This window comes from Dielma fastidiosa (assembly GCF_003475485.1).
Taxonomy (GTDB): Bacteria; Bacillota_I; Bacilli_A; order Erysipelotrichales; family Erysipelotrichaceae; genus Dielma; species Dielma fastidiosa.
Genome location: NZ_QRQL01000005.1, coordinates 1 through 56,647, shown reverse-complemented (window position 1 = coordinate 56,647; position 56,647 = coordinate 1). Strand labels below are relative to the sequence as shown.

The 56,647-nt window shown below is 41.7% G+C and carries 60 protein-coding genes and 1 tRNA gene (1 of these 61 cut by a window edge); 20 read left to right on the top strand and 41 right to left on the bottom strand.

Annotated features, from left to right (window positions below):
- Both DWZ33_RS11425 and DWZ33_RS11420 read right to left on the bottom strand, forming a co-directional pair.
- A protein-coding gene (locus DWZ33_RS11425; RefSeq protein WP_118454902.1) for a chromate transporter crosses the window boundary here: on the bottom strand, window positions 1-82 show its 5' portion. The gene continues 476 nt to the left of window position 1, outside the view; 82 of the gene's 558 nt are visible here — the first part of the coding sequence; it begins with the start codon at window positions 80-82; its stop codon lies beyond the left edge, outside the window.
- The gene (locus DWZ33_RS11420) at window positions 69-653 is read right to left on the bottom strand and encodes a chromate transporter (RefSeq protein ID WP_118454901.1); all 585 of its coding nucleotides are present in this window, start codon (window positions 651-653) and stop codon (window positions 69-71) included. Before DWZ33_RS11420 ends, DWZ33_RS11425 begins: the two co-directional genes overlap by 14 nt.
- Window positions 654-750: 97 nt before the next feature.
- Between DWZ33_RS11420 and DWZ33_RS11415 the strand changes: the two genes are divergently transcribed.
- Window positions 751-1,629 (top strand): LysR family transcriptional regulator, encoded by an 879-nt coding sequence (locus DWZ33_RS11415; protein ID WP_182425669.1) that lies wholly within the window; start codon window positions 751-753, stop codon window positions 1,627-1,629.
- Window positions 1,630-1,672: 43 nt separating this feature from the next.
- On the opposite strand, the gene DWZ33_RS11410 is transcribed toward DWZ33_RS11415, so the two are convergent.
- Together DWZ33_RS11410 and DWZ33_RS11405 are read right to left on the bottom strand one after the other, a co-directional pair.
- Window positions 1,673-1,762 (bottom strand) — tRNA-Ser (locus tag DWZ33_RS11410).
- Between the two features lie 15 nt (window positions 1,763-1,777).
- The gene (locus DWZ33_RS11405; protein ID WP_118454899.1) at window positions 1,778-2,170 is read right to left on the bottom strand and encodes an HIT family protein; all 393 of its coding nucleotides are present in this window, start codon (window positions 2,168-2,170) and stop codon (window positions 1,778-1,780) included.
- Between the two features lie 199 nt (window positions 2,171-2,369).
- Between DWZ33_RS11405 and DWZ33_RS11400 the strand changes: the two genes are divergently transcribed.
- Window positions 2,370-2,918, top strand: coding sequence for an NADH peroxidase (locus DWZ33_RS11400; protein ID WP_022938418.1), 549 nt, complete (start codon window positions 2,370-2,372; stop codon window positions 2,916-2,918).
- Between the two features lie 57 nt (window positions 2,919-2,975).
- Here the strand turns inward: DWZ33_RS11400 and DWZ33_RS11395 are convergent, their stop codons facing one another.
- A complete protein-coding gene (locus DWZ33_RS11395; RefSeq protein WP_118454898.1) occupies window positions 2,976-3,671 on the bottom strand; it encodes an alpha/beta fold hydrolase in 696 nt (231 codons plus the stop codon).
- A gap of 105 nt (window positions 3,672-3,776) precedes the next feature.
- Window positions 3,777-4,268, bottom strand: a complete 492-nt coding sequence (locus tag DWZ33_RS11390) for a hypothetical protein (RefSeq protein WP_118454897.1) — start codon at window positions 4,266-4,268, stop codon at window positions 3,777-3,779.
- A gap of 139 nt (window positions 4,269-4,407) precedes the next feature.
- Here DWZ33_RS11390 and DWZ33_RS11385 point away from each other — a divergent pair, with 139 nt between their 5' ends.
- Window positions 4,408-5,310, top strand: coding sequence for a magnesium transporter CorA family protein (locus DWZ33_RS11385; protein WP_022938421.1), 903 nt, complete (start codon window positions 4,408-4,410; stop codon window positions 5,308-5,310).
- A gap of 315 nt (window positions 5,311-5,625) precedes the next feature.
- On the opposite strand, the gene DWZ33_RS11380 is transcribed toward DWZ33_RS11385, so the two are convergent.
- The 3 genes from DWZ33_RS11380 to DWZ33_RS11370 form a co-directional block, all read right to left on the bottom strand.
- Entirely contained in the window at window positions 5,626-6,669 is a 1,044-nt protein-coding gene (locus DWZ33_RS11380) for a ribonucleotide-diphosphate reductase subunit beta (RefSeq protein WP_118454896.1), read from the bottom strand.
- A 9-nt stretch (window positions 6,670-6,678) separates the two neighbouring features.
- The gene (locus DWZ33_RS11375; RefSeq protein ID WP_118455008.1) at window positions 6,679-9,195 is read right to left on the bottom strand and encodes a ribonucleoside-diphosphate reductase subunit alpha; all 2,517 of its coding nucleotides are present in this window, start codon (window positions 9,193-9,195) and stop codon (window positions 6,679-6,681) included.
- 85 nt (window positions 9,196-9,280) lie between these two features.
- Window positions 9,281-9,784: an NUDIX domain-containing protein gene (locus DWZ33_RS11370; RefSeq protein ID WP_118454895.1), complete on the bottom strand. Its 504-nt coding sequence runs from the start codon at window positions 9,782-9,784 to the stop codon at window positions 9,281-9,283.
- Between the two features lie 678 nt (window positions 9,785-10,462).
- On the opposite strand from DWZ33_RS11370, the gene DWZ33_RS11365 reads away from it, so the two are divergent.
- Window positions 10,463-11,122 (top strand): gamma-glutamyl-gamma-aminobutyrate hydrolase family protein, encoded by a 660-nt coding sequence (locus DWZ33_RS11365; RefSeq protein ID WP_118454894.1) that lies wholly within the window; start codon window positions 10,463-10,465, stop codon window positions 11,120-11,122.
- Here DWZ33_RS11365 and DWZ33_RS11360 read toward each other — a convergent pair.
- Both DWZ33_RS11360 and DWZ33_RS11355 read right to left on the bottom strand, forming a co-directional pair.
- Complete coding sequence (locus DWZ33_RS11360) at window positions 11,054-11,569, bottom strand: YqaA family protein (protein WP_022938426.1); 516 nt, start codon at window positions 11,567-11,569, stop codon at window positions 11,054-11,056. The two genes, DWZ33_RS11365 and DWZ33_RS11360, sit on opposite strands and share 69 nt — an antisense overlap.
- 26 nt (window positions 11,570-11,595) lie before the next feature.
- Window positions 11,596-12,357, bottom strand: a complete 762-nt coding sequence (locus DWZ33_RS11355) for an HAD-IIA family hydrolase (RefSeq protein WP_118454893.1) — start codon at window positions 12,355-12,357, stop codon at window positions 11,596-11,598.
- A 114-nt stretch (window positions 12,358-12,471) separates the two neighbouring features.
- Here DWZ33_RS11355 and DWZ33_RS11350 point away from each other — a divergent pair, with 114 nt between their 5' ends.
- Window positions 12,472-13,704 carry an NAD(P)-dependent oxidoreductase gene (locus tag DWZ33_RS11350; RefSeq protein ID WP_118454892.1) on the top strand — a complete coding sequence of 411 codons (1,233 nt, stop codon included), beginning with the start codon at window positions 12,472-12,474 and terminating at the stop codon, window positions 13,702-13,704.
- Window positions 13,705-13,747: 43 nt separating this feature from the next.
- Here the strand turns inward: DWZ33_RS11350 and DWZ33_RS11345 are convergent, their stop codons facing one another.
- The 5 genes from DWZ33_RS11345 to DWZ33_RS11325 all read right to left on the bottom strand — a co-directional run bounded on the left by DWZ33_RS11345 (window position 13,748) and on the right by DWZ33_RS11325 (window position 19,996).
- On the bottom strand, window positions 13,748-14,920 hold the full coding sequence (locus DWZ33_RS11345) for a hypothetical protein (RefSeq protein WP_118454891.1): 1,173 nt from the start codon (window positions 14,918-14,920) through the stop codon (window positions 13,748-13,750).
- A gap of 78 nt (window positions 14,921-14,998) precedes the next feature.
- The gene (locus DWZ33_RS11340) at window positions 14,999-16,138 is read right to left on the bottom strand and encodes an MFS transporter (RefSeq protein ID WP_182425667.1); all 1,140 of its coding nucleotides are present in this window, start codon (window positions 16,136-16,138) and stop codon (window positions 14,999-15,001) included.
- Window positions 16,139-16,193: 55 nt separating this feature from the next.
- On the bottom strand, window positions 16,194-16,940 hold the full coding sequence (locus tag DWZ33_RS11335; protein ID WP_022938431.1) for an endonuclease/exonuclease/phosphatase family protein: 747 nt from the start codon (window positions 16,938-16,940) through the stop codon (window positions 16,194-16,196).
- A gap of 302 nt (window positions 16,941-17,242) precedes the next feature.
- Window positions 17,243-18,295: a type IV pilus twitching motility protein PilT gene (locus tag DWZ33_RS11330; RefSeq protein WP_022938432.1), complete on the bottom strand. Its 1,053-nt coding sequence runs from the start codon at window positions 18,293-18,295 to the stop codon at window positions 17,243-17,245.
- Between the two features lie 9 nt (window positions 18,296-18,304).
- On the bottom strand, window positions 18,305-19,996 hold the full coding sequence (locus DWZ33_RS11325; protein WP_118454889.1) for a GspE/PulE family protein: 1,692 nt from the start codon (window positions 19,994-19,996) through the stop codon (window positions 18,305-18,307).
- A gap of 61 nt (window positions 19,997-20,057) precedes the next feature.
- Between DWZ33_RS11325 and DWZ33_RS11320 the strand changes: the two genes are divergently transcribed.
- On the top strand, window positions 20,058-20,813 hold the full coding sequence (locus DWZ33_RS11320) for a prepilin peptidase (protein ID WP_118454888.1): 756 nt from the start codon (window positions 20,058-20,060) through the stop codon (window positions 20,811-20,813).
- On the opposite strand, the gene DWZ33_RS11315 is transcribed toward DWZ33_RS11320, so the two are convergent.
- The 7 genes from DWZ33_RS11315 to DWZ33_RS11285 are packed head-to-tail and all read right to left on the bottom strand — an operon-like array spanning window position 20,802 to window position 26,287.
- Window positions 20,802-21,299 carry a PilW family protein gene (locus tag DWZ33_RS11315; protein ID WP_118454887.1) on the bottom strand — a complete coding sequence of 166 codons (498 nt, stop codon included), beginning with the start codon at window positions 21,297-21,299 and terminating at the stop codon, window positions 20,802-20,804. The genes DWZ33_RS11320 and DWZ33_RS11315 overlap by 12 nt on opposite strands.
- Window positions 21,296-21,604 carry a PulJ/GspJ family protein gene (locus tag DWZ33_RS11310; RefSeq protein WP_118454886.1) on the bottom strand — a complete coding sequence of 103 codons (309 nt, stop codon included), beginning with the start codon at window positions 21,602-21,604 and terminating at the stop codon, window positions 21,296-21,298. Before DWZ33_RS11310 ends, DWZ33_RS11315 begins: the two co-directional genes overlap by 4 nt.
- Window positions 21,601-22,452 (bottom strand): hypothetical protein, encoded by an 852-nt coding sequence (locus DWZ33_RS11305; protein WP_118454885.1) that lies wholly within the window; start codon window positions 22,450-22,452, stop codon window positions 21,601-21,603. Before DWZ33_RS11305 ends, DWZ33_RS11310 begins: the two co-directional genes overlap by 4 nt.
- A 58-nt stretch (window positions 22,453-22,510) precedes the next feature.
- The gene (locus DWZ33_RS11300) at window positions 22,511-23,062 is read right to left on the bottom strand and encodes a hypothetical protein (RefSeq protein WP_118454884.1); all 552 of its coding nucleotides are present in this window, start codon (window positions 23,060-23,062) and stop codon (window positions 22,511-22,513) included.
- An 18-nt stretch (window positions 23,063-23,080) separates the two neighbouring features.
- Window positions 23,081-23,641, bottom strand: coding sequence for a hypothetical protein (locus tag DWZ33_RS11295; protein ID WP_118454883.1), 561 nt, complete (start codon window positions 23,639-23,641; stop codon window positions 23,081-23,083).
- Window positions 23,641-25,074 (bottom strand): PilN domain-containing protein, encoded by a 1,434-nt coding sequence (locus DWZ33_RS11290; protein WP_118454882.1) that lies wholly within the window; start codon window positions 25,072-25,074, stop codon window positions 23,641-23,643. Before DWZ33_RS11290 ends, DWZ33_RS11295 begins: the two co-directional genes overlap by 1 nt.
- A gap of 22 nt (window positions 25,075-25,096) precedes the next feature.
- Window positions 25,097-26,287, bottom strand: a complete 1,191-nt coding sequence (locus tag DWZ33_RS11285; RefSeq protein ID WP_022938440.1) for a type II secretion system F family protein — start codon at window positions 26,285-26,287, stop codon at window positions 25,097-25,099.
- A gap of 168 nt (window positions 26,288-26,455) precedes the next feature.
- On the opposite strand from DWZ33_RS11285, the gene DWZ33_RS11280 reads away from it, so the two are divergent.
- Entirely contained in the window at window positions 26,456-27,943 is a 1,488-nt protein-coding gene (locus DWZ33_RS11280) for an alpha-amylase family glycosyl hydrolase (protein ID WP_118454881.1), read from the top strand.
- 173 nt (window positions 27,944-28,116) lie between these two features.
- Here DWZ33_RS11280 and DWZ33_RS11275 read toward each other — a convergent pair whose 3' ends face one another.
- Window positions 28,117-28,872, bottom strand: coding sequence for an alpha/beta fold hydrolase (locus DWZ33_RS11275; RefSeq protein WP_118454880.1), 756 nt, complete (start codon window positions 28,870-28,872; stop codon window positions 28,117-28,119).
- 403 nt (window positions 28,873-29,275) lie between these two features.
- On the opposite strand from DWZ33_RS11275, the gene DWZ33_RS11265 reads away from it, so the two are divergent.
- Window positions 29,276-29,788: a nitroreductase gene (locus DWZ33_RS11265; RefSeq protein WP_118454878.1), complete on the top strand. Its 513-nt coding sequence runs from the start codon at window positions 29,276-29,278 to the stop codon at window positions 29,786-29,788.
- Between the two features lie 54 nt (window positions 29,789-29,842).
- Here the strand turns inward: DWZ33_RS11265 and DWZ33_RS11260 are convergent, their stop codons facing one another.
- The 6 genes from DWZ33_RS11260 to DWZ33_RS11235 form a co-directional block, all read right to left on the bottom strand.
- Entirely contained in the window at window positions 29,843-30,799 is a 957-nt protein-coding gene (locus DWZ33_RS11260) for a carbohydrate kinase family protein (protein ID WP_118454877.1), read from the bottom strand.
- A complete protein-coding gene (locus tag DWZ33_RS11255; protein WP_118454876.1) occupies window positions 30,792-32,174 on the bottom strand; it encodes a glycoside hydrolase family 32 protein in 1,383 nt (460 codons plus the stop codon). The genes DWZ33_RS11260 and DWZ33_RS11255 overlap by 8 nt, the downstream gene beginning before the upstream one ends.
- Window positions 32,161-33,156, bottom strand: a complete 996-nt coding sequence (locus DWZ33_RS11250) for a LacI family DNA-binding transcriptional regulator (RefSeq protein WP_118454875.1) — start codon at window positions 33,154-33,156, stop codon at window positions 32,161-32,163. The genes DWZ33_RS11255 and DWZ33_RS11250 overlap by 14 nt, the downstream gene beginning before the upstream one ends.
- Before the next feature lie 27 nt (window positions 33,157-33,183).
- Complete coding sequence (locus DWZ33_RS11245; protein ID WP_118454874.1) at window positions 33,184-34,539, bottom strand: sucrose-specific PTS transporter subunit IIBC; 1,356 nt, start codon at window positions 34,537-34,539, stop codon at window positions 33,184-33,186.
- Between the two features lie 134 nt (window positions 34,540-34,673).
- Window positions 34,674-35,867: a MalY/PatB family protein gene (locus tag DWZ33_RS11240; RefSeq protein ID WP_118454873.1), complete on the bottom strand. Its 1,194-nt coding sequence runs from the start codon at window positions 35,865-35,867 to the stop codon at window positions 34,674-34,676.
- Between the two features lie 11 nt (window positions 35,868-35,878).
- Window positions 35,879-36,739 (bottom strand): YitT family protein, encoded by an 861-nt coding sequence (locus tag DWZ33_RS11235; RefSeq protein WP_022938455.1) that lies wholly within the window; start codon window positions 36,737-36,739, stop codon window positions 35,879-35,881.
- Window positions 36,740-36,928: 189 nt separating this feature from the next.
- Between DWZ33_RS11235 and DWZ33_RS11230 the strand changes: the two genes are divergently transcribed.
- The gene (locus DWZ33_RS11230) at window positions 36,929-37,717 is read left to right on the top strand and encodes a carbohydrate-binding family 9-like protein (protein WP_060694556.1); all 789 of its coding nucleotides are present in this window, start codon (window positions 36,929-36,931) and stop codon (window positions 37,715-37,717) included.
- Window positions 37,718-37,792: 75 nt separating this feature from the next.
- On the opposite strand, the gene DWZ33_RS11225 is transcribed toward DWZ33_RS11230, so the two are convergent.
- The 3 genes from DWZ33_RS11225 to DWZ33_RS11215 form a co-directional block, all read right to left on the bottom strand.
- The gene (locus tag DWZ33_RS11225) at window positions 37,793-38,161 is read right to left on the bottom strand and encodes a YkvA family protein (RefSeq protein ID WP_118454872.1); all 369 of its coding nucleotides are present in this window, start codon (window positions 38,159-38,161) and stop codon (window positions 37,793-37,795) included.
- 94 nt (window positions 38,162-38,255) lie between these two features.
- On the bottom strand, window positions 38,256-38,693 hold the full coding sequence (locus tag DWZ33_RS11220) for a hypothetical protein (RefSeq protein ID WP_022938458.1): 438 nt from the start codon (window positions 38,691-38,693) through the stop codon (window positions 38,256-38,258).
- Window positions 38,694-38,707: 14 nt separating this feature from the next.
- Window positions 38,708-39,145 carry a LytTR family DNA-binding domain-containing protein gene (locus DWZ33_RS11215; protein ID WP_118454871.1) on the bottom strand — a complete coding sequence of 146 codons (438 nt, stop codon included), beginning with the start codon at window positions 39,143-39,145 and terminating at the stop codon, window positions 38,708-38,710.
- Between the two features lie 170 nt (window positions 39,146-39,315).
- Here DWZ33_RS11215 and proB point away from each other — a divergent pair, with 170 nt between their 5' ends.
- Together proB and DWZ33_RS11205 are read left to right on the top strand one after the other, a co-directional pair.
- Window positions 39,316-40,086, top strand: a complete 771-nt coding sequence (gene proB / locus DWZ33_RS11210) for a glutamate 5-kinase (protein ID WP_022938460.1) — start codon at window positions 39,316-39,318, stop codon at window positions 40,084-40,086.
- Entirely contained in the window at window positions 40,083-41,327 is a 1,245-nt protein-coding gene (locus DWZ33_RS11205; protein ID WP_118454870.1) for a glutamate-5-semialdehyde dehydrogenase, read from the top strand. Before proB ends, DWZ33_RS11205 begins: the two co-directional genes overlap by 4 nt.
- Window positions 41,328-41,391: 64 nt before the next feature.
- On the opposite strand, the gene DWZ33_RS11200 is transcribed toward DWZ33_RS11205, so the two are convergent.
- On the bottom strand, window positions 41,392-42,279 hold the full coding sequence (locus DWZ33_RS11200) for a GGDEF domain-containing protein (RefSeq protein WP_182425665.1): 888 nt from the start codon (window positions 42,277-42,279) through the stop codon (window positions 41,392-41,394).
- Window positions 42,280-42,454: 175 nt separating this feature from the next.
- On the opposite strand from DWZ33_RS11200, the gene DWZ33_RS11195 reads away from it, so the two are divergent.
- The 5 genes from DWZ33_RS11195 (at window position 42,455) to DWZ33_RS11175 (ending at window position 47,219) form a co-directional block, all read left to right on the top strand.
- Window positions 42,455-44,020 carry an IS1096 element passenger TnpR family protein gene (locus DWZ33_RS11195; RefSeq protein ID WP_022938463.1) on the top strand — a complete coding sequence of 522 codons (1,566 nt, stop codon included), beginning with the start codon at window positions 42,455-42,457 and terminating at the stop codon, window positions 44,018-44,020.
- 9 nt (window positions 44,021-44,029) lie between these two features.
- The gene (locus tag DWZ33_RS11190) at window positions 44,030-44,896 is read left to right on the top strand and encodes a hypothetical protein (RefSeq protein ID WP_118454868.1); all 867 of its coding nucleotides are present in this window, start codon (window positions 44,030-44,032) and stop codon (window positions 44,894-44,896) included.
- A complete protein-coding gene (locus DWZ33_RS11185) occupies window positions 44,880-45,371 on the top strand; it encodes a hypothetical protein (RefSeq protein ID WP_118454867.1) in 492 nt (163 codons plus the stop codon). The genes DWZ33_RS11190 and DWZ33_RS11185 overlap by 17 nt, the downstream gene beginning before the upstream one ends.
- 68 nt (window positions 45,372-45,439) lie before the next feature.
- A complete protein-coding gene (locus DWZ33_RS11180; RefSeq protein ID WP_022938466.1) occupies window positions 45,440-46,666 on the top strand; it encodes a class I SAM-dependent rRNA methyltransferase in 1,227 nt (408 codons plus the stop codon).
- Between the two features lie 70 nt (window positions 46,667-46,736).
- Complete coding sequence (locus DWZ33_RS11175; RefSeq protein ID WP_022938467.1) at window positions 46,737-47,219, top strand: PTS sugar transporter subunit IIA; 483 nt, start codon at window positions 46,737-46,739, stop codon at window positions 47,217-47,219.
- An 81-nt stretch (window positions 47,220-47,300) separates the two neighbouring features.
- On the opposite strand, the gene DWZ33_RS11170 is transcribed toward DWZ33_RS11175, so the two are convergent.
- On the bottom strand, window positions 47,301-47,645 hold the full coding sequence (locus tag DWZ33_RS11170) for a NusG domain II-containing protein (protein WP_022938468.1): 345 nt from the start codon (window positions 47,643-47,645) through the stop codon (window positions 47,301-47,303).
- Window positions 47,646-47,647: 2 nt separating this feature from the next.
- Window positions 47,648-49,630 carry an alpha/beta hydrolase family protein gene (locus DWZ33_RS11165; protein ID WP_118454866.1) on the bottom strand — a complete coding sequence of 661 codons (1,983 nt, stop codon included), beginning with the start codon at window positions 49,628-49,630 and terminating at the stop codon, window positions 47,648-47,650.
- Window positions 49,631-49,799: 169 nt separating this feature from the next.
- Here DWZ33_RS11165 and DWZ33_RS11160 point away from each other — a divergent pair, with 169 nt between their 5' ends.
- Genes DWZ33_RS11160 through DWZ33_RS11145 form a run of 4 tightly spaced genes read left to right on the top strand, consistent with a single transcriptional unit; the run spans window position 49,800 to window position 53,099 of the window.
- Window positions 49,800-50,453: a 5-bromo-4-chloroindolyl phosphate hydrolysis family protein gene (locus DWZ33_RS11160; protein WP_118454865.1), complete on the top strand. Its 654-nt coding sequence runs from the start codon at window positions 49,800-49,802 to the stop codon at window positions 50,451-50,453.
- Window positions 50,454-50,464: 11 nt separating this feature from the next.
- Entirely contained in the window at window positions 50,465-51,604 is a 1,140-nt protein-coding gene (locus tag DWZ33_RS11155) for a toxic anion resistance protein (RefSeq protein ID WP_022938471.1), read from the top strand.
- A gap of 11 nt (window positions 51,605-51,615) precedes the next feature.
- A complete protein-coding gene (locus DWZ33_RS11150; protein WP_118454864.1) occupies window positions 51,616-52,167 on the top strand; it encodes a hypothetical protein in 552 nt (183 codons plus the stop codon).
- On the top strand, window positions 52,164-53,099 hold the full coding sequence (locus DWZ33_RS11145) for a TPM domain-containing protein (RefSeq protein WP_118454863.1): 936 nt from the start codon (window positions 52,164-52,166) through the stop codon (window positions 53,097-53,099). The genes DWZ33_RS11150 and DWZ33_RS11145 overlap by 4 nt, the downstream gene beginning before the upstream one ends.
- 69 nt (window positions 53,100-53,168) lie before the next feature.
- Here DWZ33_RS11145 and DWZ33_RS11140 read toward each other — a convergent pair whose 3' ends face one another.
- The 5 genes from DWZ33_RS11140 to DWZ33_RS11120 all read right to left on the bottom strand — a co-directional run.
- Window positions 53,169-53,513, bottom strand: coding sequence for a MazG nucleotide pyrophosphohydrolase domain-containing protein (locus DWZ33_RS11140; protein WP_022938474.1), 345 nt, complete (start codon window positions 53,511-53,513; stop codon window positions 53,169-53,171).
- Between the two features lie 82 nt (window positions 53,514-53,595).
- Window positions 53,596-54,399 carry a Cof-type HAD-IIB family hydrolase gene (locus tag DWZ33_RS11135; protein WP_118454862.1) on the bottom strand — a complete coding sequence of 268 codons (804 nt, stop codon included), beginning with the start codon at window positions 54,397-54,399 and terminating at the stop codon, window positions 53,596-53,598.
- Window positions 54,400-54,460: 61 nt separating this feature from the next.
- On the bottom strand, window positions 54,461-54,751 hold the full coding sequence (locus DWZ33_RS11130; RefSeq protein WP_022938476.1) for a PTS sugar transporter subunit IIB: 291 nt from the start codon (window positions 54,749-54,751) through the stop codon (window positions 54,461-54,463).
- A 41-nt stretch (window positions 54,752-54,792) separates the two neighbouring features.
- Complete coding sequence (locus DWZ33_RS11125; protein WP_022938477.1) at window positions 54,793-56,253, bottom strand: PTS ascorbate transporter subunit IIC; 1,461 nt, start codon at window positions 56,251-56,253, stop codon at window positions 54,793-54,795.
- 55 nt (window positions 56,254-56,308) lie between these two features.
- On the bottom strand, window positions 56,309-56,647 hold a 339-nt coding region (locus tag DWZ33_RS11120; protein WP_118454861.1), incomplete at its 5' end, for a PTS sugar transporter subunit IIA.

Below are 56,647 nucleotides of genomic sequence, written 5' to 3'. Positions count from 1 at the left end.
TGATCGGCATTGCCGCATAACCGCCGCCAATACTGAACAAACCGATCTGAAAGAAACTCCAAAATAATTTAAGCAGCATCATGCTGAACACCTCCCTTTGACCGTTTAGTGAGCAGCACATTCAGCGCGCCGATCACACCGCAGATCAAAATAATCAAAATCACATTTACATTTAGGATTGCCGCCGCGATAAATGCCGCAATCAAAATGATGACCGGCTGCAGCCGATGCTCCTTCAAAATATCCAAGGTCATCGTTAATACAACATCCGTAATGACCGCCGCAACACCTGCCTGCATGCCTCTTAACACATAGCCGACAATCAGCGAATCTCTGAATGCAGTATAGAATAATGAAATAACTGACAGAATGATCAGCGGCGGCAGCACTGTACCCAGCACAGTGATCAAAGCACCTCTGAAGCCATCAAGACGATAACCGATCAGAATCGAAGCATTAACCGCGATTGCACCTGGCGATGACTGCGCGATGGCTGTCAGATCCAGCATTTCCTGCTCATCAATCCAGCTCAGCTCCTCCACAAATTTCTTACGCATTAATGGTATAATGACAAACCCGCCGCCAAAGGTAAACGCGCTTAGGCTAAAGGTTGAACTAAATAACTTCCAATAAAACTTTTTATCTTTTTCCATCTCTTATCCCTCCTGCCCTTATTCTATGACTTGCCATTCTATAAGTAAAATAATATAATATTATAATAAGTATATTATTTTTATTATGGAGGAACTTATGACACTTAGACATCTTAGAATTTTTGTCACAGTTGTGGATCAGGGAAGCGCGACAGCCGCCGCCAATGTGCTTTATCTTGCTCAGCCAGCAGTCAGCCTAGCCATTAGGGAATTAGAAGAATATTATGGCATCAAGCTCTTTGACCGCATCGGCAATCGCCTTCATCTTACCGAAGCCGGCAAGATTTTTTATTCCTACGCGGCTCATATCATCACAACCTTTGAAGAAATGGAAAACGGTTTGCGCAACTGGGATGAAATCGGCAGACTGCGGATCGGCTCAAGCATTACGATCGGCAACAAAATGCTGCCGGAGCTGATTCATGACTTTTCATTAATCTATCCGAAAATAGATGTCAAGGTACTGATTGAAAGCTCCGATGTCATTGAAGAAAAGCTGCTGCGCAGTGAACTTGATTTTGCGCTGATTGAAGGTGTGACACATTCAATGGATCTGATCACCCATAGCTTTGCCGATGATGAATTAGCGGTTGTCTGTTCCAGCCTGCACCCCTTTGCGTCAAAAAAAGTCATCACCGGCGATGACTTCGTAAAAGAGAGAATCTTATTAAGAGAAAGAGGCAGCGGTACCCGTGAATTATTTGACAGTGTAATGGAAATCCACGGCTATGCATGCATCCCAGCCTGGGAAAGTACAAGCACCCGTGCCCTGCTCAGCGCTGTAGTTGAAAATCTAGGCATCGCCGTAGTACCTAAACGTTTAATTGAGATTGAACGTACCAGTCAGCTGATTGAATGTATCCATATTGAAAATATTGAATTTAAACGAAATTTTAATATCGTCTATCATAAAAATAAATATTTATCTAAAAGTATTAAGGAATTCATGAAATTATGCGATGATGCTGAAAAATAAAATACTCATAATAAAAACGCCTTTATGGCGTTTCTTTACTATTTGGCGGAGACGGTGGGATTCGAACCCACGGACGGGGTAACCGTCAAACGATTTCGAGTCGTTCTCGTTATGACCACTTCGATACGTCTCCAAAATGAATCCTGAATTATTTCAGGATTTTCACAAGCTCATCAAGATCCTGCTTTTCAGATTCATTAAATTGAATCACAACAGCGTCATTCACACTGTAACGCGGGATGATGTGAAAATGCAGATGGTTAACCGTCTGACCGGCAGCCTCATGTGTATTGTTTAATACGTTGACACCCTGAGCATTTAATCTTTCACTGATCCGCACCGCCAGCATTTTAACAACTTGTATCAGATGCGCTAACGTTTCATCATCGCATTCAAGCAAATTATCATAATGCTTTTTAGGAACTACCAGCGTATGCCCCTTTGTGACCTGGCTCAAATCAAGGAAAGCCATGACCTGATCATCTTCATAGATACATGAAGAAGGAATTTCTTTATTTATGATACTGCAGAAGATGCACATAACGATATCCTCCCTAAAATTTGACTCTTATAGTTTATCACTTTTTTAGTTTTTTGAACAGTATTAAAACGTACCTGACTCAGTAATTTTGACTCGATATTTACGATAAAAAATTTTTTAATTTTCTATGAGCAAACTACTATTCAGTCAATCAAAAATACGTTATACTAAACCCGTAAAAAGAAAGAGGTAAGAAATTATGGCTAAATTCGTATGTCAAGTATGTGGTTATGTTTATGAAGGAGATGCGGCTCCAGAGTTCTGTCCATTATGCAAGGCGCCTGCTTCTAAGTTCACAAAGCAGGAAGAAGGCGAAATGGCTTGGGCAGATCAGCACGTAGTAGGTGTTGCCCAGGGAGTTTCTGAAGATATCCTGAAGGATCTCAGAATGAACTTTGAAGGTGAATGCTCTGAAGTAGGTATGTATCTTGCAATGGCTCGTGTCGCTCATCGTGAAGGTTATCCTGAAATTGGTATGTATTATGAAAAAGCGGCTTGGGAAGAAGCTGAACATGCTGCAAAGTTTGCTGAATTATTAGGTGAAGTTGTTACAAATTCAACAAAGAAAAACCTTGAGCTGCGTGTGGCTGCTGAAAATGGCGCATGCGCTGGCAAGAAGGATCTGGCTACACGCGCTAAACAAGCAAATCTTGATGCAATCCATGATACTGTACATGAAATGGCTAAGGATGAAGCTAGACATGGCTGCGCATTTGCCGGCTTATTGAAACGTTATTTCGGTGAATAATTAATTATTATAATAGAGCTTATGAAAACAGGTGCACTTCATTCAGTGTATCTGTTTTTATTTTGCGCTCGATTGGATAAATTCAGTAATGATTGCAGCGCTTTGAGCCTGCTGTTCTTCAGCGCTGATGCTCGCTTCACCATCGCCTGCCTGAATGCCGTAACAGCCAAACTGTGCGTGATTGCCGCCCTTTATAACAGTAATCGTGCCGCTTGTCAGCTGATTGCGGTTCAGCACACCATCTTCACTGCCGTAAATCACTAAGGCTTGCTCGTCCGGAAGATCACCGTAAACATACGCGCCTAATAAAATTACCCCTTCGATTTTATCCATATGCTCAGCCGCATAGGCGCTTGCCATCGCACCGCCCAGGGAGTGACCGGCCATATACCAATGCTTGATCTGTGACAGCTCAGCCAAGACATCATCAGCCGCGTTTGGATTCAAAAACGCCAGATGAAGCGGCATTTTAATTAAGACACAGGTGATTCCCGCCTGCTGAAGCTTGCTTAAAAGCGGAAGATAAGCAGTCTCCTCTACCTTAGCACCCGGATAAAAGATAAGACCAGCCGCTGAATCTGCCGCTAATACCGTATAATCATCATAAACCTCGATATGATCCGCCATGCTGAAAACAGATACCACCTGCTCCTGCGCATGATAATAATCTTTTGTGTAAAAATAAAAAGCGCTGCTCAAAAGCACCAGCAAAGCAAGAGCTGATCCAGCTGCCCGTTTAACCCATCGTTTCATCCTATCTTCCTTCCTTTATGCACTATTATTGCACGGTTTGCCAATTCATTCAAAGGGTATTTATTTATGTGCTTAAAAGCCTCCCGGATAACCGGAAGGCAAATTTTACAGATCAGCGAGTTTTTCAGCAAGCAGCTCCGACATTTTAGCGCCAACCATTAAAAGTCCCGCTTTCTTTGTATGCAGCATAAGCTGAATACGCGCGCCTGCGTTTAATGGATAATAGGTACGGCGGCTAAACATCATTGGTGTATTCGCGCTAAGCTGCTGCACCGACATTGAATTCAGCAGCAAAACACCATCAGCATAGACTGATACCCTGCACTCCATATCCCCGCCAGCCGCTAAGCAAAGCGTATAATCAAGCGCATAGATGCCTGCTTCTTTGAGAATCAGCGTTCCCGGCATCAAGCTGAAGCCGCTTTCCGCATCTAAAACACCGGATTCAAAAGCAATGCTGTGATGTGAGGGTGACTGGCCGTCAAAATATAGTGCCTGTTCTTCATTCGCTTCAGTAAACTGAAGCAAATAAGCAGAATGATTAAACATCCCTCCATATACCGTAATAGGAAATCCCCGGCAATTGTGTATTTTCATTGATTGTCCACCTTTCCGAAACATTTTGTTTCTGCGCTATATTATGCGCACAGCATCTAAGCAAGGCATGACAACAACCCGAATCTAAACCTTGTTGGTTAATAAGTGCTATAATAGAAGCATTGAAAGGATGAATCTTATGCTTTATCAATTAACAAATCAACTGCATGAAATTGATATAAATCAAATTGAACCGAATACCCGATTAATTGCCTGTTTTACCCATCAGCAGGCATTAGATGTCAAACTGCCAATTGATCTTACCACCCTCATCGCCCAGCCGCTTTCCCGTTTCTGTAAGGCTGAAGTCCATGCTGACTGCATGATTGCCGCTTTCAGTATTCCGGATACCACGTTCCATAAAAAGAAGCAGTTTCTTTTAGGCATCTGGAATGAAATGCTGGTCTTTATCGATGATACCCATACCGCTGAAGCAATCTTAAAAACACTGGCTGAAACAAGACAATGGAAAGAACCCCAGCTGGGCCGGCTTGTTTATGATTTTCTGGAAATGCTTGTTTTGGATCATCCGCAGAAACTGGAAACCTTGGAGAATCAGATTGCCGGTTTGGAAGAAGATGTCTTTAAAGGTACTCTGAATCGCTTCAATCATCAAATGATCGCCATCCGCAAAGAAGTGACGGCACTCTCGCATACATATCGTCAGCTTGATGATCTGACGATGGAGCTGATTGAAAATGAAAATGATTTCTTTAATGATCATGAGCTGCGATTTCTAAAGCTATTCAGTAACCGCATCAACCGTCTGCGGGAAGAAACACTCACACTGCGGGAATATTCAATGCAGGTGCGTGAAGTCTATCAGGCACAGCTAGATCTGCGTCAGAATGAAATTATGAAAGTTCTGACAGTGATTACCGCCATCTTTATGCCCTTAACCTTAATTGCTGGCTGGTATGGCATGAATTTCATCAATATGCCTGAGCTTACTTGGCAGTATGGATATCCAATGATTATTTTATGCAGTATCCTGATCATTCTTTTCTGTATCTGGCTGTTTAAGAAAAAACGATTCTTATAAGAACGCTGTTGAAACATTCAGCGTTTTTTCATTTTCAGACGAAAAAAAATCCGGCTTTGAACCGGATTCGCTGTTTATAGGGTGTCTGTCCCATGGGGAGGGACAGACTTCATGTTCTAAACCCCTAAAGAACATGAATGGGTGGGGAATGAGCTATTAAGCTCAGTTATTATTATAGCATCATCCTTCTAAATTGGCTAGTATAATTTAACTGATATTTTATTTTTTTCATTAATTTTACCTAATAGTGATAATGTCCGCTGAAATCACAAACAGCAGTCTGCAATTCCCCCTTATTTCACAGTGTCTGCAATCCTATAAATCATCAACCAAAGCGCCTGATTTCGCATAGGCTGTTGATTTAGCTTCAAAGAAATCGGTTTTAATCATATTCGCATTAGCATATTGAGATACCCATGCCATAGAAGCCGGTTCACTGTCATAGCCATCATAAAGCTTGCCAAAACCAAGTCCCAGGCTGCGCAGATTCCCCAGGTAATAAATATATTCCTCAATCATTTTTAAAGACAGACCCTCAATCTTATCACCAAGCACATAAGCTCCCCAGCGAATTTCTTCCTCAACACCCTGAGCCAGCATCGCTTTATAAACCGCCACATACTCATCAGTAAACAGCTGCGGTTCTTCTTTTTTCAGTTCCAGCAGAATCGAGCGAAACAGCCATAAGTGAGTGTTTTCATCACGGTTGATATATCGAATCTCCTGAGCGGACCCTGGCATCTTGCCATTACGGCCAAGATTATAGAAAAACATAAAGCCTGAGTAGAAATAAATGCCTTCCAAAATATAATTGGCAATCAATGTTTTTACTAACTGGAAGCTAGTCTTTTTCGCTTGGAATTCATTATACAAGTCACCGATAAAATGATTGCGGGCTAAAAGAATCGGATCATCCTTCCATTGATATAAAATCGAATCACGTTCAGCCGGTGAACAAATAGTATCCAGCATATAACTGTAGCTCTGGGAATGCACCGCTTCCTGAAAAGCCTGAATCGTCAGGCAGAGATTTACCTCACTGGCTGTAATATATTCAGAAACACAAGGCAGATTAGCGGTTTGAATACTGTCAAGGAAGATTAAAAAGGAAAGAATCTTATCATAAGCTGTTCGTTCCTCATTGCTTAAACGATGATAATCCTTTACATCCTGACTCAGATTAATTTCTTCAGGTATCCAGAAATTATTCATCGCTTGACGGTACCAGTCGGATACCCATTGATATTTCATATTATTAAAATCATTCAGATTGGTTGTATTACCGTTAATCATCCGTTTCTTTAAAACATCAGTATCACCAAATTCATTAAACAACGCTTTCTTATTTACGGTTTCCATCTTGTCCTCCTATGCCGCGCATACTTCGCATTCTTCTACTTCCAGTGATTTAGAACGAATATAATAAACGCTCTTTACACCATTTTCCCATGCTTTAATATATAAATTCAGCACCTGTCTAAATGTATAATCATTTGTGATATACAGATTTAAAGACTGACTTTGATCAATATGGCGCTGACGGATACCAGCGGCTTTAACCACCCATTCCTGATTGATCGTATGCGCGCTTTGATAAATCCACCATGTTTTCATATTCAGATCCGGTGCTACGCGGGCGATGATGCTGCCTTTCTTTTCTTCAAGGAAGAAACGATTCATAATCGGATCGACAGCCGCGCTTGTACCGGCAATAATTGAAGTCGAGCTGGTTGGCGCAATTGCCAGCAAATAACCATTGCGCAGCCCTGATTGATGAACACGCGCACTTAGCTGCTGCCACTTTTCATCCTGATAACCACGATCGGTAAAGTAATTTCCATTCTCCCATTCAGAACCGCTGAAATAAGCATAACAGCCCTTTTCTGCCGCTAGCTCACAGCTGGCTTCAATCGCATAATAGTTGATTTGTTCATACACCTGATCCATAAACCGCAGGTGTTCTTCACTTTCCCAGCGAATGCCTTCCTTTGCCAGCAGATGATGATAACCGCTGGTCCCTAAACCGATTGGACGATAACGCTGATTGGTAACCTTGGCATATGGAATCGGATAGAAATTCAAATCGATAACATTATCCAATGCGCGGACAATGATGCTGATAATCTTACGCAGTTCCTCCTGATCATGAACATTAATATTGCCCAGCACCAAAGATGCCAGATTGCACACGACAAAATCACCCGGCTTCGTCTTTGTCACAATGACCGTCTCTCCGTCAATTTCTTCTATTGTTTTTGACACACTCTCGATCGCGCTCATATTCTGAGCGATTTCGCTGCAAAGATTTGATGAATAAATCATTCCCGCATGCTTATTAGGATTCATGCGATTAACATGATCGCGGTTAAAGGCAAACGGTGTACCGGTTTCAATCGCTGACTTAAGAATCAGACGTACCAAATCTTTCAATAGGATTGCCTGCTTGCTGATACGTTCGTCATGGATACAGTCAAAATAACGCTTTTCCCATTCCTCACCATAATAATCTTCAAGCGCATAGCCTTTGATCATTAAGATTTCATGCGGACACATCAAATACCATTGCTGATTCAGATCCTCACGGGCCATTTTCCAAAACAGATCCGGATAGCAGACAGCCGGAAAGACATCATGAGCCTTTTTGCGGTCATCACCGTTGTTAGTACGCAGCTGCAGAAAATCAAGGATATCCTTGTGCCATACATCAAGATAAACCGCTACAGAGCCTTGCCGCACACCAAGCTGATCCACTGCCACCGCGGTATCATTGGCCAGCTTGATCCATCGTGCCACACCGCCGGCTACACCTTTGAAACCGCGGATATCAGATCCGACCGCGCGAACCTTGCCAAAATACAAGCCCATGCCGCCGCCGAATTTTGAAATCTGCGCGAAATTGTCAATGCTGCGGTAAATTCCTTCTAAAGAATCCGGTACAGTATCGATGAAGCAGCTTGAAAGCTGAAAATACGGTTTGCGGGAGTTTGACATCGTCGGTGTTGCCATTGTTACTTTTAAAGTGCTTAATACCTCGTACAGCTCAATGACCTTATGCAGACGGTCTTCCTTCTCATTCATATTCAAATGCATCGCGATTCCCATAAACATTTCCTGCGGCTTCTCTAAAACCTGATGATCCTTATCCGCGATCAAATATCGTTTAATAACCAGATCAAGACCGCTGTAAGTAAACAGCTTTGTATGCTCTTCCTTTAACGCCGCCGCTAATTCATCAATTTCCTGCTTGCTGTATGCTTCAAGAATATAACGGCCGTATAATTCCTGTTCTGTTAAATAGACCAGCTTATCATAGAAGCTGTGAATATTCAGGGCAGCCATTCTCTCCTCAATCATATGATTATTCTGAAAGTTCAGTAAACGGCCGGCAATAAATTCCCACTGCGGAGCTTCAGCGCTGACGCACTCAACGGCAGATCGTATCAAGCTCTTAAGACGCTGATCCATATCCATTTCCGGCTTATAGAAAGTCTGATACTTTGCCAGCATCAGATCAAGTGCCAATGCCTTGCCATAATCCTTATGGATTCCCTTTAATACCGGCCGCAGTCCGGCCAGCGGCAAAGAGGCAGCAAGCTCATCGACGATGCGGCGGTTTTTAGCCTGCTGATCCCGATAAAGAATAAAGCTTTTTGCCTGCTTATAAAAGCCATGCTTCATCATGCTTACTTCCACAAGATCCTGAATCTGTTCTACTTTAATATCATCAGGATTCTCAACCAGCTGCTGTTCAATTTCCTGAAGCATCACCTTCAGCTGTTCAGCTTCTATACAGCTTTGTGTGTTTTCAAACGCCAGTTTAATTACCCGGGCAATTTTATTTGATTCATATGTTTCTTTAGTTCCATCACGTTTTGTTATTTGCATCTCTATATCCTTTTCCTTACTTGCATTAGCATAACAAAAAAAAGCAAAGATTTCATTTACTTTGCTTTTAATAACTTCTTCACAATTAGCATGTTTCAAGATAACACTTATATGCAAATAAATCACGCTGATAAATCAGCTTCTGAATCGACTGTTTATCAGGCGCTGACAGTTCCTTCAGCACTTCCTCTTCACTTAAGAAAACTAAACCGTGAATCAGCTGCTTTTCTTCTTCAGTATAAGCGCAGGGGCGGCTTTGCCGAATCAGCCTGACCGCATAGAAGTGAGAAATCGTCCGGCGCTGAATCAGATTGTAAGTATCCTCAATCACACATAATGGCCGTAAAATCTCCCCTTCCCAGCCGCTCTCCTCAAGCAGCTCGCGCTGAATTGCCTGGGCGTGGCTTTCATTAACCTCAATGCCGCCGCCCAGTGTTTCAAGATGACGCAGACAGCCAAAAATATCATCTCTTTTTATTTCCAGAAAAGCATAGCGGTCATGATATACCGCAATCATCCGCACGGTTTCCCGCACATGGGTGATATCACTTTTCGCAAAAACATCGTCAGTAAATCGCTTCCTGATCATCACGCACCTCCTAATCAAAAAGACACATAGTATAAATCTGCTTGCAGATATTACGTTTTGTATAAAGCTACAATTTGATACCTTAAAGCTAATAATACATAAAATCCGCACCTATTATCAATAACAATTTTAAAAATATATAAAACTAATGATTTGAGGCGGCAAATTAACTTTTTAAACTGCATACCATAAATCATCAAGCTGCATTAACTTTAAATAATCTTTTAATTATATTTTTCTGATTCAATTTCAACATGAAAAAAGACACTTTTTCAAGTGCCTTCAATGATGCATACGATCATCTTAACTTTGGGGGAGAACTAACTTACAAGTATGGGTGGGGGAAGAAAAGTAAGTTAGGTTAAGATGAAAGAGGCATTACTGCCTGTATAAATATTACTTTTTTTCGTTAGGAATGTCAACTGTTATTAAAAAGATTTTTAAACATGAGAAATGTTCTTGGCTGATACTCAAGCTGTTAATCAGATGTTCATTAAGAATTTTATTTATGCACATTTACTTATTTTGGAAAACCCTTCCATTTTAATGATGAAAACGCTATCCAAAAAGATAGTCCAAACGGCTTAATGACTATGATTTTTACGATTGAGTTAAGCCTATCCATCTGTGCAACGGCACCTTTTCTTGATTTATGCATAGGCTAATGCAGGTGATCCTATGCGTTTAAAAATTGCCCTTCCCGTTCGGCTTAATGAAGCTGAGTCACGGTATCAAATTTCAGCACCGTTAATTCATGCGCTTCTGGCACTTCGTGTTACACCGGTACTGATTTATCCACAAGCTGACATCAAAGACCAGCTTTCTGGGTGTGATGGTGTGCTGATCAGCGGCGGCGACGATGTTGATCCGCTTCTTTTTAACGATAAACCACACCCTAATACTGTCATCGAAAAAGCCAGCATCGAACAGCTGGATATTGACTGCATTCATTATTGTGAAAAACATCATCTTCCCTTGTTTGGCTTATGCCGCGGTATTCAGATTCTAGCTGTGGTGTATCATGCGGCTTTATATCAAGATATTGACCAACATATGAAAACCAGCCATCCGCTGATCATTGCCCCTCATTCATTTTTAAGCGGTATGCCGCTGCCTTCAGTCAATTCTTATCATCATCAAGCACTTGCGCAATGCCCTGAAGGTTTTATGATCAGCGCGATTGCCGGCGATGGAACGATTGAAGCAATTGAAAAAGCGGATATGTTTGCCGTTCAATGGCATCCGGAACTGATGCGTGACGATCCCCTCTTACGTTTTTTTACGGATTACGTACTTGCCAAGAAAATAAACAAGAATCAAAATAGAGAGCAGCGTTGAATATTTCTCGATTGCGATAAATTCACTCGCTTTGCTTAATGTTGCCGCAACAAGCAATGAGCGCATAAAGCGGCAGCCGCCGTCAAGCAATAAAAAGAGCCAGCGGTTCATTCGGCATAAACCAGCCAGATAAGCCAGTACGAAGTCAGGAAAAGGTGTCAGCGATCCAAGGATAACAGCCATCGCGCCATATTTCTGCATGGCTGCCTCTCCTTCGGACAGTGTTTCTTCATTGACCAGCTTTAAGGCAACCTTACGGCCATAGCTGACACTTAGCTCATAACCGATGTAACCGCCTAAAAAGGTACCGATACCGCTGACTACCGCATAGTAAAAGCTTTTGGTCGGGGCTGCCAGACATAGCGGTACAAAGACAGCCTCAATGGAAGGTAAAGGTAAGAATGCCTTTAAACAGGCATAAATTAAAAGGAACAGGTCTGCATTCATGAGATCACCTGTTCCATTGTATGTTTTTATTCGCTCATCAATTCATAAAGTGAACGGATCTTATGTGTCGGTACGATTTGAAAGCGTTCAATGTCCGCGAATGTATGCACACCCGTTGTCACAAAGATTGTTTCGACCTGACAATTAACACCAAGCAGGATGTCGGTTTCCAAATTATCACCGATACAAATTGCATCTTCTTTTCTAATATTAAAATACTCAAGCGCTTCATTAAGAATAGGCGGATACGGTTTGCCGATCTTAGGTGATTGCTGTTCACTCGCATACTCAAACATGGCCACAATTGAACCGTTGCCAAGCTTATAGCCTTTGCCATGCGGCAGCTTGCGGTCATTATTGGTGCCAACCAGCTTTGCGCCATTTACTAAATAACTCAGTGCCTTAGAATATGATTCATAATCAGCATTGGCATCAAGGCCCACAAAAACAAAATCGACATCTTCTTCAACAAGCTTAAACCCGGCATCCAATAAGGCTTCTCTTAAACCTGCCTGGCCGATCATATATGCGTTGCGCTTCGTGCTGAATTTTTGCATCGTGCGCGCCGCCGCCATGCTTGAGGTAAAAAACTGATCTTCACGAATGCCTTTGAACCCCAGTTTTTCCATATGCTGCACATTCTCTAAACGGGTACGGGTAGCGTTATTCGTCAGAAAGTAAAAGGGCTGCTGCTTGGCGATACACCAAGCGATAAATTCTCTGGCGCCATCAATATTTTCATTTCCCCGATACATTGTACCATCAAGATCAATCAGATAACTTTTCATTCAATTACTCCTCTTTTTCCCTATCAGTGTATCACGTTTACGCAAAAATTGGGACAAAGAAAAAGCATTTCAATTTAAAGTATGTTAGAATATAGGTCAAGTGAAGGTGATGTTATGAAAAATTTAGAAACTGCAAATCGCTGTTTGAATTGCAAGAATGCGCGCTGTGTCAGCGCCTGTCCGATTCATACGCCGATTCCGGAGGTAATTCTCGATTATAAAGAAGGACGCTATGAACAGGCTGGCAAACGATTGTTTGACAACAATCCGCTCTCAGCCATCTGTTCCATTGTCTGTCCGCATGAAAAACAATGCCGGGGTAATTGTATCCGCGGCATCAAAGGCGAACCAGTTGATTTCCCAGCCATTGAAAATGAAATTTCCATGCATTATTTAAAGCATGTTCATTTTACTGAAAAACGCATCCATAATCAGCGGGTAGGCATTATCGGCGGCGGTCCGGCAGGGATTACGATTGCCCTGCAGCTGGCCCAGAAGGGTTATCCTGTCACTATTTTTGATGCTCATCCGCGCATTGGCGGTGTTCTCCGCTATGGTATTCCTGATTTCAGGCTGCCGCGGACAATTCTTGATTTACTGGAAGAAAAGCTGCTTGAATTAGGGGTAAAAATCAGGCCGAACACTTTGATTGGTCCAGTGCTGACCATTGACCGGCTTTTGGAGGATGGCTATGACGCCTTATTTATCGGTACGGGTGTATGGAATCCGAGAACCTTAAATATCCCTGGGGAAAGCTTAGGCAATGTGCATTATGCCATCGATTATCTAAAAGATCCAGAGGTCTATCAACTCGGCAAAAAGGTAGCGGTTATCGGTGCCGGTGATGTCGCGATGGACGCGGCGCGTACCGCCAGCCGTCATGGCTGTGATGTGACGATTCTCTATCGCAAAGGGAAGGAGAATATCTCAGCTACGGAAGCTGAACTGCAGGGGGCCATCGATGACGGTGTTAAATTTGTCTTCTACAAGATCCCTAAGGCATGCAGCGAGGAAGGTATGATCGTTGCTGACTGTGAGGTTGTCATGGATTCGGACGGCCATCCGCAAAGTGTTGAAAAAGCGGACAGCGATCATCTATTTGCCTGTGATTCCATCATTATTGCGGTATCACAGCTGCCTAAAAACAATATTGTCCGCAATACAACCGGCTTAGAAACCGGTAAGAACGGCTTGCTGATTGCCGACGAAGACGGGAAAACGACAAGAGTCGGCGTCTTTGCTTCTGGTGATGTTGTGACCGGCGCTAAAACCGTAGTAAAGGCCGTTAAATATGCCCAGCATGTTGCCGGTGAAATTGAAGCCTATCTGCAAGCTAAAGCACAATAAGAAAAAGGCGTTGGAATTCCTTATGGAGCATTCTTAACGCCTTTTATTCTGCCTGTGTATAGCTAATTATCGAACTGCCGTTTTGCATTGAGATATAACTGCCGTGGATATCGGTACTGCAGCCATCGAAGGTGAGTGATTCCGGATATTCAAGAGATCCCTTGCTGCCGACATCAATTGCCCCCGCATGATCAGGATACTGATTGTTTATAATCTGTGTCAGCTCACTAATTTTAAGCTTGCCGTCGACCAGTATCGCTGCCGCTTCACTTTCAAAAGAAGAGCCGTCGATGCTGATTTGGTTTAGAGTCAGCGAACCGCTGCTGCGAATATCAATCAATGTTCCTGTATAAGCAGGATATGAAGCTGAACCCATATAGCGTTTCAGCGTAATCGGCTGATCAGCATCCCAGACTTGTTCATCCTTGATCGTAATGCCATTGATGATCCAGATTGTTCCCGCTTCATGATTCAGCAATTCCTTAGCCCGTTCAAAGCTTTGAACTGCCGTAAGCGGTGATTGACCGTCATTGGCATCACTTCCCTTGCCATTCAAATATACTTCATTAACAGTTTCACTTTCAATATAATTGCTGCTTACTGTACGAATAATCAGCGGCAGCGGCGCTTCGGTTTCAAATCGCTCAGATAGAATCGGCGTAAATGTATAAGTCACACCCGCTTCTGCCTCAGCTTCAAAACCTGGTTCTACATTCCATTGACTGATTTTCAAGTTGATGCTTTTCTCATTGCCAACCTGATTCCCCGCTTTATCAAGTGCATAACCGCTTGCTTGAATCGTATCCGGCAGTGCTAATTCATCAATCGTACTGCCCTGAGCAATCATCAGCTGATCATCAGCGAGCGCTTCAAAATGAGTAATCAGCATTGGCCGGCTCATGCTTTTAACATAACGGGAAATAGGATAAATCGCGCACAGTCCCAGCAATATCACAACCGCCAGTGCTTTTCTGAAACGATGCTTTGGCTTAGGCGGCGCCTGTTCCTTATTTAGATAGTCTTCAACTTCCAGGATTTCTATTTTTTCTTTACGCAGATTAGAAAATGCTACGAATATCAATCTGAAAGGCAGACTTAAATAATATAAAATTGAGTCAAGCAGATAGATAACCGCCAGCGGCAGAAGCATAACATATCTTAATGAAGGATGCTTACGGCCGAAATCGACAATCTTATACAATAGCTTTTCAAGCATGCTTCCACCTCCCAAAATTACTTATATAGTATAACAGAATCTGGCCGGGATGAAAATTCATTCTCCTCAGAAAAAAGCTTAAGCCGGCTGATTTCCCTTACTTTTACGCATTTTTATGATCATCCATGTAGGAATAATCGCGATACATGCAAAGATCCAGCAAGTGATGTTAAAATCAAAACGTTCTACAAGCCACGCGCCAATTACCGGTGTTAAAAAACCGCTGATACCAAAATAAATCGCAAAGCCCACAATCTGCGCTGAAGCTGCCAGCTGCTTAGGTGTTACTTCCTGAATCAGCAGCTTGCTGGTTAAAACGATAATCGGATGGGTAAACAGCTGCAAAGCCGCCGTGATCAGCACCCATAGCGGTGTCGCGCAGAAACCATAGGCCACAAATTTAACGCCAGTCATCAATGCCGCTACCAACAATAAGCGTGATGGCTCAAACTTCTTAAATAATTTAGCGGAAAATAAATAAATCGGTATTTCCATCAGCGACTGAATCGCAAATTTCACAGATACCGCGATGCGATCACCGCCCAATGCAATCAGCTTATCCACGACCACAAACTGATCCGCGAAGCCGGTAATCATCAATAGAAATAAAATCATCAATAAGCGCTGATACGATTTATTCATCAACAGTTTTTTCATACTGGCTAATGAAATTGAACCCTTTTCCGCCGCTTCCTTTTCCTTGATAAAAAAACCGCACAGTAATGAAATAGCAGAAGCGCTCAGACAGAGAATGCATAAACCAATACTGTTGAATTGTTTATAAATAAAGCCTGCTGCCAAGGAGCCGCTGACCAGACCTGCTGCTGAGAAACAGTGATATTTACCAAAGGTTTTAGGTTTAAGCTGAAAAACCCATGTTTCATTGATACTCATAACTTCCTTGACAATCCCAAACATTAAAATGACACAGATTGCCTTGATCCACAAATCACTGGTTAATATAAAAGAAGCAAACACAGCGGCCATAAATAAGAGCGTTGTAATGATGAACATCGGTTTCATCTTACCGGTTTTATCACTGATCCAGCCGATAACAGCTGCGAAAAGCAAAGATGCCAGCGCGCTGAAACCTAACACCCAGCCCTTTTGTGCCGGTGTATAGCCGCTTTCATTTAAAAAAGGAATCAGCTGTGAATTTACTGCTGATATCGATATAAAGGTTGCGAAATTAAAGACTGCAAATTGTATATTTTTCATATGCATCACCGGTTGTAGTATGCCCCATGACACAAGAAAAAAACCGCAAAAGCGGTTAGAAACTAAACTGTGTCAGGATTCCTAGATGATCAGAAACCCGCTCTTCCTTAAATAAATGACAATATTGCTGAATATTTAGTGAGGAGCGCGCAAGCATGTAGTCAAGACGCAGGCTTTTTCTGCCCTTATGCCATGTATCACCCTCTGATTGATTAAAGGAATATGAATCTACATAACCATAATGCATCATTTCCATATAATCAATGGATGCACTGTCAATATTAAAATCTCCAGTAATGATTGAAGGAATATGATGACGGCTCGCCCGTTCATGTATTTTTTCAAACTGCGTCAGGAATTGATTTTTACGATCAAAGCCCAGATGCGCGTTATAAATCATAATGGGATGATTTCCCACCTTGATCAGCACTTCCATTACCTTGCGTGTATTAGGCGTCAGCATTGAACGCTGAGCTGATACATAAAAGCTTTCACAGCTGAGAATCGGATAACGGCTTAAAATCGCCAAGCCCTCCACAAAGCCAAAATAACCAAAATGAACCTTTTCATAATGCAGTTCATACTGACTGCTGCCTTGGGCGTTTAATGCCTGCTGAATCAGATAAGCGGCATTATCTTTTTTTATATTACGATCAACGATAGGTGTGAAATAACGCTGAGCACACTCACTGAAGCAAATAATATCAATATCATTTTCAAGAATTGAATCAGCGATGATCTGTAATTTTTTAACTGGCTCTTTTTCCTGATAACCATGCAGGTTCAATGATAGTACGCGCATATTCCACCCTCCTTTATTTATATAGGTAATAGAGAGAGATAAGTGTCGTGGGATTGAATGAAAAGGGAAATATGGTTCCGACTAGCAGTGACGGCTGCTTCTTATCTCTTTCTGATTCTTATTTTAAGCGCCTTTTGTGAAAATTGAATGAAGAAAGTGTGAAAATTTTGAAAATTTTATTAAACTTAATGCTTGATCACCTTTCTTTCAGTAAGTATAATCATCTTTTTTTAAACTTTACTTGTCAAAATATTAAAGAATTACTAAATATTTTCATTTAAAAAATATGGCTTTCACCATATTTAGTAAGGCATTGCTTTTCTGATTGCGGCAGGGTCATTGCATTTGGTCAGAGCGGTTTCGTAATCGATGATTCCCGCGCGGACAAGGTTCACTAAATCATTATCCAAAAGAATCATCCCCTCTTTCAGATTGGTCTGCATGATTGTAGGAATCTGGAACGTCTTGGATTCACGGATCAGGTTGGCAATCGCGTCGTTGACAATCATGATTTCAAAGGCAGCAACCCGGCCGTCCTTATCCTGACGCGGCAGCAATTGCTGAGAGATTACCGCCCGCAGACAGTTTGCCAGCTGGGTGCGGATCTGTCCCTGCTGATGCGCTGGGAATACGTCAACCATACGGTCAATCGTCTGTGTAGCACCGCGGGTATGCAAAGTAGCAAAAACCAAATGGCCGGTTTCCGCCGCCGATACCGCTAAGGAAATCGTTTCATAATCACGAAGCTCACCGATCAGAATTACATCGGGATCTTCACGCAGCGCCGATTTCAGCGCCGCTAAATAGTTGTCAGAATCACGGCCAATCTCACGCTGATTGACCATACAGTTCTTATGCTCATGCACATATTCGATCGGATCTTCCATGGTTAGAATATGGCAGTGTTTCAGCTGATTGATTTCATCAATCATTGATGCCAGAGTCGTTGATTTACCGCTGCCGGTTGGCCCGGTTACCAGCACCAAGCCTCTTGGCAGGGCACATAGCTTATGCAATACCGGCGGCAGTCCTAATTCCTGCATTGTCGGTATATGATCATTTAAAAGACGAATCGCTAAAGCGGTATGTCCCTTCTGGCGGAAAATATTCAGACGGTAGCGGGTTTGATCAGCCCCGGTAAAGGACGTATCAATATCTCGGCCGGTATTAAAATATTCAGTCTCATCAGGCCGCATCAATTCAACCGCTAATGCGTTAAGCAGCATATCATCACATAGTTCACTGTTTAAAGCTGTCAGCTCACCATTGATACGAATCATCGGCGGCAAACCATAAGTAAAATGCAGATCGCTCGCTTTACGTTCACGGGCAATATCTAAATAATGTTCAATCATGTCTGTCTCCTATTCTGTCGAATATATCAGCTTGATAACTTCATCAAAATTGGTAATACCTTCTCTTAATAAACGAATTCCCTCTGAACGAAGCGTTGTCATGCCATTCTTAACCGCCATTTGATAAATCAGTTCCTGCGGATCGCCGCTGCTGATCATCTTATAAATCGTTTTATCGATCAATACAACCTCATGAATCGCAGTACGTCCGTGGTAGCCTGTATGACCGCAGTAATCACAGCCGTCCGCTTCCTTTACAACATCCAGTTCAGGACAGTTCAGTAAGGACTTTTCATGTTCAGTCAAATGCCTTTCATGGGAACAGCGCGGACATATTTTACGAACCAAACGCTGAGCGATGACACAACGCAGTGCAGCGGCTAACAAATAAGCTGGCACTCCCATATCCAGCAAACGCGGAATGGCAGCCACCGCGTCATTGGTGTGCAGCGTAGATAATACTAGGTGACCAGTAATGGCGGAACGAATGGCAATTGAAGCCGTTTCTTCATCACGGATCTCACCAATCAAAATAACATCGGGGTCCTGACGCAGAATCGAACGCAGACCGCTCGCAAAAGTCAGGCCGATACCGGCGTTTACCTGCATCTGATTGATATTGGTAAATTTCTTTTCCACCGGATCTTCAATGGTAACAATATTTAATTCCGGCGATTGGATCTGTTGGAGAATTGAATAAGAAGTTGTAGTCTTACCGCTGCCGGTTGGGCCTGTCATCAATATGATACCATTTGTATTATATAGTGAACGTTCAATTAAATTCAGATTATGCGGTGTAAAACCAAGCTGCTTCAAATCATAATTGACATTCTTATCAGAACCTAACAAACGCAGTACAACCTTTTCTCCATAAATGGTCGGCAGCATACTGACACGCACATCGACCTTACCGCCAGGCAGATCAAGCGCAATACCGCCATCCTGCGGAACACGCTTCTCAGCAATATTTAAACCAGCCAAAATCTTGATACGAGTTACGATTAATTCATGAATATTATTTTTAAGCATCGTATGCTCAAACAAAGAACCATCAACACGGAAACGCACACGGGTCATCTGCGGCAGCGGTTCAATATGAATATCACTCGCATTCATCTGAATCGCTTCACGGATCATGGAGTTGACCAGCTGAACAACCGGAGAAGCATCAATGCGGTCGTTTACCTGTTCAAAATCCTCCAGTGAAACGGTACTGCTTGTGTAATCTTCATATTCATTGCTGATATTCTCTAACACTTGCTTTGTATTGGCTTTCGCATACAGCTTATCAATAGTTTCCAAAACATCCTGCTTCGGTGAAACAATAACCTCTATGTCCAGCCCGCTGGCCATGCCGATATCATCTAAGCCCAAGAAATTCAATGGGTCGTTGGTCGCCGCGTACAGCACCCCTTCTTTGATATAAAGCGGTGCGATGCTGTGTTTTCTAACAAGCTGTTCCGGTACGATTTTTGCGATTTCAACATCAACCTGAGCGGCAATATTAGGCTCATAAGTCAAATTCAGGCGTTTAGCCAAAGCATTCAGCATCTGATATTCACTGCACATCCCATGACTGGTTAACACTTCACCTAGTCTTTTACCTTCTTTTTTCTGTATTTCAAGTGCTTTTTGCAGCTGTTCCTCAGTAATGACCTGATTCTCTACAAGCACCTCACCTAAACGAACATTTTTTCTCATAAATGCACCCCCTAGTTTCTTTTATCCAACAATTAGTGTATCATATTTCTGAGGTGAATGTATGATACCCTTTTTATTTTATTTATATATCTTTATTTTTGGCTGCGTGATTGGATCATTTTTAAATGTGGTCATTTATCGAGTACCCAATAAACTCAGCGTCAGCAAGGGCTATTCCTTTTGTCCTGCCTGCCATCATCGGCTATTTCCAAAAGATCTTGTTCCTGTGTTCTCATGGCTCTTCCTGCGCGGTAAATGCGCCTACTGCGGTGCGCCGATTGCAGCGCGGTATCCATTTGTAGGACTGCTTGGCGGTTTCGCTTTTCTGCTTAGCTTTAACCGGTATGGCATCAGTCTGAATTTCATCATTCACGCACTGCTTTTATGTGTTATGATCGTCATTTCCTTTATTGATATTGATACCATGGAAATTCCCGATGGTTCACATTTTTTCATTCTGGCATTGGCAGCCGGCAGCTATCTGATCAACCAGCCTGAACTTTCATCAATCCTTTTAGGCGGCATCGTCATCGCCCTGCCATTGTTTTTGATTGCCTGGATAACTCATGGCGGCATTGGCGGCGGTGATATCAAACTGATGGCTGCTTCCGGTCTATTTCTTGGTTTTGCCAACACCCTGCTTGCCGGTATCATCGGTATCATCATCGGTGGTTTCTATGCAGCCTGTCTGATGCTGATTAAGAAACGCGAAGGTAAATCCTACATGGCTTTGGGACCTTTTCTGGCATTGGGCATATCAATTGCCTCACTTTATGGCCCGCAGATCATTCAAGCCTATCTAAATCTATTTTTCTGATACTTTATAATTAAGACGTGTATAAGTGCCAGTATCTGTATTCCCAGAATAATTCATCATTTTCAGCGAGTTAGACAATGTGTAAACACTCTCACCCGCTTTTTTTATACTCATCACTTTATTAATACCGGATGCCGGTGATGTTGAATAGTTATAATAAAATGAAGAGAAAGATAGCTCTAATTCAATACTTGAATCATAAAATTGATCTTGGTAATCAGCAGCTTGAATACACACATAACCCTCAATACATTCATCACTTAATATAATTTCATCTTCATTAAGATAACGGATCTGTTCATCAATACTGCTGCTGATATTATTCAACGTGTTCTGATAATCAACATCTGTGTTAATCGTATGATAATTTCTAAGCACCGGCACAAACATATTGCCGATAGCACCAAGAATTATCATAAGAATACCAATACTTACGATTAATTCAATCAAGGTGAAGCTGCCTTTTTTATTAATTTTGTTCATCATTCCCGAACCTCATTGATTTCATAATAAACAAGCCCTGTTTTTTCATCCACATAGCCATCCACTTTTTTGACCACAGTTTTACCTTTAACTTTAAAAGTGATGGCCATTGAATCACCATATGGCTTAAGAGAAGTCAGTGTTTTTTGAGCAAATATTGTCGAGGCTTCATGAAGATTTCTTCGTTCGACAATGGTCTGTTGGTTAAGCCGAATCATGGTTAGATAACCGGTAGCCATAAACAAGCCAATTACAACCAATAGGGCAACCGCGGTGAGTATCTCAACTAATGTAAATCCCTTTTTCATGATTTGCCACCTTCTTCATAACTATTTAATTTGAAACTGATTGTTTTTTCATTTGAAGCACCACTATCAAGCTCTCTTGGTGGTATATAATCGATACCGACAAAACCTTTATGACTATCATTTTTATTTTCAAGAATTTTTATCTCATCGGCAATTAAACAGCCACGGATACGATTTTTATAAACATTGCCAGTACTCAAATCAGGCACCGCATCCCACTCTACCGTCCCCTTTGGAAAGTAAAAATAAGCCTCAAGTTGTTTATACTCATTTCCATTAGTAGTTTTTAATTCTGGAAGATATAATTTAATTTCATCATTGCAGATGAAAAAGATATCCAGACACTTCGACATACCTTCAATTTCAGAATTAGCAATTGTAACCTTGCCATCAATGGTTAACTTAGCCGGCCGATCAGAGTTTACAGGATAGGCATAAAAGTAGAGCTGTCTAACATGCTTATCATCCGCTTCCCCTAAAACCTCTTTCGCAAAATAGATACTTGGACTTTCAATTGTTAATTCACCATCAATTGGCAAATAAACAATAATATCCTCATTCCCTGCATAAAAGGTAACATCCCCTTTGTCTTTCATATCCTCATTCCAAATGCAATTTTTAGTGATTTGATGATTACTAATTATTTGGGAGCAAAGAGGTGTAGTATCATCAGGTAAACGTAATGACCAGGCAGGCATGATGGTTATATCTTCACCATTATTATTGATTGCTTTCGCAAAATTTTCATAATCTGCAGCAATTGGTGGATCTGATTGATTAGGTGCTATTACAGGGTCTTTTTTTATATTAAAGACATTGATGGCTGGACCATTATCAGTTCCGCCCACTTTATAGGCCGTTGTTGTACCATCACTTAAGAGTGCAAGATCATTAATTAACCCGCTCTTATTTTTTTTTCAAATACCAGTTATCATTAAATAGTATAGGATCCGGTTTATCCATATCACCATTCTTAAAATAATTAATTTTATTCCCATACACCGCATAATCCGGTACACCGCCGCCTGTCACTTCCTGATACGTATAATTGGAAATAATGCTGCGAGTCTCATTATCAACTGTGGCAGTTACCTTAATTTCAATAGTTCTTGTTCTAGTATTACCGTTTGTCCTCCAACTATCTCCCTTTGCGGTGATTGTAATGTCATCATCGCGCTCTGAATTATCAAGCGTTGTCTCGATTTCAACTTCCCTACTATCGATATTACCAAGTGCCTTCCTGAAATCAGCATCAGTTTCATAAGATGATTCCAACACATGATTCAGCATCTCTGTGTATGACTGCGCCAACAGCATTGCCTGTGACTGCTCATGCTCTAATTTATTACGGCTGACCTGTGAACTGTATATCATCGCCAAACCGCCAAAAAGGATCAGCATTAATGCCAGAACCGCAATGGCTGTAATTAGTGCCATTCCCCGTTTATCCTTTCGCATGCTGATCACTTCCTTTCTTTATTGAATTGCCGACATATCTGCCTGCATAAAATACAATACAATATCTGCTTTCGTTTCAGTGCCGTTTTCAACAGCTACACTGGCAATAACCATGCTCTTACTATAATTATTTACCGCGTCAATGAAACGATAAAGATTATCAATCTCACCAAGCAGGGTAATCGTCGCCTGTTTAACAATACCAGGCACTGCTGCATCAGCATTTTCAGATCCTTCTTCATTAAAATCCTCAATCAGCAGCATCGACAGTGTCGTATTCGTCTGATAAGCCAAATTCATTAATTCATCATCTACTTGAACATTAGCTAACAGCGGATATACTGATTTAGCCTTTTCTGCTGCCTGCTTTCTTAGAGTTTCAATCAGCGGTTTAGATGAATCGGCCTGTTCAATCACCATATTCATCTCCTGAAGCTGGCTCTCACCGCTCAAGATTGCCAATTTATGAGTCTGAATCAAATTCATCATCGGCGAAAGAAAAATGAAAAACCCAACAGCTATAACTACCATTATGATCAATATCTGAATCAGCAAGGTTTCTGATTTTGATAATTTCATTATTCGCCACTTCCTTTCAGAATCGCTGTCATCACAAACTCATAACCACCCTCACGAGCCTCAAAGCCAGTATAGCTTACCGTATAAAATAAACCAGAATTATCAAGCAGCCGTGCATAAGCCGCGCAGTCTGTATTATTAACTGCAATGCCGTTAAGTTCCAAGACCTGATTCGCATAGGCTGCACTCGCGATTTGAATATCACCAGACTTATTCCAAGTCAGCAAGGCACTGACCGCGGGTGTCAGTTTAACAGTCAAATCTTTCATATCCTGAATGGAGGTTAATGTCTGATCCAATGAATTAACAGAAGAAAACTCATTGATAATCTGATTGGCTTCCTGAAGCGGTACTTCCCGCTGAGTGATCTGAGCAGTGATTTCATTCAGCTTACTCTGCAGATAATAATCATAAGCAAAAGCTGACCCACAGGCCAATCCCATTAACAGCAATGAAACAACAGCGGTCATAAGCAATCGGTTTTTAGACTTATTCTTAATCTTTTCACGGCTTTTTGATTTCTTTCCATAAGCAGGTAAAAAACCAATCGTATGCGTATCAAACAGCGCGCATGCGCCAGCCAGCACCTGATAATAATTGGATATAGTCCGCATCATGATTGGCTTATCTAATAGTGTAATCGGACGGCCTGAATCCTGATTAAGCTTCTTAAATGTCTCAAGATTTGGATTATTACCAAATATCTGAATCTCTTCAATTGGCTGATAACGATTGCGGGTAAACTGGAATTGATCCATTTTCGCAATATTATCAAATAAGGATTGTGTAAAAGCCTCTTCATCACGATATTCAATAATATCCTTTAAGGTACGCAATAAAATAAAATTACCTTTTTCAAATAAAAAGCTACGTACATGATCCGTATTATATTCTACAAATAATACCGTCTTATCCTTTTCAACGGTACAGAGATATTGCAGAAGGTTTGCGGTACTAGTCTGAATACTGCTGCAGCGCAGACGGCATGCCTTCATCATTTGTTTATAGCCCGCCAGCGTCTTCTCCTGAATCGCCGAAGCAAACACCCGCTGTTCTTCAATGCCATTTTCATTCGTATTGCCCAGCTTAGTATAAGTAACTACATAATCATTGCTGAGATTCAGCGACATGATCATCTCATTAGCAACCATCGTCTGCGTCTCATCTTCATTTCCCATCGGTACGCTTAACTCACGCAGAATCAATTGGCGGTTATTAAGCAGTATCTTAACATTCTTACGCGGATACTTCTGCTTTTTAACTTCATCTCTGACTATCGCCTCTAACTTAGTTAAATCATAGACATCATCATTATAAATCTCTTTTTCATTAAGATCGATTACTGAACTCTTTTTAAGCTCCAGATCATGCGGATTATCAGAAAATTGATAGAACCGTATATACTGTCCTTCAAATAATATAACCAGTATCATTATTAATCCTCCCATTTAAACATTAGCTGACATTATCCAGCATGCCATACATCGGCAGCATAATTGCCACAATGATAAAGCATACCACAACACCCATGACAATGATCAGCATTGGCTCAATCATTGATACCATTTTCTCAGTAGCCGCATTCGCTTCTTCATCATAAAAATCTGCCGCTTTATTCAATATTTCATCAAGCCGTCCGCTTTCTTCACCAATAAAAAGCATCGACATCAGCATCGGTTCAAATATATCCTCAGCACCTATCGCCGTTGACATGTACTCACCATTGCTGACACGAGTAATTATTCGCTTAAAGCAATCCGTGATCCATGTATTATCAAGGATATCTGAACAGATTTCAAGTATTTCAATTACATTGACACCGCTCGCGTAAAGCGTCGCAAACGTATTTGCAAAGCGGGAGGATAGAATTGTTTTATTCAATTTACCAAAAATCGGCATAACCAATTTCAAATGATCAAGTTTAAAACGAACTGCCGGTATCCGTTTAAACCATATCCAAAATAAATAAACAGCTACTGCCGCAACAATCAGAATATACCACTTACTCGTGATAAAATCACTGATCCAAATCATAATCTGCGTTGGCAATGGCAGTGCCTGACCTTCATACAGCTGAAAGAAAGAAGGCAGGATAAACGTTATAACGGCAATTACGACCACGATACACACACCGCATAAGATTTTAGGATAAAGCATCGCATTCTTAATTTTATTTGACAGCTTATTTTCCTTCTCATAATGATCGGCCATGCGCTCTAATGTAGTATCCAATGAACCGCTGATTTCACCGCTGCGAATCATTCGAATCAGCAATTTAGGAAATGTGTTCCCCTCAGCGTCCATAGCATAGGATAATTCCCGCCCCTGCTGCAAGCGTTCATACAGACGGCGATAACACTCCTTCATGCGCTGGTTTTCACTTTTTTCATACAATATGTCAACTGCCCGCACCACTGAAACACCTGCCGAAAGCATGACTGACATCTGTCTTGAGAACAGTACAAGATCTTTGCCTTTCATTTTAAAATTGCTGTGATTTTCAAAATCATCAATAATTTTATAGCTGATGCAGTAAAGCTGCATATCTTTAAGTTTTATAAGGAAATCATTCGTGTCAGAAGCTTCTATTTCACCCTTGACCAGACTGCCATCCCTCTGTTTTGCATTATAAATATATTTCAGCACTCAGCATGACCTCCGTTTTCTACTATTATAACATATTTGTGTAGTATGTGATAAAACTAATGCTGTACACAATCAAGAAATTGTACAAAAATATTACACAAAATCAGAAGCTATGGCATGCTTGAACAACTTCTGATATACTAAATAAGAAAAGAGGGAGAATTTTATATGAATTGGGTTAATTCTAGTATTTTTTATCATATTTATCCATTGGGCTTCTGCGGAGCGCCAATGACTAATGATAATGGTGAAACCATTGATCGTATTTTAAAAGTAAAGGAATGGATTCCGCATTTTTTAGAGCTGGGTATCAATGCTTTATATCTGGGGCCGGTTTTTGAATCCAGTGAGCATGGCTATGACACAAAGGATTATTTTAAAATTGACCGCCGTTTAGGCAGCAATGAAGCATTTAAAGAGGTTTGTGATGCTTGTCATGAGGCGGGTATCCGCATCGTGCTTGATGGTGTATTCAATCATGTTGGCCGTGAATTTTGGGCCTTTCAGGATGTACAGAAACATAAATGGGATTCCCCTTATTGTGATTGGTTCATGAATCTGAATTTCAATGGCCGCTCACCAATGAATGATGATTTCTGGTATGAAGGTTGGAATGGGCATTATAATTTGGTTAAACTGAATCTAAGAAATCCTGAAGTTGGCAGTATGATCATTGAAGCAATCTTTTCTTGGATGGATCAATTTCATATCGATGGTTTACGGTTAGATGCGGCTGATGTCATGGATAAGGATTTCTTTAAGCGGCTGCGTCATGAATGCAAACAAAAAAATCCAGATTTCTGGCTGATGGGTGAAGTGATCCATGGTGATTATAAAAACTGGATCAATGATCAGATGCTGGATTCTACCACAAATTATGAATGTTATAAGGGAATCTATTCATCTCATAATGATGAGAATTATTTTGAAATTGGTTATTCATTAAACCGGCAATTTGGCAGCGGCGGTATCTACAAGGATCTCTGTCTGTATAATTTTGTGGATAATCATGATGTTAACCGATTAGGCAGCACTTTGCGTCAGCTTGAGCATCTGAATAATTGTTATACAATACTCTTTACTATGCCGGGTATTCCTTCCATTTATTACGGCAGTGAGGTGGGCATGAGCGGTATTAAGGCAAATGGCAGTGATGCCGGATTAAGACCCTGCTTAAGTTTAGAGGATGTGCAAAGTAATGAATTAAGTGAGCATATCGCACGCTTGGCTCGTATCCATAAATCTCAGCCGGCATTGCATGAATTAAATTATGAACAGGTGTGTGTCCGCAACAAGCAGCTTGTCTATAAGCGGTCCGCCGCTGATCAGATTATTTTTACTGCCTTAAATCTGGATAAGGAAGCCTATGATATCTCCATTCCATATGCAGGACCATTAACGGACTTACTGACAGATACGGTTTATGAAGCGGTAAATGGTAATGTTGAAATAACGATGCCGCCTTACAGTTCGTTGATTCTCTGTGATAAACCAGCTGCCGCCGAGGGGTATCAGCCTGTAAAGCATACGAAAAAAGTAAAAGCCGCACCAAAATGGAAGCTGTTGGAAACAATTAAGGGCATGGAAGATCAGCAGCAATATTATGTTTATGAGAATGAGAAGCATGAGAAAAGGATAAGTTTAAAGAAACTATAAGATATAGTTATTAGCAGCCAGTCATTATTGATTAACTGCTATTTTTATTATTATTTTGCGATTTTTGGAGGTTCAACACAAATTTGAATTGCGATTTTTGGAGGTTTAGCATAATTATGAATTGCGATTTTTGGAGGTGATACGATTATCAGCAGCAAACGTATGCGTAAGTCTTAACCCACATCACCTGTGGAAAGAGTATTAATTAATAGTTCCACATACTCATTAGGGTGATTAAGACTTAATTCACCATGAGAATATCCATTTAATATCTGGTATTTACTGTTAGGAATTAGGGCATGTAAAAGTTCTGCAGATCGGCGCATATTCCCTCGCTCTTTGCTGCCTACAAAAATCGTTACATTAGCGGTTGTTTCAGAAAGTGATGGTTTCATTCTATAAGAAGCATTAGCCTTCAAGAAGCGAATCATGTCCTGTTTTTGTATCTTGCAGGTATCACGGTAATAATCTTCAAATAGTTTTGCCTGTATTTTTAGTGACTTAAATTGCAGCTTAGCAAACCACTTTTGCTTAATTAAGCCGTAACTCATGCCCAATACTGGTGCTATCAATGCGGCTGTCAGCTTCATCGGCAGTATCAAAGCACTCTCAATAAAGGCAAATTTGCATATATCGCTTCTTTGCGCAAGCATTTCAATGAGTACTTGTCCGCCAAGCGATAAACCGCCGATGGCTAAAATTGTGCCTTTAAAATTCTTATCAATATAGTCTATTATTTCCTTAGCTTGATTCTCAATGGAAGTAAAAGGACAATCACTATCTGCATGTCCTGCTAACTGCGGCACGATTACATGATAGTTTTCCTTTAGCTGATTCGCTGCATCACGATAGTTCCACGCTGATAAACCGCCGCCATGCAGCAGCAGTATTACTTCCTCATCTGCCTTGCCATATTCTATGATTTTCATAATCGTTCTCCAATATATAGAAGCTTTCTACTACGACCATCTTACTTGAATTAATACTATAAATCAAGGCTGTTATATCATGCTGAATTTCATTTTGCACAATGATCAGCTTAATGGCTTCTAATAGCATATCTAATTCCTGATAGAACATGATTGCGATCAATTTTTCTAACGCTTTTACATGATACAGTCATAACCAGCTTCGCTGAACTGAGAGTTTTTATAGGTTAGCTTATATAAACAGTAGTTTTTCAATTGCCATAAGTCTTTATTTTATTCAAAGTATTGAATGATTCAACTTTCAGTTAAATATTTAAGCAGCTTTTACTTTTTAGTGTTATGATTGAATTATAAAATAACAAATAGTTTTAACCCTATTTGTATTGAAACGGAGGAATTTCGAATGAATGAAACAGTCAAGAATTTAATTAGCCGAAAAAGTTGTAAAAGTTATCAGGATAAGCATGTCAGCAAGGAATTATTAGATGAAATTGTTGCCGCTGGTCTTAATGCTCCTTCGGGAATGAATAAACAGACTCCGCGTTTTGTTGTTGTGTCTGATGATCAGGTTGTTAAACAGTTATCAGATATGAACGCGTCGGTAGCGGGAATGCCTTTTGATCCTTTCTATGGTGCCAAAGATGTCATTATCGTTTTGGCGAAAAAGGAAGCAACTTACCTATATGACGGCAGTCTTGCCATGGGTAATCTGATGAATGCCGCCTGGTCGATGGGTATCGGCAGCCGCTGGATTCACCGTGCCAAGGAAGTATTTGAAAGTGATGAAGGAAAGAAGCTCTTAAAGGCATGGGGTATTGAGGATGAGGTTGAAGGAATTGGCTTCTGTATTCTGGGTTATGCGAAGGAAGAAAAAGAAAAGACAGAAATACAGGATGGCAGAGTCTTTCATATTTAGCGATAAGCGGTTCACAGCCGCTTTTTTTATGAAAAAAAAATGAAGCAAAGCGCCTCATTTTAATGATTCATTCAGTTTTTCCATAACCTCATCAAGTGAAGGAATAGCGTCAATAGCACCATGCTTCATGCAAGTCAGCGCCCCGACACAATTGGCGAAACGTACCATTTCCAGCCATTCCTCAGCGCTGAAGTCACGTTTATTAGCATGCAGAATGCGTGAGAGCAAAGCGCCCACAAAGGCATCGCCGGCCCCCGTCGAGTCAACCTGTTCAATCGCCTGACTTGCCACAATTTGCTGAGTATTGCCGCTGCTGAGATAGGTGCCCTTGGCTCCCAGTGTTACCGCAGCTGTTTTGGCACCCAATGCATGAATCATTTGCACTGCTGATTCAAGATCCGTTTTACCAGTAATAATCAAGGCTTCCTCATCACTCATTTTCACAAAGTCAGCACTCGCTATAAAGGTCCGGCAGTCTTGGATAAACTGCGGCAGCTGACGCTTGCTGATCAGTGAATCACGATAATTCGGATCAAAGGAAATGAACATCTGACGCTGTTTCGCAAGATCAAGCAGAGCATAATATGTCTTTTTCAATTCCCCTTCCAGCAATGCCGTCGCACTGCCGAAATGCAGAATGTCCTCTTGATGAAGCTTTGAGGCATCAATGGCATTAAAGCTGTAATCACCATCACAGCCGCGCAGGAAATTGAAATTGCGCTCACCCCGCTCATCAATACCAACTAACGCGATCGTCGTATTGCCGCCAAACGCGCATAAAGAAGTATCTACCTTTAGCTGATCCAGCATTTCTTTTAAAAACTGACCAAAGTAATCCGTGCCAATCTGTCCCATAAAAGCCGCTTCCTCACCCATGCGGGTAATGGCCGCTGCTACATTTGCGGGTGCGCCGCCAGCTTTTTTCTCAAACTGTACGCCGTTCTTTAAGCCTTTATGATCAACACCGACCATGTCAATCAATAATTCACCGACACAATAGACTTTACTCATAAATGATTCCTTTCAGCTGCCAAATTTCACAGGCAGGCATATTAAATGGTTGATCTGAACTGATTTTGAATGCCTTCAGTTCATGAAGCGGATAAAACAGCGATGACATCACAGCCTCACCATCATTGATAAAAATTTCCAATACACTTGTATCCAAATACATCTGAAGCTGAAGCTGTTTCCCCTGAATATGCATAAAACGGCATGCGTCCTTTCCATAATGGAAATCAGCCTTTTTCAGAGTCAGCAGCTCTTTTTCAGGGTCAAAGATCAATTTCAGTTCTTCTCCATTAAAGTCAAAGCAGCATTCACATTTTGCCTGAAGTGATAATTCCAGTTTAATTTCAATACCGGTTTGTGAGAGCGGGAAATTAAATTCTTTAATCTGACTTTCAGCCTTGCTAAGCAGTATTTGATGCCGCAGCTGATTCAGCTCCCTGGCCGGTCTTTGCATCAGCCGATTCCCACTTTTTGTTATTTCACGCGGCAAGGTTAATGTATACAGATAACCATCCTCAGCAGTTGGATAAGAAGTTTCCTCATCCGGCATACCCATCCAGGCTATCATCATTGTTCTATTTTCATTAGTAAACACCTGTGGGGCATAAAAATCAAAGCCATGATCCAGTTCATAAAAGTCACCATGAATGAATTCATTCTTCATAAAATCATAATGGCCCAAAATATAACCGGACTGATAGCGGTTTTGATAGCGCAGTCCTTCCTGCTTTAATCCCTGCGGTGAAAAAATAAACGCGTCTGCATCATTAAAGGACACAAGATTCGGACATTCCCACATATAGCCAAAATCTTCCAGCTCCGTTTTTACTTCCCCATAAAATTCCCATTGCTTTAAATCTTTTGATGTATAAACCACTGCGCGTCCTTTTAAATCAGCATTCTGAATGCCTAGAAGCAGACAGTGCAGATCCTTCATCTTAAAATAGAACGGATCGCGGAAATGAGCGGTATAGCCGTTAGGCATGCCGACAATCAACGCTTTTTTAAACTGCAGTTCATCTTTCTCATCAAGCACTGCCATACATTGATGAGGAATCCGCACATCATCATGCTTGACATTACCCGTATAAAACAGATGCAGCTGCTGATCCAGCATCACAGCCGTGCCTGAGTAACAGCCGTCCTTATCGATGGGCTGATCAGGCTTTAAGACTAAGCGCGGCTTGGTGTAATGCACAAAGTCTCTTGTTTTTACTAAGCCCCAATGTTTATTTTTATGTTCACAGCCGGCTGGATTCCATTGATAAAAGATTTTATATTCACCATTGATACAACATAGGCCATTTGGGTCATTCACCAATCCCTTGGCCATTTCAATATGAAAATGATTGCGCCATTGATTATTCAATTTCATTCACCGCCATTTGCACAGAATCCCTTTCAATCAGTTTTAAAGGGATTTCATCCTGAAGATTGATTTCTTCACCGTTAATCAGTCTTAATAAACTTAACGCTGTCTTTTGACCAAGCAGAGTATAATCAAAGGCAATGGTTGTCAGTCGCGGATACATGACACTGCTGATATCATAGCCGCCAAAGCCCGCTAACGATACATCCTGCGGCACCTTAATCTGCTGTTCATTGAAATAACGCATCAAGCCTAAGGCAATATTATCCGTTGCGCAGATAACCGCTGTCGGCTTTGATTTCATAACCTCAGCTCCCTTGCGGTAAGCGCCTAGAAAGCTGAAGTCAGTTTCCACAAAACGAACCGTACCGGCATCACCAAAAGCATCAATAAAGCCTTGTTTACGATAAACACCTACTGATTCATCCGACTCGCTGACGCCCAGAAAGACTACGTTGCGGTGCTTGAAATTACGGAAATACTTCCCCATGATCGCGCCTGCCGCATAGTCATCGATGACCTTATAATTCACATACTCATTCTTTTGACCGGTAAATAAGAGCGGAATATCCAGCTGACCCGCCATTTCAATATGTTTTTTAGTAATTCCGCAGGAATCGACGATGATGCCGTCTACCCCCTGCTGATAAAGCGATTGTATACACTGAATTTCTTTTTTGCTGTCCAAGTTTGATATTTGAATCAATGAAGTATAATTATTGGCATCAAAAACATCACTGATACCATTCAAAAGCTTGCCTACACTCACGGAATCAATACGCGGAATAACAATGCCAATCAGACATGTTTTTTTCGTTTTCAGACGTTTCGCAAAGAAATTTTCAGAGAAACCCGTCTTTTCAATCGCGTCTTTGATTTTTTCCTTGTTCTCTTCACTGACATATCCGCCGTTTAAATAACGGGATACACTGCTTTTTGAAACTTGACACATATTGGCAATATCCTGAATTGTAACTTTACCAGCCATGATGATGCCTCCTTTTTTATTGTAAGATTATTCTTCACTCTTGAAGAAAAGCGTTGTTAAGATGAAAGCGACAGCCATTCCTACCGCCAGAACTGCCATATAACCAAGCAGCTGACCGTTCAGATAAAGCAGTGTGCCAGGCAGTACGGTAATACCCATGCCAGTACCAGCCAGATTGATCATGCCAGCCAGCATACCCGCTGCGGCACCGCCGATGCAGGCAAAGATAAACGGTTTAATAAAACGCAGATTGACACCGAAGATAGCTGCCTCAGTAATACCCAAAAAGGCTGGAATCGCACTTGAAATATACAAAGAGCGTTTCTTGCTGTCACGCGTTTTGAAAGCAACCGCCAATGCTGCCGCGCCTTGAGCCGCGATCGCGCCGGTAATCATTGCATTGTAGGGATTCAAGCCTGTATCAGCCAGTAATTCAACCTCTAAGGCATTGAAAATATGATGGATGCCGGTTACGACAATCAGCTGATTTAATCCGCCGACAATGGCACCGCCTAAACCAAATGGAATTGAGATAAAGGCTTTAAACAGATTTAGAATCAGAACCTCACTCTCATGCATGATCGGCCCAACTACTAACAGACCCAAAATCATTGATACAAATAAGGTCAGAAATGGGGTTACAATTAAGTCTAGCACATTTGGTACGACTTTGTGGAGACTCTTTTCAAGTTTTGCCGCGAAAATTGCGATTACTAATGCCGGTAAAACTGAACCTTGATAGCCAACGATAGGAATATTAATTCCCACCAGATTCAAATAGATCGGTGATGCGCTGCCTGCTGCCACATTATAAGCGTTAGGCAGCTGAGGAGCTACCAGCATCAGACCTAATACCATTCCCACAACCGGATTGCCGCCAAATTTCTTCATTGCTGAATAAGCAACCAATGCCGGCAGGAAAGCAAACGCTGTATCCGTCAGCACCTCACTCATCAGCATCAAATTATCATCCATGCTTATGCCAAGATTGGTCAATAAACCGCGCAGTCCCATAAACAGACCGGTTGCTACCAAGACTGGGATGATTGGTACGAAAATATCACCCAGTGTCCGGCTGATTTTTTGCGGCAGCGTCATATTGCTGTAAGCCTCTGCCTTGTTATCTGTTTTAATCTCTGTATCACCTTCAACAATGCATGCATAAACCTTATTTACGAAACCGGTTCCAAGAATGATTTGAAACTGACCGGCTGACATAAACTGACCCTTTACCCCATCGATATCCTCAATGGCTTTTGTGTTAATCTTTTCATTATCAGCCAGAATCAGCCGCAGACGCGTCGCGCAATGCTCCACCGATTTGATATTTTCCTTACCGCCGATATTCTCTAAAATCAACTTTGCTACTGTTTGTTCTTTCATAATGCTTCCTTCCTTGTTGACTATATGGTACCAGTTCCATATTTGTTTGTCAATGCATAAATACGTTATTTTTTAAAAATGTGTTATCGGTTCCATATAGGTGATTAAAAAAGCAGACATTTGCCTGCTCCTTATTATTCAGCTTCAATTAAGTTATGCTTGATAAATACCTGCCGCATCCGCGCCATCGCGTCCTTTAAAATTTGCGTTGGCACCGCCAGATTAATTCGTTCAAATCCCTCACCGGCTTTGCCAAACAGATAGCCCTCATCCAAAAAGAGGTCTGCTTCCTCACGCATTAGGTGCTCTAATTCATCCTTATTCAAGCCATAAGCCCTAAAGTCAACCCAAAGCAGATATGTGCCCTGCAGTTCATGGACAATCGCTTTTGGGAAATATTGCTTGATATATTCATTCATGAATCGTACATTTTCACTCAGCACCTCAATCAATGCCGAAAGCCACGCTTCTCCCTCACGATAAGCCGCCACACAGGAAGCCAGCGCAAAAGGATTAATATGAATAAAGCCGGCATCCTTTAAATACTGGTCACGCAGCGCTTGATTAGGAATAATAATATTCGCATTGCTCATGCCTGCAAGATTGAATGTCTTGCTTGGTGATGTGCAGACGATACAGTTCTCTTCAAATGCCTTATCAATGGTTGGAAACATTGTATGCGTAAAACCAGGCATGATCAAATCATTGTGAATCTCATCCGCAACGATCAATACCCCATATTTTAAAGCCAGCTCACCAATCTGCTTCAGCTCTTCATAGGTGAATACCTTACCGATTGGATTATGCGGCGTGCATAAGATCAGCATTGTATTCATCGGATCTGCCAGCTTCTGTTTTAAATCTTCAAAATCAATCTCATAGTGATCCTCGCATAAAATCAAAGGATTTTCTACCACGTGGGTTCCATTGCATGCTGCGGCACTATAAAAGGGATAATAAACCGGCGTCATGATTACAACGCCCTCTCCCGGCTTAGTAAAGGCTTTTACCGCCTGATTCAGCGCTTTCACGACACCCTGAGAGATAACGATCCATTCAGGATCAATCGTCCACTGATGCCGATGCTTCAGCCAATAAACCACCGCGTCCAGATATCCTTCAGTCACATTCTGATAACCATAGGGTGTCATTTCATCGGCGCAGCGATGCATTGCCGCCACAATTTCCGGCGCATTCACAAATTCCATATCCGCTACCGACAAAGGTACGATATCCTCCCGAACAGGCGTTCCGTCAGCCTTTTTCATCCCTGTCCACTTGCTGGCACCATTAAGCCGGCGATTCTTTACCGTTGTAAAATCATACATAAACTTTCCTCCTATAATAACCGGCGTTCATAATTACCGGTAACCTGCATTCCCTCTGATAAAATAATAAACGCTTTAGGATCAAGTCCCAATACAAGATCATGAAGATGATTCACTTCATATTTAGAAATGACCGTCATCAGAATATCGGTTTCAGTATCCGTATAAGCACCCTTGCCTTCCCAGCAAGTCACACCGCGCGTCATTTCATGAAGAATCGCCTTCTTCACCGCTTTGTTGCGTGTAAAGATCATGGCACTCATCACAATATTCTGCGTATGCACCTTATCGACCACCATGCCGAAAATAACCGCATAGATAATTGAATAGATAGCCGTTGATAATTCAAACTTCAAGGCACAGATAATATAAATCAGCGCGTTGACACCGATTGACAGCTTGCCGACACTGAACTTCGGTGATTTTATCGCCATATAAACACCCAGGATATCGGTACCGCCGCCGCTGCCGCCATGCTGAAGCGTTAAACCAATCCCAAAACCGCCGATCAAGCCGCCGATAATAACTGAAGTCAATACATCAGGGACAATCGGCATAATTGGTATCAATGTAAAGGCAATCGTCTGCGTTACCACTGAGGTTAGGGTAAGCAGAAAAAAATGCTTGGATAAGCTCTTATACGCCATCAAGAACAACGGCAGATTCAATAATGAGTTTATGATACCGGCAATATCAAATTTAATATCCAGATGCAGCGTCTCCACCAGCATCGTACGAATCAGCTGGGCGATACCTACAACCCCGCCGTTAAATAGATTCAGCGGCACAATAAACATATTTACCGCAAAGGCAAACAGCACTGAACCCACAACTACATAAACAAATGAAGTGAGCAATTTTTTATCTTTCATACTATGAACTCCTTAAACAACACTATTATACATTTTTCCAAAACCCTTTCATAGATTGAAATGGATGAAAAACAAAAAAACTAAAATGTATGTCAGAATCAGCACTATATTCTGTAAGCGTTTACAACATATATACTCCGTGCTATAATGAATTTATAAAAAGAGCGTTGCTCAGAAAGGGAAAAGATTATGAAAGCAAATAAGTTTGGACTTGTTTTGACAGCAGCAGCATTATGCATATCAGCAGTAGGTGTTATGAATATTCAGGCAGCAGATGAAGACAAGAATCCCGTAACTGTTGTCGCATATAATCAAGCAGAAACAGCCCACTATGATGTGGTAAAGCGTGATGCCAAAGCTACGATCAATGGTAAACTGGATGAAAAGGTTTGGGAAAGCGTACCATCAATCTCAGGCTCCTTCCACTATCCATGGGAAGCCGTTGAAGCTCCTTATACTGAATTTAAAGCTTATCATGACGGGGTTAATTTTTATTTCAGTTTTGTTGTTAAAGATACACAGGTATTAGCAGAAGCTACATGGAAGGGTGAAAGCACCGTTGATAATGAAGACCGTGTTGAATTATTCTTCGCTAATGGTCCGGTAGATAAACCAAACAACGGCATGCAGCCATATTATGCGATTGAAGTAGATCCAAAGGGCCGTGTTCATGACTATTCAACAGTTTATTACCGCAATATGGACAGTGAATGGAATATGGAAGGCTTACAGACAGCCGCTAAGATCGTTGATGACGGTTATGTGGTAGAAGGTCTGATTCCATTAAAGACATTAAATGATCTGAAACTGATCAATGAAAACAATGTGATGAGAACCGGTATCTATCGTGCTGAATTCAGCAAACCTAAGGGTGCAAAAGATATTACAATGCAGTGGATTTCATGGGTTGATCCAAAGACAGCTGAACCTGATTATCATGTAGACAGCTCATTTGGTGAACTGCGTTTCTTACAATAATTGCGAAAGAGTGCTTGCGGCACTCTTTTTTTATTTTCCTCTTGATTTTCTTATCCCTTGCCTGCCCTTTGCCTATTATTTCCATATCATTTTAAGAATCAAAACAAATACCAACAGCCATATACAAACAATCGGTAAAGCATAATACCACTTTTTAGGTTTGCCGTCTTCCCATAAATGTTCGGCCGCTTGATGATGCTTCGCGTAAATATCCTCAGGAATGCATTTCAGTGTCAGCAGTATCAGAAACGGCAGTAAAATTACATCGTCCAAATACCCCAGCACTGGAATAAAATCAGGAATCAGATCAATGGGAGACAGCGCGTACCCCACGGTGATCATGGCTAAGATTTTCGCAGGCAAGGGCGTGTCCTGATCCCTCATTACCAAAAATATCGTCGGAATATCAACCTTAAGCTTTTTAGCCCGTTCCTTTAATGTCATCAATAGCACCTGCCGATCAATAAGCCAATTATACCATATTCTCAATAAAAGCTGCGATCAATATAAAAGAGCGCCGAGGCACTCTTACAAACTTTTATTGCTTTTGAAAATCATGCAGATGCTGATTCAATGCCCTTGTCTCAATCTTCTGCGCGACATGAACACCAAACCACATGGCAAATAAACCGCCTTCTAAAATCACGATCAGCAGACATTCACCCCAAAGCGGAACATCTGCAAACCACTGAAACAGCACCGCCGCGCCGATAAACAGCAGATTGCACATAATCACCCAAAGAATCGTGCGCCTTTGCAGCTCACTTTCATCAAAATGATCGGGAAACAACGCACTCTCAATAATGGCGATGACCATTGAGGTCAGCGTCATTTCCACAAGCATCAGTATCGATATTGAGTCATGACCCAATAATACTTCAATAACACCTCTGAAGAAGATTAAAGCCATCGTATAAATAGCCATATGCTGCTTCATATTCAATCCCCAGCGATAAAAATGTGTAAATTCTTTCATTCCTCTCATCCTTTCTATAAGCCGATCCGCTCTCTTAAAAGCGGGGCATAATGTCTGGAAACAATTAATTTCTCTTGATTCTTTAGAATTATTTCAATTCTTCCGGCCAGCGCGCTTTTCAGTGAATGAATCGCATAGAGATTCACAACCACAGATTTACTGATGCGCAAAAAGCCAAGACTTTCATAACGGCCTTCAATTTCCGCCAGATTCAGCGCTGTCTGATAGACATCCTTTGAGGTATATAAAAATGTTTTATCTTCCAATGCCTCCGCATAATAAACATCCTTAAATTCAAGCATTGTTATTTCTTCTTTGCTCTTCCAGCCGCTGAGCTTCTGTGTCTGAAGATTGAGAAAAGCAATAATCCGCATGATTTCACTGTCTACCTCCCGGCAGCGCAGCAAAATTTCATTTTCCTCATAATCCCCATGTTCAATTTTGATTTTCATACTCTCACTCCTATCAGCTGACACCCATATCATAGCGAAACAATGCTTCCTTGGCAAATGAATACCGCCAAGTTGACATATCCTTAAGCTAAGATGCACGCTTTACATTTAAAGCGGTTCATACTAAAATACATCTATAAGTTAGAAAGAGTAATTATGAGGAAGAGTGAATGAAAAATTGTGCAGACGCGAAACGCATCGTGATTAAAATAGGGACTTCAACGTTAGCCCATCAAACGGGCCGGCTGAATATTCAGCGAATGGAAAGATTAGTAAAAGTCATCGCCGATTTGAAAAATGCCGGCAAAGAGATTGTCTTAGTCAGCAGCGGGGCGATCGGCATCGGTGCCGGTAAGCTTGGACTGCCCGAGAAGCCGCAGGATCTAAGCGGTAAGCAGGCATGCGCGGCAGTAGGTCAATGTGAATTAATGTATATCTATGATAAGTATTTTGCGGAATACAACCACACTGTAGCTCAAGTGCTGTTAACCCTTGATGTATTGAATCGTGATTATGTTATTAATACGTTTACCCGCCTGCTGGCAATGAATGTATTGCCGATTGTAAATGAAAATGATACAGTGGCGGTTGATGAAATTGTCGTAGGTGATAATGATACGCTTTCCGCCATGGTCTGTGAATTGATCCATGGTGATCTGTTGGTAATTTTAAGTGATATTGACGGTGTTTATGATGATGACCCGCATAAAAATCCTGATGCGGCGCTGATTCATGAAATACCGGAAGTGAATGATCAGATTGAAGCATTAGCGAAAGGGGCGGGCTCTAAATTAGGCACCGGCGGGATGGCTACTAAAATACACGCCGCTAAGCTGGGCATTCAGGCTGGGTTCGCAACGGTTATCATGTCAGGGCAGCAGCCGGAGCAGCTCTATGAATTATTTGCCGGCAAACAGGTAGGAACGAGGATTGGATCATGAGTGATTTACTGCAGATGGGCAGACTTGCGAAAAAAGCTGGCAAGCAGCTGGCCCAAACAACCAATGAACAGCGCACAAATGTGTTGGCAGATATCAGCCATCGGCTGCTGACCCATACTAAAGCCTTGATTGAAGCGAATCAGCAGGATATTCAGGCCGCTCAAGAAAAAGGCTTGCCGGCGAGTACGATTGATCGTTTAATGATTGATGAAAAGCGCATTCAGGCCATGCGTGAAGGTATCCGTGAGGTAATTAATCAGCCTGATCCTTTGCATCAATTAATTTCAGAAGAAACCAGACCAAGCGGTTTAACGATTAAAGCCATAACAGTACCGTTAGGTGTCATCGGCATGATTTATGAAAGCCGCCCTAATGTAACTATTGATGCGGCAGCCTTAGCGATTAAAAGCGGCAATGCGATGATTCTGCGCGGCGGCAAGGAGGCGCTTTGCACAAATAAAGCCTTAGTTCAGGTAATTCAGGAAGCCCTTCCCAATCAGCAGCTGGACACTCACTGCATACAATTGATTGAAAGCACTGACCGTTCATTAGTAGATGAAATGCTCACGATGAATGAAATCTTTGATGTCATCATTCCCCGCGGCGGTAAATCACTGATCGAACGTGTCGTAAATAATGCGAGAGTGCCAGTTATTCAGACCGGTACCGGCAACAATACGCTTTATGTTGATCAAAGCGCTGATTTAGATAAGGCACTGCCGCTTGTTGAAAACGCGAAATGCCAGCGGATCTCCGTCTGCAACTGCATTGAGAACTTATTAGTACACAGGGCGGTTGCCGCAAGCTTCCTGCCGCGGCTTGTCCAGCAGCTCAAGGCTTATCCAATGACCTATTACGGCGATGAGACTGTCTGCTCGCTCATTGAGGCTCTGCCGGCTGACGATCAGCTGTATGCCTGTGAATTTCTTGATTATAAGCTGGCTGTCAAGGTGGTTGACAGCATGGCGGAAGTCTTAGCCTTCATTGACACCTATGGTACTCATCACAGTGAATGTATCTTAGCGCAATCACCTGAGGCCATCACTGAGTTTTTAAATGGCGTCGATGCCGCGGCTGTTTATGTCAATGCTTCAACCCGTTTTTCTGACGGCTTTGAATATGGCATGGGATGTGAAATCGGCATCTCCACCCAAAAGCTGCATGCCCGCGGTCCAATGGGATTAAAAGCTCTGACTACCATTCAATATCAGGCCGAAGCTGATTATCTGATTCGTTCATGATTAATTAAATATCCAAAAAAGGCTGTGACCTGCAAAGATTTTTTTGCAGCCGCAGCCTTTTACATTAACAAATTGTATATCCATTCTTACCAGATCGCTTTACCTCATACATTGCTTTATCCGCCTTAACATACAATGTTTCAAAATTATCGCCATCCTTAAAGGCATAGGCAACACCGATACTGACCGAGATGCGGATATCCCGATAGCTGAATTCACAGATTTGTGACGCTCTCTCCCGAATCTTGAATTCACTGACATCCTTCATAAAAATCACAAATTCATCGCCGCCGATCCGCCCTAAAATATCACTGGATCGAAAAAGCCGGCGAATCTGCTCGGTAAAGCCAATCAGCACCTCATCGCCGAAATAATGACCAAGCTCATCATTAAGCGCTTTGAAATTATCGATATCCAAAAGCATCAGCGCGTGAATATGCTGACGGTCAGCACTCATCAGCCACTCATCAATCAGCCGCTTGGTGATAACCTTATTATAAAAGCCCGTCATCGGATCAAGACTCGCCCGCTCTTTCAAGCGTTCCTGCTCCTGACGCTCGGCATCAATATTCATCAGCATCCCAATAATAATGAAACCAGTTTTCAGAAGATGAACTTGATACCAATGCATTTCTTTCCCGCTGATCAGTCTGAGACAGGCATGCACCATCTCACCCTTCTTGATTCGCTGATTAATCATCACCAGCTTTTTTTCATCTTCCTTGTGTACGATATATGAATTCATATTGATCCGCTGATTAATGCCGGCAAGTGTTTTAGTTTCACAGTCATATTCAAAAAAAATCCACTGACAGTTAGAAGCCAGTAAATGATAATGATCCAGTCTTCTTTTAATCGCATAAAGACGTTGATTTTGAATGATGAAATAAATAAACACAACCATTAATATAGTAAATAATATAATAATCAGCAGGTAAACACGTCCATTCATAATAACTCCTTTCAATCCCCATACTAACATTATATAGAACCATTTTGCGAACCATGTCGAAAATGAAAATATGAGAATTACATTGAGTTCGACTATCAATTCTGTAAGTTTTGGAAATCCGCTAAATAACTACTATAAAATATGATAAAATAAAATCATTAAGGGGGAGCTTAATATGAAAACTCTTGAATTAACGATATCGATCTCTGATAATGGCGTCAGTGCTAGCCGCAAGTGTCTGATACCTGCACAATATACCTATGAAGAGCTGCATCGTATCATTCAGCTGCTGTTTGGCCTTGATAATGTTGAATACTATACCTTTAAGCTGGATAATAATATGTTCATCCATGAGATCAGTTCCGGTACCCACAGTAAACCGGCCTCTGCCAAGCTCCTTCGCCTTAAGCTTAACGATACTTTTCATTACTATTATGATATTCTGGAAGCCTTTGATTTCAGAATCAAAGTCAGCAATATTATTGACCGTAAGAGTAATGTACCGGAAGTTTTATCGTATCGCGGCAAAAACCTCTATGAAGGCATTCTGCACGGTAATTTTAAAGAAGAGCGCACATTATTTAATCAAGGCTGGTGCAACCTTGTTTTAGGTGCCTTTCGCGGCCATCACGTTGAAACCGAATGCCGTGTGCGCATCAATGCTGCGTTTAAGACATTGACAGCCATTAAAAATTGGCAGGACAGTATGTATAACGCGATCTATGAAGTTCAAACTCCGCAGAACCGCACGTTCTATTTTGCCAGTATCTGTGAAGATGAAGTGATTATTGATGCCTATGCCAATGAAGACAAGCTGATTCAGTTTGTGAATATGAATGTAAATGCCATGGATTACAGTGCCATACGCTATCATGATACGCTGACAATGACGATTAAACGATTGGATTATCGTGAGGATCGCTCAATCTATGATTTTTCCAGCAATACTTACGGCGGCATGCTGACTCGCTGCAACGTTTTTAATCCGCATCAGATTTTGAAAATTGAAGAATTGATTCATTTTACCGATGCCTTTACAAAAATGGTCAGTGTCATCAGTGAACTGGCACGCAATGCTGTCAAATTGGAAAAGTCACAGATCAGCATCGATCTTAAAGGCGGCTATACGATTCATCCGTTATCCTTGACTGTCCATCCGTTTGGTCTTGATTTGGATTTTGATCCGCTGAGTTTGAATGCGGAAAAATTGTATGACACGATTGAAATCGATGTCGTAAGCGTGTATGATGAAGAGGCACGGAGTGAGAATGATTTCTATCCGGTACTCCTGCTGATTGCCGATGAAGAGAATATTGAAGAGATGCGCTTAGAGAACTGTTCATTAAAAACTATTGCTTACAACATTGTGGATATGCTGCTGAATCGAATGATCTGGCATGGCCCTTATCAAACAATCAAAGTCCGCGACAGCAATATGAGCAGTATCCTTGAGCCCTTTGCGGAATTAGGGACAAATATCATCGTTGAGGATCACTTAGAATGGCTTGATGACCATGTGATTTCAACTTACTTTGATGAGGTATTTGATGATGATTCCCTGAGCCGCGAAATGATTGTAGCGCAGATGAAACAAGCAGGTCTTGATGAAGATATGATTAATTTCTATGAACAGATGAGTGATGAAGAATTTGATGATTTAAACAATCACATCGATGAATTGATCGATGCGCTTGAAGATGAATTAGAAGAACCAGCGATTGATTATAAAAAATTAAGCTGAGGAGGTTCTATGAAAAAGAGTGAATTTCAGCAGTTTGGACGATTTAAAATGGTTAAGCGTAAAATTTCCTCCTCGGAGCCGCTGACCATTACTGAAAGCTATGTCGAGAAGGTTAAAGCCGGTGACAGCTGTTTAATCAGCGGCTGTGAGATTGAACGTCTGAAAGCAATGGGACCCTGTACCATTGAAAATTCAATGATTCATGACTGTCTCAGCTTCAGTGAATGTACAATGAAGGAAAAGGTACGCGCCTTAACGATTACCGCTATGGGTTTAGCAAGCTTTGACCGTACCACCTGTAAGGTTTTCCGCAATGCTTCAAGTAAAGACGGTACCTCCTTAGGCAGCCGCAAAATCAGCGGCAGTATCGCGGCGGTAACTTATGAGAATTATACAAGCAGTGTTTTGGATTATGAGTTTAATTATATCAATATCTTAAATAAGTATTTTTTAGAATGCGCCAAAGCCATTGAATGCGGTCATTTCATCAGCTTTGCGCCCTTCTACATACCAGCCATACAGGCTGAGGTAATGTATATCCGGCCTTATTTCAATACATTTGTGACAGAATTAAAAGCCGATAAGCTGATTATTGCCAACAAGCTGAAGGATCGCTCAATCTTTGACGATATCATTTCCATGGCGGATTACCGTGATTTGGTTAATAAGCAGTTTGAGACAAGTCATATGCATGTGGATCGAATCGAGGCTAAAACATTGATTTTAGAGAATTGTGATGCGAAAATCGTGATTGCTGATCATGCGATTATCAAGGATGATTGTGTTATTGATGAGCTTTATGCGAAAAGCTATGAAATATCAAAGAATGCCCAGGTAAATAAACTGGCGGGAGGTAGTTATGCAGCTGAAGATTAATGAAAAATTTCCTGTGGAATTTAGTGAGGCAGGAACTTATATCAGTTTTGAGGATAATACATTTTATGCCGTTATGGCGGATGAATTCTGGTCAGATACTGAATTAAAGCTATTTAAGAATAAAAAGATGCTGATTCAAATTGTTAATAAAAGTGATCAGCTGATTTTCCTGCTGAGTGTTGACGGTGTGATTGAAACCAGTGATTTCTATTTTAATATTCATGATGAGGAAGCCTTTGTGAAAGCCGACTGCTACAACTTCTGTTTCGTTCTGCTTGATAAAAACAGTGTGATCAACGGTATGAAAACATGCACCCTGAATAAAGCAACCTCCGCGATCATCTCACAGATACTCGATCAGCAGCAAAGCAGTGAGTATGATGAAGAAGTGAATCTAAAGAAGCTGGCGGCTTTGCAGAAGCAGTTTGAGCCTTTTGAACTGCAGCCGTTCGCTTTATGTGAAGAAAGTCATTAACAGCGTCATCGGCGCTGTTTTTATGCTTATGGAATGTGGTATAATAGGCCGGTAAAAGGAGATACAGAATGAACAGAGAGTTAAATTTAGCGGTGGTTACCGTTAGTGATAAAGCAAAGAAAAGCATTCAAAGCAATCACCCCTGGGTATTTGAACAGGAGGTTTTAAATGTCGAAGGCAATTATGAAAACGGCGATCTGGTAGATGTCTTTTCATTAAAGAATAAATATTTAGGCAGTGGATTTATCAGTGAAAAGTCAAAGATCAGAATCCGCATCATTTCACGCAATGCGAATGATCGATTTGATGATGCCTTTTATGAACGGCGGCTGCGCCATGCCTGGGAATATCGTAAGACAGTCATGCAGTCAGATATTACAAACTGCCGGATCATATTTGGTGAAGCGGATTTCTTTCCGGGACTGACCGTGGATCGTTTCAATAATTTTTTAGTTACGCAGACACTGTCGCTGGGCATTGAGAAAATTAAGCATAAACTGTTTCCGATGCTGATCAGAATCCTGCGTGAAGACGGGCAGATCATCGATGGTTTGTATGAACGCAATGATGTGGCAATCCGTGAGCTGGAGGGGTTAGATCAAAACAAGGGCTGGTTTCTTTGTGAAGAACTGCCAACAGCGCCAAAAACAGCGTTTACCCAGATCTGTGAAAATGGCATAACCTATGATGTTGATGTGGAAAACGGTCAGAAAACCGGCTTCTTCCTCGATCAAAAATATAACCGTCTAGCTATTTCCAAGCTGACTCAGGGCAAGCATGTACTGGATTGCTTTACACATACCGGCAGCTTTGGTTTAAATGCGGCAAAGGGCGGCGCAGAACGTGTTGTATCCGTAGATATATCTGAATCAGCCATCGCAATGGCGGAAAAGAATGCCAAAGCCAATCATTTAAATGTAGAATACCGCTGCTGTGATGTCTTTGATTTACTTGATGAATTGATCAAGAGCCGCAGCAAAGAGTTTGATTTCATTATTCTTGACCCGCCGGCCTTTACTAAAAGCCGTGAAACCGTGCGCAACGCGACAAAGGGTTATAAGGAAATCAACACCAAAGCGATGAAGCTGCTGCCCCGCGGCGGTTATCTGGCCACTTGTTCCTGCTCCCATTTTATGAACGAGGGATTATTTAAACAAATGCTGCATGATGCGGCGGAGGATGCGGCAGTTCAGCTGCGTCAGATTGCCGTTTACCATCAGGCGTGGGATCACCCGATTTTATGGAATGTGCCGGAGACGAATTACCTGAAATTCTTTATTTTTCAAGTCGTTTAAAAACTCATTGACAACGTTTACAACTGCTAGTATTATGGAATATGCCAAGTAGGGGCAATGAGAGGCAAATATGTTTAATCTATTCAAAAAAAATAAGGCTGTTTATCATTTAGCAGCGCCCATCGACGGACATACGATGAGCTTGGAAGAAGTCAAGGACCCAGTGTTTGCTCAGAAAATGATGGGTGACGGTATTGCTGTCAGATCAAGCGGCGATGTTGTCGTAGCACCGGCGGATGGTGAAATCTGCCTGTTTCCTAAAACCAAACACGCGATTGGTTTAAAGCTGGATAATGGTGTTGAGGTACTGATTCATATCGGACTTGATTCCGTGGATTTAAAGGGTGAAGGATTTACGCAGCTGGCACAGGTCGGCGATCATGTGAAAATGGGAACGCCGCTTTTAAAAATTGACCGTGCATTTGCGGAAAGCAAAGGTGTTTCCTTGGATACACCGATGATTATTGTAAATTATACAGACTATGAGATTCTTGCTTATCATCATGACATGGATGTGAAAGCAGGCGAAACGGTAGTTGTTGAATACCGATAAAACCGCAGACGCGGTTTTTTTTATCATAATAAAAGGCACAGCAACTGCTGTACCTTCATTTTAATCATTCATGATGACTTTTTATTCCATCGCACTGCTGACCATTATACCATTTGGCAGACAAACGATAGGAATCAGCGATTCAGAATCAATCCACCCCATCTGTTCACATAGATGGTTTGGACATTCGACATCGATAACTCTAAACTTGTGATCCTTGACCTCAAGTGTCATTTTACCGTAATCACCTTCAAAATCATAGGTTGCGTCTTTCGCGATATCAAAAGTCAGGATCACTTCCTCACCATGCTGGACGATACCCAGCTCTTTCGGCTTGCTCGTCAGTTTCACAACCAGCATAATCACACCGATCAGCGCCGCAACAGCTACAATAATACCTACAAACTTCAAATCTTTTTTACTCATAGTTACTCCGATCCTTTACAATACTTATCCATCCAGTTTGTGATTTCCTCTAAACGGCGGATGCGGTTCAGCGGTTTGCCGCCGCGGCTCAGCTCATGATTTTCACCATGGAACACAACCAAACGGGTTGGCACACCATGCTGCATCAAAGCCGAAGCCATTTGATAGCCTTCGGAAATCGGACAGCGATAGTCCTCATCAGAATGAATGAACAGGGTTGGCGTTTTAGCCTTATCTGCATATTTTAATGGTGAATGCCACCATAATTTCTCCATATCTTCCCATACATCGCCCGCGCACTGATCCTTGGAAAAATGCGGACCGATATCACTGGTGCCATTGAAGCCAACCCAGTTAGCGATTGAACGCTGTGAAGCCACAGCCGCAAAACGGTCAGTATGACCAATGATCCAGTTACTCATGAAGCCGCCGTAGCTGCCGCCGGTTTCACCAAGCCGAGCTGGGTCGATGGCCGGATATTTTTCAAGCACAACATCGGTAAATTTCATTAAATCATCATAATCGATCGTACCGTATTTACCGCGGATATCAGCAAACGCATTACCGCGTCCATCTCCGCCGCGCGGATTCATGAAGAACACAAAGTACCCCTCAGAAGCCCAAACCTGCATTTCATGATAGAACACTTCCCCATAAACTGTCTTAGGTCCGCCGTGAATATCCAAAATAGCCGGATATTTCTTATTCGGATCATAGTCATAGGGTTTTAAAACCCAGCCGTCTAAATCAACACCATCATTTTCAAACGTTATTTTTTCATAATCAGCGACATATTTATCCTTCAGCGCCTTTTCGTTTAAAGCACTCAGCTGAATACCCGCATCCTTAAGCATATACACTTCCTGAAGCTTGCCCTGAAGCATGGCCGCAGCGGCAATGCCATCCTGATACTCAGCGATGCAGTCCAAGGAACCCTCTTCTGTAAATACCGGTTCAATATTGCCTTTATGATCTAAGGAATAAAGATGTGAAGCATTGCGTCGTGTCGTTACAAAATAGAATTTACCATTCTTTACGAATGACATCTTACCGCCGCCATAACGGCAGTCACTGCCCACACTGCTGCCTACCGCATCTTCATTATGCGCCAGCAGTTCAAGATTTCCCTCTTTCAGCAAATAAAATTCAGGGTTCTCATTTAAACCATAACGATCATTGCCAGCCGCTAAAACTAAGATTTCATCATCGAAGAAGCAAACCTGCGCAATATCATGACGGCCTTCCGGATATAATTCTTCCATCGTTTGATCATTTAAGTCGATGCAGTAAATACCTGCCTGCAAATTAGGCTGTACAAGATATGTAACCGCTGAGAAAAGCACTTTATTTTTCTGTGGATGCAAATTGATGCCGCTCACATCCATATGTAATGGTGTCAGCCATTTCACTGACTGATCAGACACACTGTACAGCATCAGACGGGAACGTGTCTTATTGACAAAGCCAGCGCCATTAAAATAGAACGGCAGCTCATCCACAACCTCAACTGCCTGATCCGCTTTTTTCTGTTTCAGCAGCTTTTGTTTCTCCTCATCATTCAACTCCGCCATCATTGAGTAATTCAAATTATAATTCACACACATTAAATAGCGGTCTGCATCTAATTTTTCATAAGCTGTAACTGTATAAGGCACTTCAAACGCCTTAACCGCTTCACCGCCATGCGTTGATATGCGGTAGAATACGCTCAGTTCTTCACCATCAGCAGCCTTCTTTTTATCTGCCTCATCACGCATCGCCTTAAATAAGAGATGATCATTATCCTCCCAAATAAAACCCGCTTCATGATTGCCGCTGGTTAACTGTCTGACATCTTGATCAAGAACATATATATTTTGATCATAACCGTTAGTATCAGCATTGGCAGCAGAAACGACAAATGCCAGGCGTTCTTTATCATCCGATGACTTTAAATTTGAAATATAAGCATAATTCAGAAAATCTTTTAATTGCAATTTTTCCATAATTTAACCTCTTTTTCACTTTTCATATTATAACCCATTCTAACTCTATTTCCAAGCATCCGGCAAAAAAACGCCAAATGAGGCAAAAATAGTATAACATTCTTGTAACTTAGATGGTAAAACAAGTGTTAGAATGGTAAAATAATGAATAGAAGCGAAGGTGAAGCTAATGATAAAGAAAACCACGACCAGGGTTAAGAAAAGTGCCATGCCGATCTATCTGGGCGGTCTGGTTTGGATCATCCTTGCCTGTTTTTTAAAGATGACCCAGCTTTCCGATTATCTGATCTGTATCGCAGCCGCTTTATTGACCTATGTGATTTCAGAAAAGGTTAAATTCAAACCAGAAGTGATTACTGAAACCACCATGGTACCTGAATCTGAACAGGAGGCTGCCAATCTTAAGCTGCAAAGTGAACGATCGGACATTCTTGCCCAGCTGCGTGAGTGTGATGAAATGATAGCCGATGAAACTGTAAGCGCGCAGATTCGCCGCATTGAAAAAGCGGTAGGCAATATTTATGACTATCTGAATGAACATCCGATGGCGGTAAATAAAGTGCGTAAATTATTCAGCTATTATCTGCCGACGCTGATCAAGCTGTTTCATTCCTATGACAAGCTTGAGGATATCGAGATGCAGGGCGAGCAGGTAAAGAATACGATCGCGCAAATCAAACGATCCGCTGAAATCGGCGCGGAAGCAATTGAAAAACAAGTTGACCTGCTTTACAGTGATGAAGCCATGGATATCAGCAGTGATGTTCAAGTGCTTGAAACCTTGATGAAGCAGCAGGGACTGCTTGATGAAAAAATTCGATAAGGAGAACGAACATGGAAGAAAAGAAGAGTGTATTACCTACCTTGACATTAGATCCAACTGAAGATCTGAAGGCAGAAGAAGTCAGTGAACCGGTAAAGGAAATAAAACCGGTACAGCTTGATGAAGAAACGCTGAGTGAAGAAGAGCGCCAGCTGGTCAATGATTTTGCGGAAAAGATCGATTTGACTAATTCAAATGTAATCCTCCAATACGGAGCCGCTGCTCAGACTAAGATTTCAACATTTTCTCAGTCAGCACTGGATAAAGTAAAAACAAAGGATCTAGGTGAAGTCGGTGAATCACTGACCAGTCTGGTTACTGAATTAAAGGGTTTTGAAATTGATAATGAAGAAAATAACGGTTTCTTTGGTTTCTTTAAGAAACAGTCAAATAAGATTACTCAGCTAAAGGCTCAGTATGACAAGGCTGATGCCAATGTTGAAAAGATTATCGCTGTACTTGAAAAGCATCAGATTCAGCTGATGAAGGATATTGCGATGCTGGATCAGATGTATGAGCTGAATCTTCAGAATTTTAAAGAACTATCCCTTTATATCCTGGCCGGCAAGAAAAAGCTCGCGCAGGCACAAAATGAAGAGCTGCCAAAGCTGGTTGCACAGGCGGAAAAGAGCGGTCTGCCGGAGGACGCACAGCGGGCTAATGATTACGCGGCATTCTGTACGCGTTTTGAGAAGAAGCTGCATGATCTTGAATTGACAAGAATGATTTCAATTCAAATGGCACCGCAGATTCGTCTGGTACAGAATAATGATACGATGATGGCTGAAAAAATTCAGTCTTCATTAGTCAACACAATTCCGCTTTGGAAGAGTCAGATGGTTCTGGCACTGGGCGTTGAAAATTCACGCCAGGCTATGGAAGCCCAGCGGGCGGTTACCGATATGACAAATGATTTACTGCGTAAGAATGCGGAAACGTTAAAGGTCGGCACAATTGCGACAGCGAAGGAAAGCGAGCGCGGTATTGTTGATATCGAAACGCTGCAGAATACAAATAAGAAGCTGATTGAAACACTCGATGAGGTGATGAAAATTCAGGCTGAGGGACGTACTAAACGCCGTGAAGCAGAAGCTGAATTGGGCCGCATTGAGGGCGAATTGAAACAGAAGCTTACGGAAATCAATTTATAGGAGTGATAAAAATGGAACAATTGAAAAAACGCAGTACAGCCCTTTTGATTGTTCTGGTACTGATCCTAGGTGTCAGCGGATTTAAAAGCCGGATCACCTTCGCGTCTTACAGCAAGGCAGCAGAAGCAATGTTTTATGAAGGGGTGGACGGTGCCAGTATCGCTGCGGATCTGGAAAGTAAGATTTCCACAGCAAAAAATCTGATCTTTATCGCTGAAAAATATCAGAAAAATGGATTTGATGAAATCACAGCGCTGAAGCAGGCAATTGAAAGCTTAACAGATGCGGCTTCGATCAAGGCTAAAGAAAGTGCCAACGCCAAGCTGGATGAGGCTTTCTTTGCCCTTTCGGATAAGCTGACAGCGATGGCGCTGAGTGAACGTGATGAAAATTATCGAATCAGTTTAACCTATGATTTCAGAGGACTCAACGATATGATCGATAAGAGTCCATATCATGATACAGTTGAAGAATATTTGAAACAAACGACAGGCTTTCCTGCTTCGATTCTCTATCGAATAAGCGGGGTTGAGTTAAGTTGTTTCTCAGGAGGCAGCCAATGAAAAAAAATCGCATTGCTTTAATATTTGCCTTTATGCTGATGCTGCTTTCACCATTAGCGGTCCACGCCTATACGATTCCTGAACCCAGTGATGATCTGTATGTCAGTGATTATGCGGATGTGATTGATCGTGAGGTTGAGGAAGAAATCATCAATGCCAATCTTGAGCTTGAAGAAAAGAACGGCGTTCAGATCGCAGTAGTAACCGTTGATTTCCTTGACGGTGCCAATATTGAAGATTATGCCTATGATCTCTTTAATCAATGGGGAATCGGTTCAGCAGAAAGCAACAACGGCGTCTTATTGCTGCTGGCTATCGGTGAGGATAATTATTATTGTCTTGCGGGTGATGGTTTAAGCAACCTCTTATCCGCCGGCAGAATTAAATTGCTGCTGAATGAATATCTTGAACCTGATTTCGCAAGCGGTGATTATTCAGCGGGGGTCAGCAAAACCTTTAATGCCATCTATGATCTGGTAAAGGACAGCAGCGGCACACCGATTATTCAGGAGCCAATTTATAATGATAACAGTCATTATAACAGCAATTCCAGTTCCAGTACCAGTTCACATCGATCAAGCAGTGTAGGTATCTTCTCCTTGCTGTTAGGTATCTTTGTATTAATTGTTGTATTTAGTATTGTGCTTAGCTTTATCAGTGCCTTTACCCGGCCGCGTGGTTATGTGCGTAGACGTCCTTACTGGGGCGGCTTCTTCGGCCCGCATGTAATCATTCACCATGACCATCATGATCATTATGACCGGCATGACCGCGGACCGCGTCCGCCAAGAGGCGGCGGCTTCGGCGGTGGTTCTTCAAGCTTTGGCGGCGGCAGGTCTTCCGGCGGCAGATCCTTTGGCGGCGGCAGATCTTCTGGCGGGAGGTCCTTCGGCGGCGGTTCCTCAAGAGGCGGCGGCGCTGGCAGACATTAATTAAACCCTTTGATTCAAAGGGTTTTTTTCATGCAAAAAGAGAAGCAAAAACGCTTCTCCCTTGATAACTTATGCTTTTTTATCCTTTCGCAGCTGCATGACAAACTGCTCTAAATTTGTTTCATGATGATACTTTATTGATGCTTTCTTATCTTTTTCAATGATAATATCATTCATATCAAGTCCATTGAGGGCAGCAATAGCCAGCACATAATGAATCACATCGGCTAATTCATTCCCCAATTGCGCCTGCAGATCTTCCTCACCCGCTGATTTTCTGCCGGCCTTTTTATTTAAGACTTCCGCAGTCTCGCCAACTTCCTCCACCAGCTTCATAAATAAGCTTTGATCAATGCCGCCATCTTTATAATGATCATACAAATATGCCTGTAATTCTTCAATTGTAATATTCACAGCCAATTCCTCCATCTGATTTAGTTGACATCATCTTACCATTGGCAATTAAATAAAACAAGTCTGCATTCAAAAAGAGAAGCTAACCCACTTCTCCCTTTAACACCCGCCATAAAAATGCTGATACACCTTGATGATTATTATCCTCGGTGATATAGCGGGCCTTCTCTTTGATAACTGATGATGCATTGCCCATGGCCGCGCTGTTCGCAAAACATTCAAACATCGACAAGTCATTATGATTATCACCGATTACCGCCACATCATCAAAATCAATATTTAAGCGCTCAGCCAAAGCCATCAGCGCCTTCCCTTTTGATGCCTGAATATGGGTAATAGTACATAAATTATCTTCCGCAATCAGACAATGTGTACTGCTTAATGTATTGATAAAGGCAGCAGCAAGCGCAAGCAGCTGCGGATCTGTTTCAATGATTACAATCTTAAACAGCTCCATTTTAATCAAACATGCGGGGTCATGCAGTTCTTTAACTTCAACCTTGCCATTCATGCGATTCAGAAAGTATTGATTTACCGCATCAGCATAACGTGTATATAAGCAGTCATTGCTATAATAAACACTGCGGATACGGTATTTCTCTAAAATCTCGATAATCGGCAGCAAATCATTCAAAGCAAGGGCATGCTTCACAATAAAACGTTCACCATCATAGATTTCCGCGCCGCCGTTGGTAATAATCGGCACCCGCAGATCCAGCGCCTTCACAAAGGGCATAACGATTTCCATATTTCTGCCGGTCGCCAAAGTAAATTCAATGCCTTGCTTGCGCAGCAAGGGCAATACCTCACTCATTCCCGCGTCGATTTTTTTATCATCATCAAGTAATGTGCCATCACAATCAGAAGCGATCAGACGAATACTCATAGAAGCCCCCTTTCCTTTTTAAAAGGATATCGGCTTGCCCCGATATCCTCTGTTTAACTAATTATTCAATGCCCGCAGCAGTTAATAATTCTTTTGCTTCCTTATCTGAAAGCACATTCTTCATGCCGCAGATTTTAACGCCTTTTTTAGCAGCGTCATCAAACATGCTGACAAAATTCAGCGGACAGAACACAACATCATACTGAGTTGCTGCGCTCTTCCCTTCTGATAATGAGCAGTGATGGATCGTCTGAACTTGAATTCCCAGATCCTTCGTTGCTTTTTCAACACGCATTTTCATCATTAAGCTTGTTCCTGCACCGTTCGCACAGGCAACCAAAATTTTAACCATTTAAGCAATACCTCCTATTTAACCTAATTATATCACTAAATCTATTTTTTAGCGTTTACTTTTTCCAGATAAGCATCATAATCTTCAGTAATCAGGAAGTAAGTATCTGGATGTGCGCGATATTGCAGCTGAGGGATAGCAATCAGAATGATAATTACAACAGCAACACCCGCGTAGCTCAGGAACTTCATTAATACTGTGAAGATCGGCCATACAACTGCCCAGTCAAACATACCGAGGTAACCGCCGTATGCAGCCAGTCCTACCCAGCTTGCGATGATAGCGGAACCAAATACCTGACATAAACCAGCGATGAATGGCATCAGCATAGCAGCCTTAACGCCGCCTTTGTTATTAGCAAATACAGCAATAGTCGCATTATCGAAGAATACTGGAACGAAACCAGCGATTACTAACGTTGGTGATTTCAGTAAAATCAAAGCGATAATCGCTAAGAACTGACCAGCAGCACCGAATAAGAAACCAACAGTTACAGCGTTTGGTGAACCAAAACCATAAGTAGCCGCGCAGTCGATACCTGGAACAGCACCTGGCAGGAAGCTGTTTGAAATACCTTGGAATGAGTTTGTCAGCTCAGTAACGAAGGTACGAACACCTAATTGCAGGATTGCCAGATAAACAGCAAAGTTCAATGAAGTTGTCATAATATAGAAGAAGAAATTCTGTGATTCTGCGATGAATCCAGCTTCAACCATATAAGGCTTACCTAATACTAATAAGATAGCACCAAAGAATAAAGTCATCAATACGGCTGTCGCAACCATATTTTCATTAAAGATAGATAAGAAACCTGGGAATTTAATATCTTCAAGTTTTTGTGAATTCTTACCGCCGAACATTTTCTCAGATAATTTAGAGAATAATGCCAAACCAAACATTTGCTGGTGAGCAACGCAGAAGCCGCCGCCCTCAGTCAGATCTTGAGTAATTTCAACAGTTAAATTAGATGCAACTGCCCAATATAAACCAAGTAATACACCCATCAAAATCAGCATTGGCGTGCTGCCTAAGCTTGGGAAGCAGAACAGGATCAGCCAGAAAGCTGTTGATGCCTGCTGCATCTGAACGTGTCCAGTAGTAAATACGGCACGCATTTTTGTATACTTCTTTAAACGAACAAGAATCAGGTTGAAAATAAATGCAATTAACAGCAGGATCATTACGTCAGAGAATGTTCTGCCGATATTTTCCATAGCTGCTTGTACAGCATTCTGACCGAAATAAGGGTCAATAACCATCGCATCAAGATTAAAACGATCTTTTAAACCAACCAGGATCGGACGGAAGTTGTTAACCAAGCCGCCAGAACCAACAGACAAAATCATATAACCAACGGTTGCCTTGATAAATCCGGCAAATGCTTCATAAATCGGTTTTCTCAGTAAGAGGTAACCAATCAATACGATCAGCCCGATGAAGTAGGCTGGCTGAGTGAGAATGTTGCTCGCAAAAAACGACCAAATGTTTAATAAAAAATCCATAAATTCATCCCTTTCTTTTTTGTTATATCCTTAGAACTTACGTTCTTTATAACTATTATTGATAATACTTCTTATCGATGGCCAGAAGATCTTCCTTGCTCTTGGCTTCCAGCAGCTCTTCGACTAATTCCTCATTCATTAACATTTCACTTAACCGCATCATGTTCTCCAAATGCTTCTCATGATCCGCACTCGCTAATACGAAGAACAACCGCGCGTCCTTCTCTGGGTCCTCAGGATCAAAATGTACCGGCTCTTCCACTTTCATGAAGCAGATCGCTGTCTCATTGACGCCTTCGGCGCCTTCCGTACTGTGCGGCATCGCGATGTTTGGTGCGATGATGATATACGGTCCGTATTTCTTTACACAATTGATGACCGCTTCTACATACAC

Excerpts from the sequence above, each read along its gene's own strand:
- DWZ33_RS11225 (WP_118454872.1), bottom strand. The coding sequence starts at position 38,161 with ATGACATTAAAGGAACGGGCTAAAAAGCTTAAGGTTGATATTCCGACG.
- DWZ33_RS11360 (WP_022938426.1), bottom strand. The coding sequence starts at position 11,569 with ATGAATGCAGACCTGTTCCTTTTAATTTATGCCTGTTTAAAGGCATTC.
- DWZ33_RS11415 (WP_182425669.1), top strand. The coding sequence starts at position 751 with ATGACACTTAGACATCTTAGAATTTTTGTCACAGTTGTGGATCAGGGA.
- DWZ33_RS11265 (WP_118454878.1), top strand. The coding sequence starts at position 29,276 with ATGAATGAAACAGTCAAGAATTTAATTAGCCGAAAAAGTTGTAAAAGT.
- DWZ33_RS11350 (WP_118454892.1), top strand. The coding sequence starts at position 12,472 with ATGAAAAATTTAGAAACTGCAAATCGCTGTTTGAATTGCAAGAATGCG.
- DWZ33_RS11215 (WP_118454871.1), bottom strand. The coding sequence starts at position 39,145 with ATGAAAATCAAAATTGAACATGGGGATTATGAGGAAAATGAAATTTTG.
- DWZ33_RS11420 (WP_118454901.1), bottom strand. The coding sequence starts at position 653 with ATGGAAAAAGATAAAAAGTTTTATTGGAAGTTATTTAGTTCAACCTTT.
- DWZ33_RS11170 (WP_022938468.1), bottom strand. The coding sequence starts at position 47,645 with ATGAGTAAAAAAGATTTGAAGTTTGTAGGTATTATTGTAGCTGTTGCG.
- DWZ33_RS11175 (WP_022938467.1), top strand. The coding sequence starts at position 46,737 with ATGTTTAATCTATTCAAAAAAAATAAGGCTGTTTATCATTTAGCAGCG.
- DWZ33_RS11280 (WP_118454881.1), top strand. The coding sequence starts at position 26,456 with ATGAATTGGGTTAATTCTAGTATTTTTTATCATATTTATCCATTGGGC.
- DWZ33_RS11250 (WP_118454875.1), bottom strand. The coding sequence starts at position 33,156 with ATGGCTGGTAAAGTTACAATTCAGGATATTGCCAATATGTGTCAAGTT.
- DWZ33_RS11315 (WP_118454887.1), bottom strand. The coding sequence starts at position 21,299 with ATGATGAACAAAATTAATAAAAAAGGCAGCTTCACCTTGATTGAATTA.
- DWZ33_RS11320 (WP_118454888.1), top strand. The coding sequence starts at position 20,058 with ATGATACCCTTTTTATTTTATTTATATATCTTTATTTTTGGCTGCGTG.
- DWZ33_RS11325 (WP_118454889.1), bottom strand. The coding sequence starts at position 19,996 with ATGAGAAAAAATGTTCGTTTAGGTGAGGTGCTTGTAGAGAATCAGGTC.
- DWZ33_RS11180 (WP_022938466.1), top strand. The coding sequence starts at position 45,440 with ATGAACAGAGAGTTAAATTTAGCGGTGGTTACCGTTAGTGATAAAGCA.
- DWZ33_RS11260 (WP_118454877.1), bottom strand. The coding sequence starts at position 30,799 with ATGAGTAAAGTCTATTGTGTCGGTGAATTATTGATTGACATGGTCGGT.
- DWZ33_RS11275 (WP_118454880.1), bottom strand. The coding sequence starts at position 28,872 with ATGAAAATCATAGAATATGGCAAGGCAGATGAGGAAGTAATACTGCTG.
- DWZ33_RS11390 (WP_118454897.1), bottom strand. The coding sequence starts at position 4,268 with ATGAAAATACACAATTGCCGGGGATTTCCTATTACGGTATATGGAGGG.
- DWZ33_RS11370 (WP_118454895.1), bottom strand. The coding sequence starts at position 9,784 with ATGATCAGGAAGCGATTTACTGACGATGTTTTTGCGAAAAGTGATATC.
- DWZ33_RS11405 (WP_118454899.1), bottom strand. The coding sequence starts at position 2,170 with ATGTGCATCTTCTGCAGTATCATAAATAAAGAAATTCCTTCTTCATGT.
- DWZ33_RS11245 (WP_118454874.1), bottom strand. The coding sequence starts at position 34,539 with ATGAAAGAACAAACAGTAGCAAAGTTGATTTTAGAGAATATCGGCGGT.
- DWZ33_RS11385 (WP_022938421.1), top strand. The coding sequence starts at position 4,408 with ATGCTTTATCAATTAACAAATCAACTGCATGAAATTGATATAAATCAA.
- DWZ33_RS11200 (WP_182425665.1), bottom strand. The coding sequence starts at position 42,279 with ATGAATGGACGTGTTTACCTGCTGATTATTATATTATTTACTATATTA.
- DWZ33_RS11290 (WP_118454882.1), bottom strand. The coding sequence starts at position 25,074 with ATGATACTGGTTATATTATTTGAAGGACAGTATATACGGTTCTATCAA.
- DWZ33_RS11310 (WP_118454886.1), bottom strand. The coding sequence starts at position 21,604 with ATGAAAAAGGGATTTACATTAGTTGAGATACTCACCGCGGTTGCCCTA.
- DWZ33_RS11165 (WP_118454866.1), bottom strand. The coding sequence starts at position 49,630 with ATGGAAAAATTGCAATTAAAAGATTTTCTGAATTATGCTTATATTTCA.
- DWZ33_RS11240 (WP_118454873.1), bottom strand. The coding sequence starts at position 35,867 with ATGTATGATTTTACAACGGTAAAGAATCGCCGGCTTAATGGTGCCAGC.
- DWZ33_RS11255 (WP_118454876.1), bottom strand. The coding sequence starts at position 32,174 with ATGAAATTGAATAATCAATGGCGCAATCATTTTCATATTGAAATGGCC.
- DWZ33_RS11190 (WP_118454868.1), top strand. The coding sequence starts at position 44,030 with ATGAAAAAGAGTGAATTTCAGCAGTTTGGACGATTTAAAATGGTTAAG.
- DWZ33_RS11400 (WP_022938418.1), top strand. The coding sequence starts at position 2,370 with ATGGCTAAATTCGTATGTCAAGTATGTGGTTATGTTTATGAAGGAGAT.
- DWZ33_RS11355 (WP_118454893.1), bottom strand. The coding sequence starts at position 12,357 with ATGAAAAGTTATCTGATTGATCTTGATGGTACAATGTATCGGGGAAAT.
- DWZ33_RS11205 (WP_118454870.1), top strand. The coding sequence starts at position 40,083 with ATGAGTGATTTACTGCAGATGGGCAGACTTGCGAAAAAAGCTGGCAAG.
- DWZ33_RS11220 (WP_022938458.1), bottom strand. The coding sequence starts at position 38,693 with ATGAAAGAATTTACACATTTTTATCGCTGGGGATTGAATATGAAGCAG.
- DWZ33_RS11155 (WP_022938471.1), top strand. The coding sequence starts at position 50,465 with ATGGAAGAAAAGAAGAGTGTATTACCTACCTTGACATTAGATCCAACT.
- DWZ33_RS11375 (WP_118455008.1), bottom strand. The coding sequence starts at position 9,195 with ATGCAAATAACAAAACGTGATGGAACTAAAGAAACATATGAATCAAAT.
- DWZ33_RS11185 (WP_118454867.1), top strand. The coding sequence starts at position 44,880 with ATGCAGCTGAAGATTAATGAAAAATTTCCTGTGGAATTTAGTGAGGCA.
- proB (WP_022938460.1), top strand. The coding sequence starts at position 39,316 with ATGAAAAATTGTGCAGACGCGAAACGCATCGTGATTAAAATAGGGACT.
- DWZ33_RS11300 (WP_118454884.1), bottom strand. The coding sequence starts at position 23,062 with ATGCGAAAGGATAAACGGGGAATGGCACTAATTACAGCCATTGCGGTT.
- DWZ33_RS11380 (WP_118454896.1), bottom strand. The coding sequence starts at position 6,669 with ATGGAAACCGTAAATAAGAAAGCGTTGTTTAATGAATTTGGTGATACT.
- DWZ33_RS11330 (WP_022938432.1), bottom strand. The coding sequence starts at position 18,295 with ATGATTGAACATTATTTAGATATTGCCCGTGAACGTAAAGCGAGCGAT.
- DWZ33_RS11160 (WP_118454865.1), top strand. The coding sequence starts at position 49,800 with ATGATAAAGAAAACCACGACCAGGGTTAAGAAAAGTGCCATGCCGATC.
- DWZ33_RS11125 (WP_022938477.1), bottom strand. The coding sequence starts at position 56,253 with ATGGATTTTTTATTAAACATTTGGTCGTTTTTTGCGAGCAACATTCTC.
- DWZ33_RS11340 (WP_182425667.1), bottom strand. The coding sequence starts at position 16,138 with ATGAAAAATATACAATTTGCAGTCTTTAATTTCGCAACCTTTATATCG.
- DWZ33_RS11135 (WP_118454862.1), bottom strand. The coding sequence starts at position 54,399 with ATGAGTATTCGTCTGATCGCTTCTGATTGTGATGGCACATTACTTGAT.
- DWZ33_RS11195 (WP_022938463.1), top strand. The coding sequence starts at position 42,455 with ATGAAAACTCTTGAATTAACGATATCGATCTCTGATAATGGCGTCAGT.
- DWZ33_RS11295 (WP_118454883.1), bottom strand. The coding sequence starts at position 23,641 with ATGAAATTATCAAAATCAGAAACCTTGCTGATTCAGATATTGATCATA.
- DWZ33_RS11395 (WP_118454898.1), bottom strand. The coding sequence starts at position 3,671 with ATGAAACGATGGGTTAAACGGGCAGCTGGATCAGCTCTTGCTTTGCTG.
- DWZ33_RS11145 (WP_118454863.1), top strand. The coding sequence starts at position 52,164 with ATGAAAAAAAATCGCATTGCTTTAATATTTGCCTTTATGCTGATGCTG.
- DWZ33_RS11150 (WP_118454864.1), top strand. The coding sequence starts at position 51,616 with ATGGAACAATTGAAAAAACGCAGTACAGCCCTTTTGATTGTTCTGGTA.
- DWZ33_RS11365 (WP_118454894.1), top strand. The coding sequence starts at position 10,463 with ATGCGTTTAAAAATTGCCCTTCCCGTTCGGCTTAATGAAGCTGAGTCA.
- DWZ33_RS11235 (WP_022938455.1), bottom strand. The coding sequence starts at position 36,739 with ATGAAAGATAAAAAATTGCTCACTTCATTTGTTTATGTAGTTGTGGGT.
- DWZ33_RS11130 (WP_022938476.1), bottom strand. The coding sequence starts at position 54,751 with ATGGTTAAAATTTTGGTTGCCTGTGCGAACGGTGCAGGAACAAGCTTA.
- DWZ33_RS11335 (WP_022938431.1), bottom strand. The coding sequence starts at position 16,940 with ATGCGCGTACTATCATTGAACCTGCATGGTTATCAGGAAAAAGAGCCA.
- DWZ33_RS11345 (WP_118454891.1), bottom strand. The coding sequence starts at position 14,920 with ATGCTTGAAAAGCTATTGTATAAGATTGTCGATTTCGGCCGTAAGCAT.
- DWZ33_RS11230 (WP_060694556.1), top strand. The coding sequence starts at position 36,929 with ATGAAAGCAAATAAGTTTGGACTTGTTTTGACAGCAGCAGCATTATGC.